The sequence below is a fragment of the Enterococcus sp. DIV1420a genome (genome assembly GCF_051712165.1).
GTDB lineage: Bacteria > Bacillota > Bacilli > Lactobacillales > Enterococcaceae > Enterococcus > Enterococcus faecalis.
The window spans coordinates 1,113,015-1,170,685 of the sequence record NZ_JBIOOI010000001.1 but is presented as its reverse complement, the minus strand read 5'-3'; the positions used below and the strand labels follow the sequence as shown (position 1 = coordinate 1,170,685).

General features: G+C 32.7%; 51 protein-coding genes and 5 pseudogenes. 6 read left to right on the top strand and 50 right to left on the bottom strand.

Annotated features, from left to right (window positions below):
- Positions 1-265 precede the first annotated feature (265 nt).
- The 43 genes and pseudogenes from IGI80_RS05900 to IGI80_RS05690 all read right to left on the bottom strand — a co-directional run bounded on the left by IGI80_RS05900 (position 266) and on the right by IGI80_RS05690 (position 44,561).
- The gene (locus IGI80_RS05900) at positions 266-463 is read right to left on the bottom strand and encodes a hypothetical protein (protein ID WP_075582955.1); all 198 of its coding nucleotides are present in this window, start codon (positions 461-463) and stop codon (positions 266-268) included.
- A gap of 111 nt (positions 464-574) precedes the next feature.
- Positions 575-1,579, bottom strand: a complete 1,005-nt coding sequence (locus IGI80_RS05895) for a S41 family peptidase (RefSeq protein ID WP_438722846.1) — start codon at positions 1,577-1,579, stop codon at positions 575-577.
- 507 nt (positions 1,580-2,086) lie between these two features.
- On the bottom strand, positions 2,087-2,791 hold the full coding sequence (locus IGI80_RS05890; RefSeq protein ID WP_438722845.1) for a hypothetical protein: 705 nt from the start codon (positions 2,789-2,791) through the stop codon (positions 2,087-2,089).
- Positions 2,792-3,198: 407 nt separating this feature from the next.
- On the bottom strand, positions 3,199-3,864 hold the full coding sequence (locus IGI80_RS05885) for a DUF5677 domain-containing protein (RefSeq protein WP_438722844.1): 666 nt from the start codon (positions 3,862-3,864) through the stop codon (positions 3,199-3,201).
- A 619-nt stretch (positions 3,865-4,483) separates the two neighbouring features.
- Positions 4,484-4,873: a hypothetical protein gene (locus IGI80_RS05880; RefSeq protein ID WP_438722843.1), complete on the bottom strand. Its 390-nt coding sequence runs from the start codon at positions 4,871-4,873 to the stop codon at positions 4,484-4,486.
- Positions 4,874-4,885: 12 nt separating this feature from the next.
- Positions 4,886-5,356, bottom strand: a complete 471-nt coding sequence (locus IGI80_RS05875) for a hypothetical protein (protein ID WP_438722841.1) — start codon at positions 5,354-5,356, stop codon at positions 4,886-4,888.
- A 290-nt stretch (positions 5,357-5,646) separates the two neighbouring features.
- Positions 5,647-6,021 (bottom strand): DUF805 domain-containing protein, encoded by a 375-nt coding sequence (locus IGI80_RS05870; protein WP_438722840.1) that lies wholly within the window; start codon positions 6,019-6,021, stop codon positions 5,647-5,649.
- Positions 6,022-6,403: 382 nt separating this feature from the next.
- Positions 6,404-7,683, bottom strand: a pseudogene (locus IGI80_RS05865) (hypothetical protein).
- Between the two features lie 105 nt (positions 7,684-7,788).
- Positions 7,789-8,178 (bottom strand): hypothetical protein, encoded by a 390-nt coding sequence (locus IGI80_RS05860; RefSeq protein WP_174129154.1) that lies wholly within the window; start codon positions 8,176-8,178, stop codon positions 7,789-7,791.
- Positions 8,171-8,593 (bottom strand): hypothetical protein, encoded by a 423-nt coding sequence (locus IGI80_RS05855; RefSeq protein WP_438722839.1) that lies wholly within the window; start codon positions 8,591-8,593, stop codon positions 8,171-8,173. Before IGI80_RS05855 ends, IGI80_RS05860 begins: the two co-directional genes overlap by 8 nt.
- Before the next feature lie 32 nt (positions 8,594-8,625).
- Positions 8,626-9,099, bottom strand: a complete 474-nt coding sequence (ssb, locus tag IGI80_RS05850; RefSeq protein WP_438722837.1) for a single-stranded DNA-binding protein — start codon at positions 9,097-9,099, stop codon at positions 8,626-8,628.
- A 7-nt stretch (positions 9,100-9,106) separates the two neighbouring features.
- Positions 9,107-9,265 carry a hypothetical protein gene (locus IGI80_RS05845; protein ID WP_023894690.1) on the bottom strand — a complete coding sequence of 53 codons (159 nt, stop codon included), beginning with the start codon at positions 9,263-9,265 and terminating at the stop codon, positions 9,107-9,109.
- Position 9,266: 1 nt separating this feature from the next.
- A complete protein-coding gene (locus tag IGI80_RS05840; RefSeq protein ID WP_002358251.1) occupies positions 9,267-9,680 on the bottom strand; it encodes a hypothetical protein in 414 nt (137 codons plus the stop codon).
- A 3-nt stretch (positions 9,681-9,683) separates the two neighbouring features.
- Complete coding sequence (locus tag IGI80_RS05835) at positions 9,684-10,019, bottom strand: thioredoxin fold domain-containing protein (RefSeq protein ID WP_002358477.1); 336 nt, start codon at positions 10,017-10,019, stop codon at positions 9,684-9,686.
- A 17-nt stretch (positions 10,020-10,036) separates the two neighbouring features.
- Positions 10,037-10,426: a hypothetical protein gene (locus IGI80_RS05830; protein WP_438722836.1), complete on the bottom strand. Its 390-nt coding sequence runs from the start codon at positions 10,424-10,426 to the stop codon at positions 10,037-10,039.
- Between the two features lie 14 nt (positions 10,427-10,440).
- Positions 10,441-10,716 carry a hypothetical protein gene (locus IGI80_RS05825; protein ID WP_438722835.1) on the bottom strand — a complete coding sequence of 92 codons (276 nt, stop codon included), beginning with the start codon at positions 10,714-10,716 and terminating at the stop codon, positions 10,441-10,443.
- 85 nt (positions 10,717-10,801) lie between these two features.
- Positions 10,802-17,602 (bottom strand): helicase-related protein, encoded by a 6,801-nt coding sequence (locus tag IGI80_RS05820; RefSeq protein ID WP_438722834.1) that lies wholly within the window; start codon positions 17,600-17,602, stop codon positions 10,802-10,804.
- A 7-nt stretch (positions 17,603-17,609) separates the two neighbouring features.
- The gene (locus IGI80_RS05815) at positions 17,610-19,196 is read right to left on the bottom strand and encodes a DUF3991 domain-containing protein (RefSeq protein WP_438722832.1); all 1,587 of its coding nucleotides are present in this window, start codon (positions 19,194-19,196) and stop codon (positions 17,610-17,612) included.
- Between the two features lie 62 nt (positions 19,197-19,258).
- Positions 19,259-19,528: a type II toxin-antitoxin system RelE family toxin gene (locus tag IGI80_RS05810; protein ID WP_438722830.1), complete on the bottom strand. Its 270-nt coding sequence runs from the start codon at positions 19,526-19,528 to the stop codon at positions 19,259-19,261.
- Entirely contained in the window at positions 19,528-19,755 is a 228-nt protein-coding gene (relB, locus tag IGI80_RS05805) for a type II toxin-antitoxin system RelB family antitoxin (protein ID WP_002413218.1), read from the bottom strand. Before relB ends, IGI80_RS05810 begins: the two co-directional genes overlap by 1 nt.
- A 58-nt stretch (positions 19,756-19,813) precedes the next feature.
- Positions 19,814-21,049: pseudogene (gene mobP2, locus IGI80_RS05800) on the bottom strand (MobP2 family relaxase).
- A 2-nt stretch (positions 21,050-21,051) separates the two neighbouring features.
- Positions 21,052-21,609, bottom strand: a complete 558-nt coding sequence (locus IGI80_RS05795; RefSeq protein ID WP_438722828.1) for a hypothetical protein — start codon at positions 21,607-21,609, stop codon at positions 21,052-21,054.
- On the bottom strand, positions 21,602-21,865 hold the full coding sequence (locus IGI80_RS05790) for a FitA-like ribbon-helix-helix domain-containing protein (RefSeq protein WP_002358468.1): 264 nt from the start codon (positions 21,863-21,865) through the stop codon (positions 21,602-21,604). Before IGI80_RS05790 ends, IGI80_RS05795 begins: the two co-directional genes overlap by 8 nt.
- Before the next feature lie 418 nt (positions 21,866-22,283).
- A complete protein-coding gene (locus tag IGI80_RS05785) occupies positions 22,284-23,108 on the bottom strand; it encodes a hypothetical protein (RefSeq protein ID WP_438722827.1) in 825 nt (274 codons plus the stop codon).
- Positions 23,109-23,122: 14 nt separating this feature from the next.
- The gene (locus IGI80_RS05780) at positions 23,123-23,647 is read right to left on the bottom strand and encodes an EF0163 family protein (protein ID WP_438722826.1); all 525 of its coding nucleotides are present in this window, start codon (positions 23,645-23,647) and stop codon (positions 23,123-23,125) included.
- Between the two features lie 1,139 nt (positions 23,648-24,786).
- Positions 24,787-25,884, bottom strand: a complete 1,098-nt coding sequence (locus IGI80_RS05775; RefSeq protein WP_438722824.1) for a glucosaminidase domain-containing protein — start codon at positions 25,882-25,884, stop codon at positions 24,787-24,789.
- A gap of 16 nt (positions 25,885-25,900) precedes the next feature.
- Complete coding sequence (locus IGI80_RS05770) at positions 25,901-27,832, bottom strand: VirB4 family type IV secretion system protein (protein WP_438722822.1); 1,932 nt, start codon at positions 27,830-27,832, stop codon at positions 25,901-25,903.
- Positions 27,807-28,412, bottom strand: a complete 606-nt coding sequence (locus IGI80_RS05765) for a hypothetical protein (protein WP_438722821.1) — start codon at positions 28,410-28,412, stop codon at positions 27,807-27,809. Before IGI80_RS05765 ends, IGI80_RS05770 begins: the two co-directional genes overlap by 26 nt.
- Complete coding sequence (locus tag IGI80_RS05760) at positions 28,402-28,704, bottom strand: hypothetical protein (protein ID WP_438722819.1); 303 nt, start codon at positions 28,702-28,704, stop codon at positions 28,402-28,404. The genes IGI80_RS05765 and IGI80_RS05760 overlap by 11 nt, the downstream gene beginning before the upstream one ends.
- Positions 28,701-29,063 (bottom strand): hypothetical protein, encoded by a 363-nt coding sequence (locus tag IGI80_RS05755; RefSeq protein WP_438722818.1) that lies wholly within the window; start codon positions 29,061-29,063, stop codon positions 28,701-28,703. The genes IGI80_RS05760 and IGI80_RS05755 overlap by 4 nt, the downstream gene beginning before the upstream one ends.
- Positions 29,064-29,077: 14 nt before the next feature.
- Complete coding sequence (locus tag IGI80_RS05750; protein ID WP_438722817.1) at positions 29,078-30,967, bottom strand: pLS20_p028 family conjugation system transmembrane protein; 1,890 nt, start codon at positions 30,965-30,967, stop codon at positions 29,078-29,080.
- A gap of 7 nt (positions 30,968-30,974) precedes the next feature.
- Positions 30,975-33,236 carry a VirD4-like conjugal transfer protein, CD1115 family gene (locus tag IGI80_RS05745; protein WP_438722816.1) on the bottom strand — a complete coding sequence of 754 codons (2,262 nt, stop codon included), beginning with the start codon at positions 33,234-33,236 and terminating at the stop codon, positions 30,975-30,977.
- Positions 33,237-33,500, bottom strand: coding sequence for a hypothetical protein (locus IGI80_RS05740; RefSeq protein WP_438722814.1), 264 nt, complete (start codon positions 33,498-33,500; stop codon positions 33,237-33,239).
- Positions 33,497-34,252: a hypothetical protein gene (locus IGI80_RS05735; RefSeq protein WP_438722813.1), complete on the bottom strand. Its 756-nt coding sequence runs from the start codon at positions 34,250-34,252 to the stop codon at positions 33,497-33,499. Before IGI80_RS05735 ends, IGI80_RS05740 begins: the two co-directional genes overlap by 4 nt.
- A gap of 86 nt (positions 34,253-34,338) precedes the next feature.
- A complete protein-coding gene (locus IGI80_RS05730; RefSeq protein WP_438722811.1) occupies positions 34,339-35,817 on the bottom strand; it encodes a hypothetical protein in 1,479 nt (492 codons plus the stop codon).
- Positions 35,814-36,968, bottom strand: coding sequence for a hypothetical protein (locus IGI80_RS05725; RefSeq protein ID WP_438722810.1), 1,155 nt, complete (start codon positions 36,966-36,968; stop codon positions 35,814-35,816). The genes IGI80_RS05730 and IGI80_RS05725 overlap by 4 nt, the downstream gene beginning before the upstream one ends.
- Before the next feature lie 56 nt (positions 36,969-37,024).
- Positions 37,025-37,237: a hypothetical protein gene (locus IGI80_RS05720; protein ID WP_002358223.1), complete on the bottom strand. Its 213-nt coding sequence runs from the start codon at positions 37,235-37,237 to the stop codon at positions 37,025-37,027.
- Between the two features lie 13 nt (positions 37,238-37,250).
- Positions 37,251-37,436: a hypothetical protein gene (locus IGI80_RS05715; protein ID WP_002358222.1), complete on the bottom strand. Its 186-nt coding sequence runs from the start codon at positions 37,434-37,436 to the stop codon at positions 37,251-37,253.
- A gap of 66 nt (positions 37,437-37,502) precedes the next feature.
- The gene (locus tag IGI80_RS05710) at positions 37,503-38,405 is read right to left on the bottom strand and encodes a hypothetical protein (protein WP_438722809.1); all 903 of its coding nucleotides are present in this window, start codon (positions 38,403-38,405) and stop codon (positions 37,503-37,505) included.
- 27 nt (positions 38,406-38,432) lie between these two features.
- A pseudogene (locus IGI80_RS05705) lies at positions 38,433-38,789 on the bottom strand (hypothetical protein).
- A gap of 21 nt (positions 38,790-38,810) precedes the next feature.
- Positions 38,811-39,127, bottom strand: a pseudogene (locus IGI80_RS05700) (PrgU family protein).
- A gap of 89 nt (positions 39,128-39,216) precedes the next feature.
- Positions 39,217-43,080 (bottom strand): LPXTG-anchored aggregation substance, encoded by a 3,864-nt coding sequence (locus IGI80_RS05695; RefSeq protein ID WP_438722807.1) that lies wholly within the window; start codon positions 43,078-43,080, stop codon positions 39,217-39,219.
- A 1,117-nt stretch (positions 43,081-44,197) separates the two neighbouring features.
- Positions 44,198-44,561, bottom strand: a pseudogene (locus IGI80_RS05690) (RNA polymerase sigma factor).
- 364 nt (positions 44,562-44,925) lie between these two features.
- Between IGI80_RS05690 and IGI80_RS05685 the strand changes: the two are divergent.
- The 6 genes from IGI80_RS05685 (at position 44,926) to IGI80_RS05660 (ending at position 48,072) form a co-directional block, all read left to right on the top strand.
- A complete protein-coding gene (locus IGI80_RS05685) occupies positions 44,926-45,540 on the top strand; it encodes a metal ABC transporter solute-binding protein, Zn/Mn family (RefSeq protein ID WP_438722806.1) in 615 nt (204 codons plus the stop codon).
- Entirely contained in the window at positions 45,477-45,830 is a 354-nt protein-coding gene (locus IGI80_RS05680) for a metal ABC transporter solute-binding protein, Zn/Mn family (protein WP_438723411.1), read from the top strand. Before IGI80_RS05685 ends, IGI80_RS05680 begins: the two co-directional genes overlap by 64 nt.
- On the top strand, positions 45,820-46,095 hold the full coding sequence (locus IGI80_RS05675; RefSeq protein WP_438722804.1) for a hypothetical protein: 276 nt from the start codon (positions 45,820-45,822) through the stop codon (positions 46,093-46,095). The genes IGI80_RS05680 and IGI80_RS05675 overlap by 11 nt, the downstream gene beginning before the upstream one ends.
- The gene (locus IGI80_RS05670) at positions 46,095-46,619 is read left to right on the top strand and encodes a pneumococcal-type histidine triad protein (protein ID WP_438723409.1); all 525 of its coding nucleotides are present in this window, start codon (positions 46,095-46,097) and stop codon (positions 46,617-46,619) included. Before IGI80_RS05675 ends, IGI80_RS05670 begins: the two co-directional genes overlap by 1 nt.
- 296 nt (positions 46,620-46,915) lie before the next feature.
- Positions 46,916-47,356 carry a hypothetical protein gene (locus IGI80_RS05665; RefSeq protein WP_438722803.1) on the top strand — a complete coding sequence of 147 codons (441 nt, stop codon included), beginning with the start codon at positions 46,916-46,918 and terminating at the stop codon, positions 47,354-47,356.
- A 254-nt stretch (positions 47,357-47,610) separates the two neighbouring features.
- The gene (locus IGI80_RS05660; RefSeq protein ID WP_438722802.1) at positions 47,611-48,072 is read left to right on the top strand and encodes a hypothetical protein; all 462 of its coding nucleotides are present in this window, start codon (positions 47,611-47,613) and stop codon (positions 48,070-48,072) included.
- A gap of 301 nt (positions 48,073-48,373) precedes the next feature.
- On the opposite strand, the gene IGI80_RS05655 is transcribed toward IGI80_RS05660, so the two are convergent.
- The 7 genes from IGI80_RS05655 to IGI80_RS05625 are packed head-to-tail and all read right to left on the bottom strand — an operon-like array spanning position 48,374 to position 57,203.
- On the bottom strand, positions 48,374-50,041 hold the full coding sequence (locus IGI80_RS05655) for a GTP-binding protein (protein WP_438722800.1): 1,668 nt from the start codon (positions 50,039-50,041) through the stop codon (positions 48,374-48,376).
- Positions 50,042-50,043: 2 nt separating this feature from the next.
- Positions 50,044-50,835: an ABC transporter permease gene (locus IGI80_RS05650; protein WP_438722799.1), complete on the bottom strand. Its 792-nt coding sequence runs from the start codon at positions 50,833-50,835 to the stop codon at positions 50,044-50,046.
- Between the two features lie 5 nt (positions 50,836-50,840).
- Positions 50,841-51,605, bottom strand: coding sequence for an ABC transporter permease (locus IGI80_RS05645; RefSeq protein WP_438722798.1), 765 nt, complete (start codon positions 51,603-51,605; stop codon positions 50,841-50,843).
- Positions 51,606-51,617: 12 nt separating this feature from the next.
- Positions 51,618-52,562, bottom strand: a complete 945-nt coding sequence (locus IGI80_RS05640; protein ID WP_438722797.1) for an ABC transporter ATP-binding protein — start codon at positions 52,560-52,562, stop codon at positions 51,618-51,620.
- Between the two features lie 17 nt (positions 52,563-52,579).
- Positions 52,580-54,118, bottom strand: coding sequence for an ABC transporter substrate-binding protein (locus IGI80_RS05635; RefSeq protein ID WP_438722795.1), 1,539 nt, complete (start codon positions 54,116-54,118; stop codon positions 52,580-52,582).
- A gap of 15 nt (positions 54,119-54,133) precedes the next feature.
- The gene (locus IGI80_RS05630) at positions 54,134-55,732 is read right to left on the bottom strand and encodes a prolyl oligopeptidase family serine peptidase (protein ID WP_438722793.1); all 1,599 of its coding nucleotides are present in this window, start codon (positions 55,730-55,732) and stop codon (positions 54,134-54,136) included.
- Positions 55,725-57,203 (bottom strand): tetratricopeptide repeat protein, encoded by a 1,479-nt coding sequence (locus tag IGI80_RS05625; protein WP_438722792.1) that lies wholly within the window; start codon positions 57,201-57,203, stop codon positions 55,725-55,727. The genes IGI80_RS05630 and IGI80_RS05625 overlap by 8 nt, the downstream gene beginning before the upstream one ends.
- Positions 57,204-57,671: the final 468 nt, after the last annotated feature.

The following is a 57,671-nucleotide window of genomic DNA, read 5'->3' as shown; positions in this document are numbered from 1 at the left end:
TGTGTGCAGATTTACATAATTCCATCACTATACATGACTTTGTTTCCCTTCAAAGTCTCTCTAATTAATTTAGGTTTCCCATTACTGACGTTCATAATTGGTTGTAAACTCTTGATTACCCAATTGGTAAATATATAGTAACGTCTTTTAACTTTATAATTTTTATGTATAGACTTTTTCTTTATTAAAGCTAATATATTTATAAATAAAAACAGGGAAACCACATTTGTAATTTCCCTTAATGTAAAAAATTAAAATTGTGTTATTAATACTTCTTACACAAATTCTGGCCTCCACCAATATAACCAATTAGATTAGAGCCCGCTGGGCATGCCCCTTGTACAGGAAAAGTAGTACCACCTAAAGCCATTTCCCAATCACTAGGTTTTGGTCCATGAAATTTCCCTTGTCCCCCAACAATAATTTTTAAATCTTTTTCTGATAATTTTTTCCCTAAGTTCATTTAGATACACTCCTTCTTTCTAAGTAATATATTAGTGATCGGATTCACATATATATCCTTATTTTATAATACACAAATTTGATAACGCTTTCAATATATTTTTTTCAATTTTTATTTTTTTTTGAAAAAGTTGTCAACTTTTGTTATTAATTCGTCATTTATTTCATTAAAAATCGGTATTTTTACTTCTATATCTGGTTTAATTTTTTTATTATTATAAATTTGTTTGTCTTTTTCTGAATTGCCATAGTTAACTTCAAAGTAACCAATCGTGTAGGATATGACCCAAATGCTATCGGTGTCAGGGCGACTTAACTCCCTACTTATATTCCAACTTGTATATCCTGCTGACGGAGTGCCAAAAACCTTGATATTTTTATTGTGTTTTAGAGCTAAAACTAATGCTTCTGCTGCACTTCCTGTTTTTTCACTAATTATAATAGCCACTTTTTTATTTAAAGTTTTCTTACACATAGGAATATCTAAGCTATCCGACTCTAATTCTAGAACATTTGAAATCCCTCCTTTTAACTTATTTGAAGATAAATATACAGGACTTCTATTGCCTGTATGATCTACGCCTTTAAAAATCAGACCATCAGGGATTAAAGACCTAGCTCCTAATAACATTGGTACTACATCTCCACCAGGATTATTAGATAAGTCTAAAACAATATTTTCTTTTGATTCTTCTATTAGATTGGACAATGTATTTATATACTTACTAATCATAGATTCTGACAAACTGTAAATTCCAGGTATAGTAATTATATTGTACCTACCTACTTTAGAAAGTGTGGGCAAACTTATAGACTCTTCTTGAACCAATTCTTCTTCAGAACTTTTAGTATATTGGTAGGCTTTACTATGCTTATTAAGATCTCGTAAAATGTAGCTAAGGTAATCAGCATTTTCAATGTTCTTCCCAAAGTCTGTATCATTCATTATAGCATTCAACCGATCTTCATTTTCAATGATTCCATGATTCCCCATAATTTGAAGTGCTTCATAACCTCTCGTCTCAATATCTATATACTTTGGTAAAAATTTTACAAATACACATATTACAAAAATAAAAAAAGAAGTAGCTATTAGGCACAGTTTAATTACTCTCATGTAGTTACCTCAAAACCTCTCGTTAAAAATTAACATATAAAATATCTACTGAGTCACATATTTTATATGTTATGAACTCTTCTTTTGTATCATTTCCATACGAGGGATATTAAATAATGAAGTAGCATTATTCCAATATACAACCCCAACATGAGTAATACATACAACCAATTTTTTTTACTATACGTGTCATATTTATTTTTGTCTGTTCTTTTACCAGCTACCCATTTCCATAAATCATAATTATTCATTAAATCACTCCTCACTTTTTTGATAATTATAATTCTACCAAGAAAACGTTTTTTTTTCAAAAAATATTTCATTCTTTATCATACTATTTTTCCAAAAAAATTTGAGTGCTTTTTACAAAGATCGCTTGCTTTTGGACTGTAATTCATAAACTTCACCTCATATTTTTTGTCGCGACTTTTTTCGTATACACCAATATATGTGGTTGAATAATCTTTTTTGTGACAAAAAAGTAAAAAATTATTTGATAATGATATGTTAGTTATTTTGTAAATTCTCCATCATAACATCTAATTGATCTTCTGAAACATTTCCAACGTGGTTTTCGGTTGCTAGAGATATAGACCCTTCTTTGTTTTTAAATAAATACATTTTCTCTTGGTTATCACATATAATTTCTGTATTTACTTTTACAGTTCTTATTCCTGAACCAATCTTATTATTGGAAAATACTCTGATTTCTTTTGTTGGTACTGTATTTACAACAAATGAAGATTCTCTAGTTTCTATTTTTTCAGGTTCTTTACGAGAACGTGAGTGAAAAGTAAGCACGCCTTTAGTGTCATCAGCATTATCTAACATCAAATCTACAGCAAACGAGCCACTCATATAGGGTTGGTCAAACGTTTTTAGTTCTGCTATTTGTTGTAATGATACAGCATATGGCGCATCCACAGATTGATTTCCTGATTGCACAGTATTTGGTAATTCATTCGTACTTTCATTTTTTGAAGTTATAACTGTTTGTTCTTCACTATCTTTCTTTGACGATTCACTTATCGAGCTTTTATCCTCTTTTTTATTTACAGTGCTATTATTCGTTTCAGTTGTATTCGTTTTACTGGAATTTGTTTTATACAACGAGCTAGTATTTTCTTTTACTTGCGGATTTTCGTTATTTTTTTCTGTTTTAGAACAACCAGAAAAAAATAAAACAAGTACACATAACATTATAAATTTCATTTTATTCTCCATTCTTGCCTTAGCTTATTTTCCCCAAAATCTTAAGTTGTATCTATTACAACTCTAAATATCATTTCAATAAAATATTATCATTTAGTTATACATTTGTTTTATCGCTTTACTCTATCCTATTCTTTCCTAATTATCTATCATGACTACATAGTCTCCTAACACTCTATGATAAACACGTCTACACTCCGCACATTCAAAAACTTCATATTTGCCTATTACTTTTTTGCTAGTTGGCCACAATCACAACCTATTTTTTCTACAATATTATCTCGATTCAACCTCTGGATTTCTATTCCATAATGATCCTATTTTCTACGATTGCTCAATTAATCCCCTCCTAAAATACTCCTTTTTTATTTTTTTATAAGTTGTACTCCAAAATATTCAATTCTGATTCAATTAACAATTGATTTTTCTAATATTACAAAGAGTTCTGCTAGATTCTGCGCATCTAACTGATAGTATTTTAAAATAGCGTCTAAAGAATTTCTAACAACTATCTTAGCTAAATTATCCATAGTAGCTAAATTTAATCCACTATTTTTCCCTACTAATGCTGCGGTATAATTAAGTAACCCTGCCCCATGTACATCCATCGAATAAAGTTTATAAACTTCTGAATAAAGACTGTGATCAATCTCTAATCGCTTCATTAGTTTTGGAATAGAAGTTTTCTTTCTTTGGTCTAAATCATACCAATGTTTATGTCGCCAATCTTTGGGTTTATATTTAAAAAGATTTATAAATAGTTTTTCATAATGTGCTTTCATATCATTTAATGATTCTGCTCCAGGTACTTCTGCAGAAATTTCTTCTAAGCTATATTGAGAAGGTTCGCCACTGTTGTTTTTCTCAAAGTCTATCATACATGTAATATTATTCAGTCTGCTATGATAAAAAAATGCCTTTCCTCGTCTATCTGTATCTTTTTGAAGTATATATAGTAAATATAAATATACTTCAAAAATTGATCTAGTCAAAACACCTACTGAATCATATCTATTTAACAAGCACAATCTACAAATTGTCTCTGCCCTGTCAACCATATTCATTGCAAACATGCTAATATTACATCGATTTCAGAACTGTTACTGTCATTTTCAGAAATATTATCAATTATACATGTAACAATTTCATGCGAGCTATTAACAAAACCATTAATCTCATTTTGCACTTCTTTAACCTGCTTTTTGTCCATAGGTGCACCTTGTCTTTCTTTTTAAATTTAAGTTAAAGTTATTCATAATACAGTGTTTGTTTTATCTTTGATAATTCCTTCTTATTTCAAAAACATTTATTTTACATGTATATTTTAAGCTTAAAAACATTGATAAACAAGGACTAGCAAATGTAAAGTATGAGTATACTCAAAACTTACACAAATCAAGTATTACCAACTTGAGTATCCTACTATATACCTAGTAAAAATTGGAATATAAAAAAGAACCAACAAAGCATGCCTTGTTGATTCTTTTGTGTGCTACTTTCTTTTAAAGTAGTAATAAATATTTTCTAGCAACCCTAGTACTATAAAAAGAACTATTGTAGAAACGAATATTTCTAAAAGCTTCTCCCAATTAAATCCAAGGAAATAGATTTGCGTAATAAAGTTCCAAACCATCACTACGAAAAAAATCAGTACACCTTTTTTAGAAAAAATAATATTATTTTTCTTCATAATTATTTAAACCTACAATTATTCCACCATCCTAAAGCAGCGCCGCCTAATAAGACAACAACTCCTCCTCCTCCAAGGGTGGAAAGTACAGCACTTCCATATAAATTAACCAAACAATTACGCTGTGCAGCAGTTGTTTTTACTGTAATTCTACCACTACTGCAGTATCCTGGAGGTACTCTTCCTAAACGCTCATCTGAAAGACATTCTCCACGACCTCGAGGTTGTATAACATGCCCCGAATCTCCATCCACTGAAAAATCAACATCATCAAGAGTAATTTCTTGGTCTGCTATACTTTCATCATTTGCTACCTCAGCAAATGCTACTCCAGGATAAACAAATGCCCCTAACATAACAACGCCCAATAAAAACATTACTAGTTTTTTCATTCCTTGATCCTCCTAACTTTCTAATTGTTTCTCTACCCAAACATCTAACCGAATTTCATCTTCGTTATAAAGTACTGTCTTGTTTTCCTTGTTAATAAATATTAATGAAGGAACCCCTGTTAATTGGTATTTATTAATGATTTGTTTTTTTGAATCTTCAGATAGGCTTTCTGTATCTAAGTAGTTTAATTCAATATTTTTCTGCTCAAATACGTTTTTTAATTTTGGTACAAATTTACGACAATACTTACATGTCTTTCTTCCAACATATATAAATTTTCCTTCATTCCCTTTATCTACTAGTAATTCTTTGCTAGAAACTTTGTTAAAATTTTCCACCTCTTTCTCATATTTTGTAAATTTTTTATTCTCTATCGCTTGTTCCTTTGTAATAGAATTTTTTGTAGTATTGATCTCATTACTACAGCCAATTAATAGTAAACTACAAAAGAAACATAAGATTGTTAATATTGTTTTCTTCAAACGTTCCTCCTTTACTATTAGATTTTAGAAAGCGCTTATCTCAAATTCAGTATAAAATAATAACTTAAAATGACAAAGTGAAATCAATGAAATGATAAATTATTATCATTTAAAATAAACTTTATTTCATATTATCTAAAGTAAAATAAGGAGCTTTTATTATGAAGGAACTTGGTCTGCAGTATCATTCCATAAAATTTCATGGTCAGCTGCGATTCAAGCTGCTTACAATGCCAGTTTTTGTCATTCATTTAATAGACAATACTCTTAATAAATAAAACAGATAGCAATCAAGAAACTTGATTGCTATCTGTTTTATTGTCTTTTCCCTTTTTAAATAAACAAATCCCTGTTGTGATAATACCAACTAACGGTAACAGACTTAGTAAAGCTACAAATTTCGACCACCCAATATCAACAAACCTTCTTGCTTGGAACAGAAAACCTATAATAATCATTATAAAGAACACGATCCTAAGAAAATTATAAAAGTCAAAGGGACCATTTATCACAAAATAGTTTAAATAATTGTTTTCGAGCAAAGACTTTTTGTATAAAAGCATTGAAAAAGTCTCTATCCCTAATCCAAACACAAAAAGTATACACTGATAATACCAATATTTTCTTCTTGACAATCCCTTGTTTAAATCAAAAATATTTTCCAAATCTATATCCCCCCAAACCTACTAATGCTACTTTATGTATTTATTTACAATACCATTGTAATTGGCAAATACATAAAATAGCAAATAACATCCTAAAACAGCTATGATTTTTCCTTACAAAGTATACATTTCTGATTTAATTTATCCTATTTCAGTAAAGTAATTATCTATTAAACAATATATAAGACTGTCTCTTGGGGGGAGACAGTCTCTAAGGTTATAACTTATTTTAGCCTTTCATTTCTAACAAATAATCATTCATAGAACTGAACGATCAATTCATTCAGCCTGTAAGATAATAGTTAAATCTGAAGTGACTTGTAATTATTCTACAGTATGCACACTAGCCTTTCAACAACTGTCGAAAGTTTAGCAAAACATTTTACAATATTTTTGTATACATCATTATTAATAATAGAGCAATACCAGAAAATATCCGCATAGCACTTTAAAGGTTCTACTTTGGTTATTTTCAGGTAGCTGACTTATTAAATAGACACCTGACATCATTATAAGAACATAAGTGAAATAGTAAGTCCTTGATCCAGATACCCATATGGTAGGAGAGAACCCCATCATAATACGACTTCCTACACCCAAAATAAGAAGAAAGATAACTGATAAAAATTCTAAGGGATTATTACTTGCCCCAAAAATCCCTATTACATAAAGAAAAACCAACCCAGTAAGAAGAACTACTAGTGACATATATGTTTTTCCTGAAGCTATATCATAAGTTTGATCAATAATCGTATTAAATCTTGTACAAATCAAATACGTCAATAGCGGTATTCCACTAATCATCTTTTTGACTAATGTCCCATTTTTTACTAGTCCAGCAGTAAGAATTAGCAATACAAAAGCTAACATCAATGGAGACCACTCAAAAAATAAAGCTTTCAAAGTGGACGAATACCCTATTTGTAACTTATCAAAAATACTGTAGCTAGAAAAATTAGGCAACCATTGTTTCGTTTCTTGGACGTTTCTTGCCACATTCCCCTTACATGTTAAAATAAACACAAAGCTAGCGATTACAATAGCAATATGAGGTAAAGTTATCAGGATATTCATTTTAGATAAATATAGAATACCTGCCAAAACTAATAAAGAAACTAACATAATGACTACCATTTGTTCTTGGTTTGTAGCATACATCAAGAACACCAACGATAAAATAAAGGATAGCCTATTTACACTTTTTCCTCTTATATAGTTCATAATAGGCCAAATACTTAACAACGCCGCTGCCATGACCCAAACATAATTTGTTGTTGTTGCTATCCATCCTGCATTATTTATCATCGAAGCAGGAATTAATAATGACATGCCAGTACCTATAATTAATCCTCTTCGACTATTATCTGAGTTAAACAGTAGTGCAGGGGCAATTGCCACTATAGACATTGCTATAGCATTTAAAACTCTCCACAAAAATACGTGTTGTACCGCTTGTGTTAGAGCTATTTCAATCACTAATCGAGACGTCCATTCATTGTACCTAAACTTCAAAAATTCATAATAGTTACTTTGAAAATCATGTGTAAACTGCTTTAAGAAAAACGCATCGTCCCCAAATTCCATTTGTTTAATACCAAAATTGTAAATTAACATTACCACAAAAACAAAACTACTGAGAATTAAAATATCTATCTTTTCCATTTTACCTATCACTAGTTCTCTCCAATCCTATATTTATTCCAAGTACATATTTTTCTAAAGAATATTAGGCTTTAAAGCTTATAATCATAAGTGTAGAGCTCATTCTTAGTTATTTATTTTTGTTAACTTAACTTTTTCTTGCTCCCCCGATCCCCCTTGCTGACTTGCTGCTTCAATTGTCTTATTGTCAATGATTTTAATACTAGTTAGCTTAACCATCGAATCCGTAGAATTAGGCCGAGTTAATTCAATTTCTGTATTTTTCTCATTAACCTTATACTCTAATTCAATCTCATTGTTTCCAGATAAAAAGTTTGCTTTTCCTGTAGTAAAAAAAGCTATTTTTGCAGAATGAGACGTGTCATCTAAAGACTGTAATTCCCATTTACCTGTTCCGTCAGTCAGAACTTCATTCAAGTTCTTATTTCCACACCCACCTAAAAATAAAAGGGTCAAAATAGCTACTGATACCAATCCTAATAATTTTTTATTCATCCTCATTTCCCTCCAATAAAAACATTTGTAGTAGTATGTTGGCATGTTTCTCAATGATTTCCTTCTCTTCTTGAAACTTATTGGCTAATAAAATCGCATCAATACCAGACGCCAAAGTGTTAGTTTCTAACAACAATCGATCCTCTGTCTGTTGGTTAAAGACAATCGAAAAGTGCATATTCCGAAACATCACGAGTCGTTTAGTTGGCTCCAAAATAGCCAGTTTATTATTAAGTGTATATAAATCAATAGACTCATCGACTGGTGCGTCGGGGAAATACATTTCTGGCACAAACGTCGTATAGTTCTTTGCTTCTAAATCTGCCTGTAAAGCGTCTCTCCACGCTTGTAATGGATTAAACTTAACAGTCTTTTCTTGAAAATCTAAAGAAATTATCTTGTAATTTTTAGGCATAGAAATCAATCCTTTCGTTGATTGAAAAACACTTAGAATGGCAAATCATCATCCGAAATATTTACTGGGCTAGACTCCTTTGAGAAAGGATCAAGCGGATCAGGAAGTGGTGTCTGCTGTTGGTTATTGGCCTGCTGCCCATTGGTTACAGGCGCAGAAGCATTCGCCCGACGTTGTTCGCTTATTTCTTTGGATTCTAACAATTGAAAATTTTCTACAATCACTTCTGTCACATAAACACGTTGTCCTTGCTGGTTATCATAGTTTCGCGTCTGAATACGACCAGTAATTCCAAGTAAGCTACCTTTACGTGCATAATTGGCAAGCGATTCTGCCGCTTTACGCCATATCGCACAACTAATAAAATCCGCTTCTCGCTCCCCAGATTGATTGGTAAAATTCCGATTGACTGCTAAACGAAATTGTCCAACTGCAATCCCACTTGATGTATACCTTAAATCCACATCATTAGCTAAACGCCCAACTAACGTAACATTATTAATCATTTTTCGTTCAATCCCTTCTTTTTGCTTTAGCTTTTTTCATTTTATAGTTTTTTACAATTTGTTTATCTTGTATTCTAAGGCCAATTTCTAGTTCAGTGAGTCTCTTTTTAACACTATCCTTATAATTGGCCCTTCTGTCATTTGTATTTTCCATTTTATTCTCCATGTTATCTTTTTCCTTTAAATTGTCTATAGTCATGCCAATATGAAACAGCTGTAAAAACAAAGGCAACCCAACCAAAAATTGCTAACTTTCCTACATTTTCTTTTGGACTCGTAATCGAAATCACACTGTAAAAAATGCCCATGTACAAGAATGCACTTATACTAATAAAGTGTGCAGCTTTCTTTAATTTCAGTGTACTTTTCCTGATGGAAAATAATGAAATACATTTTTGCAATCCAAACAAGAAAGCACCTAAGAAAAATAGAAATAAAACTACTAAGCCAAAAAATAATAGCCACCTATCATCAAGTACAGACGTACACATACCAACTGTCACAAATACAAAAAATCCACCAAAAAAAATTGTCCAACCTACCGCAAAACATTTCTCAATGAGATCTATCATTTTATCCATCAATTACTTGTCCTTTACATTTATAGCCTGCCAATATTTAATACGATCTGGCTTGAATCCTGCCCAATATTCTAACTCTTCTTCTGTTTCATCATCAATGATTTTAATCAGTGGCAAACTATGAATACCATACTTGGCTTTTAACTTTTCTACTTTCTGTTCACTCCATGATCTTTTACGATCATTCTGACTATCCACCTCAATTGAGTTTGTTTCTTCTGAATTACCATAGTACGTATTTTCATAGGGTAATCCTAATTCGTCCATCAGTTTGGTGCTCATTTTACATTGAATGCAATGTGGTTTTGTATATAAAACCGCATGTACTGTTTGTTTCATAAAATCTCCTCCAGTAATTATTCTGTTGCTTCTTTTGCCTTAAAAAAATAAATGATAGAATGAATGAGTTTTTTTATCATCCGATACGCAAAGTAAGCAATTCCGAATAAAACGACCCATCCTAACGTATATTTTAAAGCGATTAACGTAAGTGGTAAAAAAATAAACAATCCCACTGCTAACAACGGTAACAGGTAAACAGCGATTATACCTAAACCAATGACTAAAACAAAAGCTAAAAATAGTAGCGCACCGTGTGTGGCTGAAGTAGGGCTTGTCTGCCCTATCAAGTAGGTAAAACCCTGTCCAATTAATTGTAGAATCCAAGTAACTAGCTTCAATAATGAACCAATAAGTAAATCTACAATTTTCTCCGACCAGGTAAAAATATACTCAATAAAAAACATATTAATCACCTTCCTTATCTTCTTTTTTTTAGACCTTCCTTCTGACGAGATAGATATTCTTTTAACAGATCATCTTTATCCTTTAGGTTTTCATCGTCAAGCAATGTTAAAAAGCGTTTATTTAATAGTTCTTGCAGCTGAAAAAGATCAAAAATATCCGAATGCTTATTGATATATAAACGCGCAGTACGCCGATACGTGTTTATACGTTCCGTTTCTTTATTTTCTTGACGATATTTTTTACTTGCACGTCTGTGTGCTTCACTTGTTTTATAACTCAAAAAAAACACGCCCTTTCTTTTAGTACAACTAAATGATAACACGTATACGTGTATCTATCAAGCAATACCTATAAAAAGGACATGTTTTATTCTATTAGTGGGATAAGTTGTGCGTTTCTTGCTGCAATTGACTATCTTCTAATTGTTTAGGTTTTATCAACACAGGCACTACAACACTTTTTTCGGTTTCGGGTAATGTCGCTTCCCCCATTTCAATCGATAAATTTAAAGTGGTTTGACGTTGTAACAACACTTTTAATTCATCTTCGTGTTCAAATGTTTTTTCTAACTGTTCCTTCGCTTGTCTTACATTTAATTGAATATCTGCTTGTTCATTTTTTAGATCGTTGATTGTTTCAGGGATTGCCTTTAATACATTGTCTAATCGAATAAAAGAACCTGTTCCATTGCGTTCAACTGCTGCTTTGTGAGTTGCTTTTCCATCAAGAAGAACAATGACTTGGCCTAATTGTGAAGGAACAACGGACAAGGCTAGTCCGCGATACCGTCCGATTTCTTTTTTTTGTGTCCCATCAGTTGGTGCAGGCAATAGTTGATTGAATACGTCTAAGGCTTCTTTTTTCTCTGTGTAAATTGTCCCTTGTAACTCAATTGAAAACTCTTTACTTAGTTCCTCAGCAACCAATTGACGATCTTCTTCGTATAATTCCAAAGTTTGACGAATTTCCTCTAAACGTTTTGGGTAACGTGTTTCCACTTTTTCCAATAAAGAAATGCGTGAAGATTGCCAACTACTTTGTAAAAGCTGATACTCCATCACTTTTTTATCTAATGTTAATTTTTCTAATAACAATGGATTATTGGTAGCAATTGATTTTGCTTCAGCAGCAGACATCATCGTCTGGTCAATGTCTTCAGCAGAACGTGCAATACTTTTATTTGTCATGATTTGATTGATAAATTTGAGTTTGTTTTCTTGTGTTTGCCACAAAAAAGAATCAAAACTATTTTTTGCAACATAACGATAAATCTGGACTTCTTTATTTTCATTACCCTGACGAACAATTCGTCCATCACGCTGTGTTAAGTCACTTGGTCGCCAAGGGACATCCACATGGTGGACAGCGAGCAACTTATCTTGAATATTCGTGCCTGTCCCCAATTTTTCGGTACTTCCTAAGAGAATACGAATTTCTCCTTGACGGACTTTTTCGAATAATTCTTCTCGTTGACGGTCATTTTTTGCAGAATGAATAAACGCAATCTCTTTTTCAGGGATTCCTTTTATTATTAACAGTTGTTTTACTTCATCGTAAACATTAAATTGATTTGGTTTTGGTGTCCCGCTATCAGAAAAAATTATTTGTGTAGAATGTTGAAGATCCGATGTTTTCCAAATACGATAGACATTATCTACGCACCGAAATAATTTTCCTTCTGGATAAGCAGGAACGGTTGGGTCTAATAAGCGTGGATCAATTGCCATTAACTTGGCTTCGTGAGTAATTTTCAACATATTATCTTCATGCGGTTCAACCGATTTTTGCCTAATTGCGTCTGCACGTTCTCCCAGTTCAATCATCTTTTCTTCTTGATAAGGACTTGGATCAGAAACAATAAGTTGTGGTTTTCCTGTTTGAATAGCAGGCACTGGTAACGCTAACTGTTCACTTGTTTGAATATCTGCCACTAATTGAAAGGATCGCATTAATTCAGGAAGATTGTGAAATTTCGCAAACCGATTTTTCATTCGGAAGCTCGTTCCCTCTGGGTTGATTTCAGGTGCGCTTACTACTTCACCAAAAGTGGACGCCCAACGGTCAAACGTTGTTAACCGCATGCGCGCTAACTCGTCAGGTTGTAAAAACCGCTGTAAGGTATACAATTCACTCATTGAATTGGAAATAGGCGTGCCTGTAGCAAATACGACACCACGTCCATGATTCTTTTCTAGTAAATATTGACACTTCATATACATATCACTCGCACGTAGACTATTTGACGTATTTACACCTGCTACATTCGACATTTTTGTGTACGTATAAAGGTTTTTGTATGCATGTGCTTCATCAACAAATAAGAAATCTACTCCTAATTCTTCAAACGTAAGCAAGTGATCTTTATGTTCTTCATTTTGCAAAGCTTCTAACTTTTCTTTTAGTCGTTTTTCAAAACTAACCATTTGCTTTAAACTCCAACTTTCACCTGCTTGTGCTTTTGATTCTTTAATTCCTTGACGAACCTCGGATAATTCTCGTTTAATTAGTGATTCTCTACGTTCTTTGCTTAAAGGAATCTTTTCCATTTGACTATGTCCGATAATGACAGCATCGTATTCACCTGTAGCTATACGAGAAATAAATTTTTGTCGATTTTTCTTTTCAAAATCTTTTTTTGTAGTGATTAAAACCTTTTTAGAGGGATAAAAACGCAAGAGTTCCTGCCCGAATTGCTCTGTTAAATGATTAGGGACACAATACATTGGTTTTTTGATCAACCCCTGGTCTTTCATCATCATTCCAGCAGCAATCATACTTGCAGTTTTTCCTGCACCTACTTCATGCGCCATCAAAGCACGTCCTGTTTCAACAATTCGCGCCACAACATTTTTTTGATGAGGTCGTAATGTAAACTGCTGATTCAATCCCTCAAAAAGCAAATGTTCACCGTTATAGGTTCGTGGACGTATCCGATTAAATCGTTCATTGTAAATAGATAAAAGTCTTTGCGCACGTTTAGGGTCTGAAAAAACCCATAATTTAAATTCTTTTTTTAGTCGATCCTGTTTTGTTCGTGCCAACATGGTTTCATCAACATTTAAAACAGAAACTTTTTTCCTTTCACCATTGACATCTTTTTCTACTTGATCATAAACAGAAATTGTTTTAAAATTCAAAGATTTTTCTAACAATTGATACGCATTTGCTCGTTCCGTTCCATATTCATTAGTAACCAGAATAGAACGGTGAACGGATTTTCCTTTTACATGATACGTGTCTGTAAACTCATTGTATTCTATTGCTACTTGTTGGTTATTAATATAAAACGGAGGTAACTGAAACCGTTCTTCCATGAAGTCATGATAGATTTCTAGTGGGAGCCAACTTGCTCCAAGCTCGTAAGAAATGTCTTCAATACCTAAGTCTTTAGGAATAACAGGTTTTAAGGCTTTTACATTCTCTTCAAAAAGAGAATTTTTCTTTGCCAACGCTTTTGATAAGGTTAATTTCTTCTTCACATCTCCTGAAAGAAAGGCTTCTTTTGTTACATAACTGTTGGCTAGTTTTTCATCATTTTCGATATATTTCTCTACATCAACAAATATATGCCCTTTCAATTCTTCTAGCAGCTGTGTTTCAGGAACATTGTAGAGTTTGGTCATATAAGGAATATCTACTTTCCCTTGTTTAGCTAAACTATGATTGAGTGCTTCTAAAGCAGAGTGTACGCTTATAACAGGTTCAATTGGACGAATCGTTGCTTCTCGGAAAATGGCAGACTTGGTATAAGAACCATCTTTTTGCGGCACTTCAATGGACATTAAAAGTGCAAATCGATCATCCTCATAAAACAAACGAGTATTGGTTGAATTGTTTAGATAGCCATACTTCCGTTCGAATTTATCATAAGATTCATTTAGACGGTGGAGTTTTTCTTCAAAGATCGACGATTCAAAATCCAAGTCTTGTTGATAATCAATCACCTCAGAAACAAGATCGCGAAGCTGAATCATTTGCTGCAACCTTTTTTTCTGTGTTGATTTTAATTCCTGTTTTTTTACTCCATCAAGACCGTGATAATAAATTTCACCATTTTTCTCATCAAAGCTAAATTTAGGAATATTTGAATCAATAGTAGCTTCTTTTTGTTCTTCTACAGTCGGCAATACCTCTGGTAAGGATAATTTCATTGTTTTTGCAGAGAGAAATTGACCGTCCATCGTGTTTAAAACCTTTGGTAATTCTGTCTGCCAAGGTTTTTCTTCTCTTGGATTAAGCGTATACGTTCCTCCTCGGTAGTTTTTGAAATGATACCTACCCAACGTATGCGTCAGCATATGTTTATGGAAATAATTGTTCATGGTCATCGGTGGCTGAACGCTCCCATCTTCTCTTGTAATTCCTGAAGGGACATTGGTAGTTTCAACCCAAAGTGCTTGTCTACGCTCAAGTAATTGTTCTTCTGCTTGTTCTTGTATGCCGCTATGTTTCCTAAAGAATAAAACATCCGTAGTTACTTCTGTACCTGCAATTTGCTTAAATGCATTGTTTGGTAAACGTACACCACCAATTAGATCGGCTTTATGAGATAACTCTTTACGAAAAGACGCGTCCTTTTTATCCATTGTTCCAGAAGAAGTAATGACTGCGACAATTCCACCTTCATGTACAAGGTTAATGGAACGTTTAATAAAATAATCATGAATGTAATACTTTTTGAGTGTTTTATTGTCTGTTAAGCGTATATCTGCAAACGGAACATTGGCCACAACCACATCCAAACTATTTTCAGTAAATAGCGTTTCTTCAAACCCTTTTTCTTGAATGACTGTTTTTTGGTGCAATTGCTTCGATAATCGAGCGGAAAGCGAATCAATTTCCACTCCGTACAATTCACTTTGTTCACGCATTTCTGGAGGCATTGCCGCAAAAAAGTTTCCTGTTCCCATAGCAGGGTCTAAAATTCTACCAGAAGAAAAACCAAAGCGTTTCAATGACCGATAAATTTCTTTGATTATCAGTGGGTCAGTATAATATGCGGTTAATACACTTTCTCTCGCACTAGCATATTCTTCTTCTGTTAATAAGGTTTCTAATTCTTTTCTTTCTTGTGAAAAATTACTTTTGGTTTCATCAAAAACATCTGCTAACCCACCCCAACCAACATATTTTGCTAAAATTTGCTGCTCGTTACTGGTTGCTAATCGGTTTTCTTGTTCTAAGGTTTTCAGTAAGCGTAAAGCAGCTAAATTGTCTGCTAGTTTTTGTTTTGGTGTATCACTGTAGAAGTTTGTGGTTTCTTCAGGGAACGAAAATTCTATGGCTGTTCGTTCTTCTTGCTCAACAAACGTTTTTTCTTTTACCTTTTGCTCTTTTGTCTCAGAAAGTGCTTGTTTTATCCCAAAATCAAAGGCGAATAAATCTAATTCTTCACTTTCAGATTGATTTTTCTCTTCGTTTTCAACAACTGGTGCAGCAGGCTTGTTAAACGGACGATAATAGGTTTTTCCATCCTGTAAGAGAATCTCAACGGCTTCTCTTTCCATTTCTCCCTTTTCGTTGACTAAATAGGCTTTCTCAAACAGCCGTTGATAGCGATAGGTTTCAGGCAATTCTATCCAAGCCACTTCCACATCTGAAAGAACCGTCTCTTTTTCTTGTTCCGTTGTTAATGGTTTTTGTACGGTCTCTTTTTCTTGAATATAGTGTGTATAGGCTTTTTTTTCTTCCTCATTCAAATACTGATCGGTTTCGATTAACTTACGAATGAGGGTACTCACTTCTGCCCATGTTTTTTTTATTTCGATAGGTGGGGCTGTATTATACTTAAAGAATTGAATCCCTTCATGATTATATCGAATAGCAACCGTGCCATTGCCATAACCAGAAGCTCCTCCAATACCAAAGGCTTCTTTCACAAAAGACCGTCTTTTTAGCGCATTCGGTTCTTTTTGAAAGAAGTCCATTATTTTGTATTTTCCTTCTTGAATGCCAGTCCCATGTTTAATTAACGTTCGTTCTATTTCATGGGTGGTTATTTTTTCTTTTTGAGGTTCTAATTGGTCGGAAATAGTTGACTGTTCGCTAATTCCATCGCCTGTGTTTTTAGGTAATTCAGTTGTTTCTCTCGTTCCATTGATTGCTCCTTCGGTTTCTCGTTCTGATTGAGCGTCTCGAAGTTCGTTGCTACTTGGCTGTGATACTTGGCTTCCATCTGAGGAAGAACCGTCATCAACTCTTGCGTTAGTAAGAGTTCGTTGTATAGGTTTGGTTGATACGTCATCAGGTATTGTTGTATGCGTTGCTCCATTAGCGATAAGGTGTGATTGTTCTTCGGTTCGTTGATTTCTGGATACATCAGACCGTCGAGTCCCTCTTTGTATGTTAGTTTGACAAGTGGCTCGGTTCTCCGTGTCATTCCCTCTTCCTTGTCTCTCTGTTTCTCGTAAGCGTTTAGTTTCTCTAATGCGTTCATTTTCAGTCTCCTTTTCAACTAACAATTCTTTTTTAGCTTTGCGAATGCCTGCCAAGGTGATACGATTCACGGTTAATAATTGGGGATAATGTTCAATCAGTAATGCTTCATTTTCAAATAAGCGCTGTACACTTTCTTTAATTCCTGAAAAGCTAGGGGCTTGTCCTAACTTAGAAAGAAGAACATAATTAGAAACAGCTGTTAAATCTTCCGCTATTCCTAAATCAATACCATTAATTTGTTCATGAATAGCTCCTTTGATTGCTTCTGTTAGCAATTTATGAGGATTATGTTCGTCTACGAGTCTTTCATCCTCACGCATTGACGCCCACTTGGTCATCGTTTCAGTAAAGGTTTCCTTACTCAGCAGCCAATCAGGGAAAGGAACGTCTTTCCCTGTGCTCTGAGAAACATCAAATACATTTTCATGATAAAAAGCACCTGTCTCTTTTTGACGTAAAATTTTTATTGCTTTTGATCCTAAAGTGACACTACGACCTACTCTTTTCCACGTATCAAAATCAGCAATAAACTTCGCATTCGGCGCTTGTGCATAGATAGCTAATAAGCTATCCATATCATATTTATACAGTTGGCCTGAAAAACGTAAAAATTGGTGTAATTCATTTGGATTCCTTACAAGTTCTTGCACCGTGATACGATACAGTTGTTCTAATTCTTGGTGTATTGGACTGTCTGATTGTCCTTTCCATCGTTCAAATAGCGCCATTGTTTTCATTCACTCCTTATCTACTCATAGCCCATGCAGTTTCTTTTTTCGATTCTGGACTTCGTTTTGTTTGATATTTTTGTCGATCTTCTTTGTCTACCGCTTGGAAGCCATAGTTTTTCACAAACATGGCTGCTTCAGCAGGACTGTCTGCTTCAAAGAAAGGCTCAAACTGCCGCTGAGACAATGAGAGTGCTTTGTACTTTTTCGTTTGTTCATCTTTGATTATTTTCATTTCTTCTTCATTGTTTCGTTGGTATACAGCCTCCAGTAATCTTGCTTCTTGTTCTTGTAGAGTAAATACTTGATATTGTAAAGCGTCGTTCCAATCTTTCACTAAAGCATCTGTTGGTCGATAGCCAAGGTTTTGATAATCTTCATAGTAAGTACTCACTTTTCGGTGCAGACCACGCAATTTAATTGGATCTAATCCTTCCTGTACTTGAAAAAGTCGTGGAATATCATATTGTTGTGGTGCTAATTCAATTTCACTTAACTTTTTAGCGACACGTTGACTTTCCAAAGTTAAATCAAAATCTTCTCCTGAAAAGAATTCTTGGACATCCCAAGCATTAGCGGTTTTTCCTTCGGGAGAAAAATTCGTCAATGCTTTATGTGTTGCAGCGATCATTCGCCAATCTACTTGAAACTGATTCGCTACTTCTGAATAAATTGGAATGTTGGCTTTGGGAATATCCAAGTCATGTGCCACACAACGCTTAAATTCGACGTCTCTGCCCTCTTTGTCTGTGTAAGAAAGCTTTGAAAGATTATCAAAAAAGCGCTGCCCTGCAGGGTCGTTATCTATTCCTAGATAAATACCTTCATACGGGGTAGCGCCTTTTGAAACAATCATATTATTCATAAATTTATAAACGGATTGCTCTTTCAAGCCTTCCATTTCAGCTAACATACAATTTTTTAATTGTGGGTTCATCGTCCAATAACTTAACAAGTCAACCGGGGATTCAAATACATACAAACGATTGGGCGTTCCTAGTGTGACATTAAAACCAAAATTACTTTCACTATTTCTAGCAATTCCTTTGAATCGTCCACGTTTCCCATACTTTTCAGGATTATATTCTGACCCAATAATAGACGCCCCTACTGCTTTTCCTGTATCCGACCAAACAAACACACATTGGTTGTATTTATCTTGTTGAATAAACCCTTTTTTATGAAGAGTATCTACTAGTACAGGACTTATTTTTCGTTCATTTACAAGATAATTTCTTGCTTCTTGAAAGGTATTGGCGTGTTGGAAATAATATTGAAACGGTTCTTTAGGTTTTGCCATTTTTTCTTGCGTTGTTAACTTTTCATGTTCTTCCTCTGCTAAATAAGTCAGTGCTTCCATATGACTCTTGTTAAAAAAACGTTTGACAAAATCAATTGTATCTCCACTAACTACTTTTCTGTCTTCAATTTGAGAGTTCCAATAAAAACGATTCTTTCGTTTGTCAATCATTAAGCTGTCATGCTCAACAGACTGCGCAAAGTTCCTCATATCAATATAGTCCATTCCCTGCTCATCCATGACAGACGTAATTGTCACTTTTTTTGCTTGTTCCATTAATTTTTGATAGTCCTCTTTATTCATTTTTGCACCTCCATGTACAAAAAAAGAACCAAGTAAGCATTACTTGATTCTTTCCAATTATTTTATTTGTCGTAAACATTTCTTCTGTGGCCAACCTGAATGGCTGTAACAACAAGACGTTCATCTTCTATTTCTACAATGACACGATAATTACCTATCCTATATCGCCGCTGACCTGCACGATTTGCTGATAAAGCTTTTCCATGCTCTCTAGGATTGGCCGTTCCATCAATATTTCGATACAACCATCTTGTTAGCAATGTCGCTTGATATTTATCCATTTTTTTTAACTGTTTTTTTACATCAGGAGTAAATTCTAATCGATACGACATTATAATCCACCAAACTCATTTAATATTTCGTCCATAGAAATTGTTTCTTTCCCTTGCTCAATCCATCGTTTGTGAGCAATTTCTGCTGTTTGTTTATCGTACTCATCTTCTAATTGTTCCATTGAATAGCTTTTTAACAAATCCGACAACGTCACACCGAAAAATTCTGCCATGTAAGAAAGCCATTCTTTTTCTTCATCACTCACTCTTACAGTAATCATAGCCATAATTATCAGTCCTTTCTTATGTATTACATTGTAATACATATCAAAAAAAAGTCAAGCGTTATCGAGAAGGTCCCTGCTCTTCTTGTTGCTGTCTTTGTAAATTTTTCAAGTAAATTTGTTGGTTCTTCATACTCTCAAAATCTTTACGAAAAGCTTTTTTTATTTTCCCTAAGTCTGCTTTAATAGGCTTTACAGTCGGCTTATCTTGATAGATAAGTTCTTGCCAGTTTGGTTGTCCTTGCCGTGCCTTTTCTTGATTTTCTAGTTTATATTGTTCACGCATTTCTTTTAGCAATGCATTACCTAATTTTGCATAAAGTTCTTCATTTTTGTTGGTAATAAAATCATTGGCACGATCTGCTTCTTTTGTTCATGTTCCATAGACCCGTTCATAAAACCGCGCGTTTTCTTTTAACAATAATTGAAGCTCTTTATAAGGTTTTTCATCATAAGTTTGTACATACGTATCTATGAAACGATTAATCAGTGGACGTACTTCTTGTAACGCATTCATATTGTATTTCCATGTTCGCGTATCAGGTGGTAAGGAGTGATAAATCTTTCCATAAAGATACTGCAATTCCTCACTTGGTGTACGTGAAAAGTTTCCTGTTTGTTTACCAAATCCATTCCTAATTAACGAGGAAATTCTGGCCAATGGTTCATCACGATCAAGTAATTGACTGGCAACTTGACTACGAAAACGATCAATGCTTTTTTTTGAACGACTGCCACGTCTTGCTTGATAGGTTGAGCCATCTTTGTTTGAAAATGTTTTGTACTCACGAGTTGGATTTGGTTCAACAATCGCAATATGAACGTGAATATGGTGTAACTCATTGTAATGAATTGCCGCTGTCCAAATGGCACTATTGGCAAGTCCCTCTCTGTTTAGCTGTTCTTTCATTGCTGCGCGGACAGCGTTCATTATTTTTGGTTCATTCAATACTTTTTCTTCTGGATTATAGAGTTCTTGTTCAATCAACCAATTGGTGTCAAAACTTACTACGTCTTGCCACATAATCGAATCATTTTTTTGTGCTTTTAGAAATTCTTTTTTGACTTGTCGACGTTCCTCACTCGTTAATTGATTTTTCTTACTTGTAAAGAGTCCTGACGATTTTTCAGGATCTTCCATGTAATGATTGTATCCATCGGTAGAAAGCAAGTTGTATTGCTTAAATTCTTTTGTACGTGTCGCTTCATCACGGTCAATGTAATCAATATATTTAGAAAATGTTCTATTTTTTGAAGAAACAAATTTCCATTTTTGTACAATCGCTGCTTTTACCATTGTTATTCAAACATATCCTTGATTTCAGGTGGTAAAGAACTAGATTGAGGAGTATTTGTTTTTTCTTTTTCAGGAATATTTTCTGATAAAATTGATTGAACATTGTCCTGATTACTAATTGTTTCTTGTATATGCCCCTGTGCTTCTGCACGACTACGTTTCTTCTCTGCTAATTGTCGATAATAGTGTGCGACTTCTGTGATTGCACTTTCCATAGGTGGAGTGATCATTTCTCCCATACCAAGATATTTCGTGACATTATTCAAATAGAAATAGGTATTCCAACATTGTAAAAGAGTGCGCGCATTTTTTTCTGCATCACCTGTTCGTAGCAACGTATAATGAACTTCTTTTTGAATTTTATCTAACTGTTTTGTTGTAGCTTCGTGCATGGTCGTCATATTGTCTACAATGCCCTTGTAGATCTCATGTTCGCGAAAAATTTGCTCCAATACAAGATAAAGCGGTTTGCTTGGTGAATTTTCTAAATACGGTTGAAGGTAGGCTAGTCCGTAAGCTGATTCTTCCGCTTCTCTAAAATTAATTTCTTTTTTAATCATCGATTTTCACCCCATGTATTTCTAAAAATTTGTGTAATGCTTTTGTATTAGCATTTAGCGCCGTGATCCATTCCTGACTCATTGTTTGAACGAGTGTTTCGTATTTCATGTTAAGGCCTTCTACCTCTGCAGAAAGGACGTGGTGGTTCAATAAATCGCGAATGTAGCCTTCACGCGATTGACCATTTTGTTTAGCTAAATCATCAATGCCCGCAATTGTTTTTTCTGGTATATTTCTCACCATAAATTGTTTCATACGACACCTCTCTTACGTTATTATTTATCATAACAAATTGAACGAGCTTGCTCGAGAAATTAAAAAAAGGCCGACTTTGTGAAACAAAGAGAGGGCTATTTTTTAAGAGCATAAGGGGAAACTGATATCATAAATGATATAAACCGCAGTGCGGTTTGTTTCTGAGTGATATCTTAAAATCTTGTGAACCATGGTGGGAGCATGGTCTATTTTTCAAAAAAAACAAGCAGACCATGTTGAGAACATGGTCAAAATTTGTAAAAAATTATCTAACCATGGTCAGAACATGGTCATTTTTTTGTCTATCATGGTGAGAGCATGGTCATTTTCAGCTAAAAATACTTTCCACCATGTCCTGAACATGGTCATTTTAGTCTAAAAAAAGTTAGACCCTGTTACCACCATGGTCTATCTTTTTTTATTCTTTACTATTTTTTGACCGTTCATTGATTCGATTTTCGAGGTTTTTTTGCTTTTTATTTAGCTCAGTTAACTCTTTTTCTCGCTCATTAATTGTTTTTTGTAATTCTTCTTTTTTATTTTTATTTTGAGAAATTGTTTGTTGTAGTTCTTGTTTTTCTGAATCGGTTTTGTCTTTTAAGGTATCCTCTAAATCATTTGTAATTTGATCCAATTTTTCAACATCTGCTGACAAACGCTGTTGCTCTTTTTTATTTTTCTCTTGTGCTTGTAGCGTTTCTTTCAGTTGGAATTTTAAAAAGTCAATTTCATAATCTTCCTTTGATTTATTCTTCGCGGGCAGTTCTTTGTCAGACAATTCTTTGTGGACAAAATGAAACTTCTGTTCATTTGTTAAGGTATCCTTACTGTATCCTTTTGGATAAATAGCAATCTGCAAATTTTGCCATTTTTCTTCAAGATTGTTAATTTCCAAGAGGTAAAGCTCTTCCGTAATTTTTTGTAGTTTGGTGTCGTAACGTGTCTTGTCTGTACGATTTTTTTTCACCGTTACAGACAATTCGTCTAAGACGTTTGAACTGTTAATTGGTGAAAAAAATAAGACGTCTAAACGTTTATTTTTCGGAAAATACGCACGATCTATAAGTTGATATTCTCTCGTATCTTGCTTAATAATTTTACCAATTTGCGTTGATTGTTCAGAAGAAACTGCTGGAGCAAAAAGCCGACTAGCAAAACAAACAAGAAACACAACAGCAATTATTCCAACCAATTTATTGTACTTTTTCCGCTCATTTTTTTTAAGAGAAATTGATTTTACCATTCTTTTTCCCTCACTTAATAGGCCTGCCGAATATAAGAAACAGTCAGCTGACTAATTTTTGTTTCACCATTTTTGTTCGTTAATTCTACAAACAAAACAATGCCATTTTTATTGCCATTTGCTTCGTCTGTTCCGACAATGACGTACTTCATTTCTTCAGTTGTTTGTCGATAGATTGCTTTCACTTTTCCTTTTCCTTCAACATTTATATCTACAGAAGTATCTAGTCCATTGATTGCTCTAGCTTCTCCAGTGAACATGTCTCTAACACTTTTATTTCGTTCATCAATTGATGAATAGTTCAGAAACTTTTCGCCAAAATCTTGTAAGAAAGTGCCATAATCTTGTTGTGATATTTGCTCTTTTTCTGATTGCTCACTTGACTCTTTTGAGACCGTTTCAGAGGAAGATTTTAGGGAAATTGGTTTCTCTTCTTCTGCTTTTTTTCCTTGACACTTTGTGTAGATTTGTATACTTCCAATGCAAACTAAAAGAAATACAGCTACACCTATTCCTGCTTTTACCACATAATTTTTCACTAGAATCCCTCCATTAATTACTTAACTTTGCGTACAATACTTTTGATCGTTGATAATCCAAATGCTCGTTGATACTGTGATACAATTTGTCCTCTTTATAGCAATAGGTAAACCTTTGATTGTCTATTACCTTAGCTAATGATAATAGTTCGCTCTCCAGCTTTTCCCCTGCTCCACACCGTACGTGCGACTTTCACCGCATACGGCGTTCCAACTTATTTTCTTTAATAAATATCAGCTAAATTACATTTTCTACGATAATCATTTACTTTTTGTATTTGCTTCTCTGACAATTCAAGTAAACATACGTATCTTTCAATCGTTTCTTTTTGAGTTGCATGAATCTCTATCGGAAACAATGATTTTATAGAGATTAACACCTTTCATTTGATTATTTAAGCTCCGCTGAAAGAGCCAATCAAAAGTACTTTGCATATCATAATACTCAAAATATCGTAACTTCGTACTCACTGATAGATTATTACTCCTAACTATGTTAGTCCTATCCTCTTACTCGACCTTGTGAGTTTCATTTATCTATATTTATTTTAGATTAATAAGCCTTGGGGCTATCCCTATACGTTGATTAGACGTTTCACAGGTACTATGCCCCTACTCTCACGAGAGCTAAGAAATTTCAGATTTCTCCTTATATTCACCACTCCGATGACAGCCGTTTGATTGAGTGTCTCTCGTTTTCCACGTTCAAATGATTCTAGCTTTTCATATCTATCCTTAGGTGCTTACTATGAGCCTGAACATTTATCGCCTCATTGTTAGCGATCCCGAATTTCATAATGCCGATTCTTACTTTTCGGTAATGTTCCTTGCATAAACAAGCATATTCTTTTCAGAATATGAACAAATTTAGACCCGTACATTCGCAAGTTCGTCAGTTCCGTCGGAACATTCTCACCATAGATAGTTTATAGCGTCCCGGCATATCCATTGCCTTATGAATTAGCTACTTCACTTAGACTTTGTTCTGCCGACTTTCCCTAGTTCCATACCCAAAATCTCTGTCAAAATTTTACGCATGTAGGAGTATCAGACTAGTTGTTTCAATCGACATGACGATTTTCATTCCAACTATCAAATCATTCATTGTAACTATCTAATATAGCCCTCACTTTTCGTGTTTAACCACTTATAGTGAAACGTGTCTCACCTGCATTTTGTTCCACTGTTCCAAAAGACTGTCCACCATTACTTACAGACGTTACTACGCCTGTGTGTCCATAAACCGAGGTAGCTAAAGTCCCACTTGTTTCCCAATTAAGAATGTCTCCTGCACGTATATCTTCTGCTTTTGGATAGCGAATGACTTGCCATCCATAGCTTGACCAATCGTAATCTTCGCCAATAGCGGAAGCAAACATTTTGCCGCTACCTATTAATTGCGAACCACCCATTTTTTCCACATAATAAGCAGTTAATCCATAACACTGACCACCATTTACGGTTGTTCCTAGTACATTGTTTAGAACGCTAATATCACCTTTTCCATTCCCAATTGATTGATTATTAGGCAGTTGCGTTCCCCACTTGCTGATAGCAAAATCGTCCAAGCCTTTTAGGTCGTTTTTTTGATAAATGTCCATCATCGCTTGATAATAGGCTGTACCTTTTCCTGTACCTGCTGCTGCATATCCACCCGCATGAATAATATCTAAATCCATTCCGAGATCTTTCGTTCCCACAACTTTATTAAAATTTGGTTGCTTGGCTAACATATAACCATAGTAGTTAAAGGATTCCATTTTGCTTGGAAAACGCATGTAATTTCCACCTTCATTACCGCCAATTCCTCGTGGTGTTCCTCGTGGAAACGGACTACCTACATACCATGTAATACCAAAATAATTGTTATCTGATTGTGAAGTAGCAGATTTTCCCCAAGCACTTTCATATGCCCATTGACCAATCGCAAGGCTAGGTAAGATACGATACTTCACGCCTACACCAACAGCATATTGTGCGATTTCGTCAGATATTTGACCTCTACCTTTTACTTCACTAAATATTGGAAGGCCTTCAGTAAAAACACCATTAAACGCTTCAAAGTTTCCATTCCCTTTACTGTTATTTTGGTTAACAGTATTATAGAAAAACAGGCCTACCATTAAGATACAAAAGAAAAAAATAAGTAAAAGCGTAAATAAATTCGACAGAATTAACCACGCAATTACTTTCTTTTTTACCTTTTTTTGCAGTTGTTTTTTTGCTAAATTCATCATACGCATTCCCTCAATTCTATGCACCACCATTGAAAAGAGCTAGCTCTTCTTCAGTAACTTGGAAAGTCATTTGAATGTTTTGATCCCCAGAAATGCTCAAAATACCTTGCGAACCTCCTACCTCTTTGCTTGTTTCAAAGGCAGGTATAAGGTTGTATTCTGTTTCTGTAAATGTATTCCCAAAGATTTTTTTTAAAAAGCCAATTGAAGTAGAATCTTGTTTTAAGAGAATTTTGTATTGAGTCAAACCAAATATTTCTTTTAGTTTATTGGCAGCTTCTACTGTATCTTTGTCTTGGGCATTGTCTGCGTTAGGAAACATACGCTGTACGCGCTGTGTTGCTAGTGCAATACCAGTGAAATACTTTCTTGCTTCTGACATCAAGGTAACAAACCATTTTGCTGCATAGGCTTTCTCAATGTTTAAAATGTTGTGACACTCGTCTACAACAACCAAACACCGAATAATGTCCCACCAATCTTTTTCGTTACGATCAAAATACCCTTTCTCACGCTTCCCTATTCGAGTAATATTTCCCATGATATGGTTTAACGCAATAAATAATTGACTGTCAAAAATTTCAGAACCTAGCTGAGAAATACCTGCTATATCAAAAAAGACAATCTGATTATCACCTAAATCAGGTACAGAAGTTTTTCCATCAAAAATATGTTTATATTGTTTCGTAAGTGGTTTCATCGTAATTTTTATTTTTTGTAAATAGCCTTTTCGTTCTTCATCAATGGTTTCTTCTACTTTTTCAAGATAGTTCATAAAGTCCGTACAAGTAGGATAAGCTTCATTCGGTAAACTTGTAATATCAATAGACGCGTCCTCTTTCCAAATACCAAAGTCAGTAAAGAAATCCCACACAATATCTTCATAAATACTAACTAATTCATCTGTTGCTGCTTTGTTCCTTATTTTGAATAAAATTCCTAACATCGAGATATGTTGAACAAACGACCCTCTTATATCTACTTCCACTGCGTCTGAATCATTCTCTGAATCTTTAGAAACAAGTGGATAAACCTGGAACATATTAATCACACCTCTTTGTCCGTCAAGTGGGATAGAAATTCCACCATACTCTTTCACAATATTAAAGAACTCTCCTGACTTATCAAACCCTCTGATATAATGTCCTTTTGCTGCATTATCACGTAGAATTTTCTTTAAAATTGTCGATTTGCCACTTCCCATATCCCCTGCTAAAAACAAGTTATAATACAATCGTTTTTTCGATTTAAAAAACAAGTCCCAATATACAACCCCACCTGTTTGTGTAAAGCCATAATAAAAACCTGTCTCGTCACTTAAAAATGTTTGGTTATGAGAAAAACCCAATCCCAACGCTTCGGCTTGGATATCCATTCCCTCACGACGATTTCTTAACTTACGCTGTTCTGATAAAGGAAGAAACATGGATTGCCACTCTTCTTTTTGTTCGCCTAAAAGCACTGTGCCATCATAACCATCCGAGTTCAATGTTCCTAAAACAATATTTACTTGCTTTTCCAACGCCTCTAGTGTTGGTTGGCTTAAGAAAATACGTATGGCGACTTTTATTATTTGTTCCCCTTGTTGCCCCATTTCAAAAGAAAGGGTACGTAAAATCTCAATTTCATTTGCTAAATCGTCTTGTTCGGTTTCTGTAGCCTTCTTCATTCGTGTCTTTAGCTCACCAATAGTATCACTAATTCCCTTTTTGTAGGCTATATCCCCATCGAGCCGTGTATCAACCATTACGATAGAATTTTCTAAACTCGTTATTTCTAGTAACCAAAATTCCGACATAATTGTTGGCGTGTCTATTACATGAATACATGTTCGATACCCATCCCCCATGCGGTTATAGAAATCCTCTTTAAATGAAATTCCTCCCTTGGGTTGTGTATCATAGATAAATTGAACATCTTCATCAATGACTATTTTCTTTCTCGTCACTTAGCATTACACCTCCAGTATTGTTTAAAAGTGCCAAAATTTTCTTTATTTGATCACGTTTTAATAATTGTGGTTCAAATAATTCCGAAAATCGTTTAATTATCGCAAAGTTCTCATTCAGTTCCTTTTCTGTTTCGCCATAGATCACTAAGTATGAAGCAAACTTTTTGTATTCTTTTTCAATATATTTCATTTTTTCCAACTCTGTTTGTAGAATACGCATTTGATTGACGTTTTTTGCTCTGTCTCTCTTGTAACGAATATACGCTTGTTGCTTCTGGTTATCTTCTGGAAAATTCATAAATATTTCTTTCAATGAACTTGCATATTGACGGTGAAAACTCCAATAATTCTCTGTAACAAAATCCGCTTTCTTTTCGTCAAGTAATTCTAAATCGTATTTTTTTGTATCTAAAAAATATGCAAAAACTTCTTTTCCTCGTATCGTAATTTTTACAGTATGTTCATTCTTAGTTCCTGCAACAGGATAGACTTTTGTCAATCGAGCTGATTCTTTGCGGACTTTTCTTGGCTTTTTTTGTTCTTGCTGTTTTCTTTGTTCTGTCGCATCAAATTTCATGTTCTTGCTCCTTTGTAGGAAGGATTGAATGGTAAGTTGTTTTGTCCTTTAAAAATAATTGAATGACCACTTGAATATTTTTTTTTGCAGGAACATTACTTGGAGATAATAAAAGATACATAGAAATAGGGTATGCTATCACATACCCTATTTCTATGATTGGTGCGACAAAAACTTTTGTTAAATAGCCGAAGCCCCACGCAGCAAAAATGATAAATACATCTTTCATATCTAATTTACCTGTTTTCACTTTTGTAATAGCTTCTTTTGGACGTTCTATCGTTTTTCTCACGAAAAACCACCTACTTTTACAAGTAATTGTCTAGGTTGTTTGTTTACAGACTTTAATACGTCTAGCGTAATAGCTATACTTTCTTGAAAACTAGAACTTTCGCTTGAATTTGACATTTTCATCAAAATATTTTTAATACCAGTTTCATATTCAGCAAGTACCTTATCAATTGATTTTCCCCATACAAGAAATTCACAACTGCTGTGTGTTGAATCAATCCCTACCGTTAAAATTTGTGAACTACTTGGCTCTTGTAGAGCTACTGAAGGAACAATAAAGCTATCGATAATTTCTTGATCTTCAAGAGCACGATACATTTTGTTTAAAAAGTACAAATAGAAAATTTTTTCTTCCTTCATAAATAAAAACCTCCTTAATCTTTGAACTGATCGCTAATTCGTTTAGAAGTAGCCTTGCTGACATCATAGACTTTGCGGGTTCTTCTCGCTGTAGTTCCACTATCTAATACACGTTTCGCTCCTTGTACATATAAACCTACCACTTTATCACCTACCGACTCTCTATCAATAGCTCTAGGCTGCATATCTCGAACCATTGCAGCTCTTCCTTCTTGACTTGCTTCTTGGACATGTTTTGGAAATTGTTTTTCACCAACCATAGGAACAGGAGGGAGTATTGGCTTTCCTTCTAATACCTTCCTAGCTTTCGAAGCGCTATTTACATTTGACAATGGAGTATTCGGATTTACGCCTAAATCAGCCAGCACTTTTTTATTTTGCATGGCTTGCTGTTTAGGGTTCCGTATAGGTGCAGCAGGTTTTTTCAATTTGCTTAGACTTTTTTGCATTTCTTTTGTTGGTTTAGCAGGTCTTGTTGCTTCATTTTCATGAACTTTTGATAATGGACTGTTTTGATTCAAGTTTGTCGGATTCATTCCAATATTTCCGCTACTTTCTTGAGTATTCACCGACTTACTTCCTTTATTTTGAGAATTATCGTTACTTGTGTTAGCAACTTTCTTATTAGATAAATCAGGTGTTCCTGTAGGTGTTGCTTGGTTTTTATACGGCTTAAACCCATCAATTAACCCTTTCATTCCACCGCCAACGTAAGCCCCAGTACGAGCAATTTTTCTAGCTCCTCGATAGGCAGATTTCGGCGTGTTTTTTATCATACTTCCTGCAGTTTTTGCCAATCCTTTTCCTGCAATTGACCCTTGTGTAACAGCCATTACACTACGGCCCACACTAGATAACCCTGCATCAATGCCAAACAGTTGCTCAACAAAGTTCGGTCCGTCGATAACTAACCAAGCTCCTGCAGCTACAGCAATTCCTTTTGCTAGACTAGAAATATCTGCTTGTGCAACAAAACCACTCCACAAATCAAAGATATTAATTAGAAACATAACCATGTACAAAACAACAAAAGTGTCTCGAATTTTTAGAACTAATTGTTTATTTCGTTTTCCGTCTTTTAGGTCAGTTAAACTAATTCCCATCGTTAGCAAATACAACAAACCTAGCTCATTAATCATTCGTGCTGCTTTAAACATCACAAAGAAATACACAATTAGCTTAGTGAATAATTCTAGTGTGATTAACCACGGATGCCACGAATACCGATAATAGGCAGGATCGCCAATGCTCCAGAAACTTTTCATGTCTGCTACTTCTGGTTTTCCATCAACCATTACTACCTGCTTTGTCAATAGGTCTCTGCCCTTTTTACTAAGAGGAGATTCGTTAAACAACCAATTGCTTGTATCAACCTTTTCAGATATATTCAGTAGTTCAATATCCACTTTTTTATCAATATCATTTTGTGTATCTGTTGATTTCCATTCATTTTTATCAACAGTGTACAAATCAGTAATATTATTTTTAAATACTTCCGTACTTGCGCTACGCTCATTTGTTAGTAGTTTTGTTCCTGCTCCTACCAATCCTGCTCCTTGTTGTAGCCCCCAAGGAAGCAAGACAAGAATGGTCATAGCAAGAATAACACTCTCTACAAAAACATTTTTATCTGTTTTCTTAATTGACATAATTCGATAGCCAAAATAGGCAACTGCAATGGCGCCAATTGCCAAAATAATCGGCTGATACGTATCAATCATTTCTTTAATCGGTTTGTAGTTATAAAAATCAATTAACTTATAAACTTCTTTTGTCATGCCTGAAACACTATCTACTGTCCATGCAATCCCTTTCAAAAGCACAAAACCTAAATCTCTAAGTGAATCCATAATCCATGAAGCAATGTGTAATAAGTCTCTGAATTTTAATAATTCTTCTTTCATGGAACATTCACTCCTCGTTTACACTGCCTTTAAAAGCAATAAAAGCGGCTTTTAGATTAGGCCTATATTCTGTGTTACAGAAGTAGCGTAATTGATTTTCATCTGTAAAAGTTGATAATTTTTCTTTTTCATTCTCTGACAGATTATCTTTATAAGCCGCCAAAAAGAATTCTTCAAATACGGATTCACCTAATTGCTCTCGTAAAGTTGGCTTGATATTTGTATCAAGTGAAACACTATCGATTGCAGCTACTTGTTCTGCCATATATCGTTCCTCCTCTTTTTCTTGTCTTTTTTGTTGTTGCTCTTCTTTTGAGGGAATCCTTTGATCATTTTCATTTACTTCGTATTCATCCCACTTCACAATATAATCAACTAAATCGATGGAGGAATGCTGTTCCTTCGATAATTTCAATTCAGTTAAATCCTTCTCTCCATCAAAACGAGGAAGTAAATACTCATAATGAAATCTCATTTCTGTTCCATCGTTCACATTTGCAAAAATCGGATAGGGTGTAATCTTTTGACCACGTAAATCTCGACGCATTTTCGTACGATCAACGACCCACTCGCCTTCTTTTAAATCTCTAAGTTCATTAGCCGTTAACAACTGTCGTCCATCTTCACGTTCGCCAAAACTCTTATCTATACTCATTGGATCACCATGTCGATCTGGTGCAATCACTGTTTTTTCTCCTAATTTTTTGGCAAAGTAGTCCGCATCGTCGTATTCATCAGACATGATATAAATTTGATTCCCACAAGCAGCTGTGATAGCCTTACTCATTTTATCGCCATACTTATCATCAAGCTGCGCATAAGATTGAATAACCAAGTGATAAATAAGATTTCGACCTAATCCGACGTTCATGCTACGACTAAGCCCATCAATTGGTGGAATATTGGCCGCTTCTTCTAATAAGTAACGGACTCTACGCTTAACACCTTTACCTGTCAATGTTGCTCGTTCTGCTAATACTTCATTTACTTGCGACAAAAAGGTAGAGATAATACTGTAGTTACTATCGTTCCAGTCAGGATAAACAATAAATAAAGCGATTGGTTTTTCGCCATATCCTAAATCTTCTAAATTAAAGTCACTATCTAATGTCAACCGTGCAATGGCATCATACGTATAATTCTTTAGTTTGGCCATCGTTCCTGTAAAAATACCACTACGCGTAATCCCTTGTGAGAATTTGATTGTGCCATATTGTTTTCTTGCAACACTTGTTGGCGGTAAATCATTGAAAAATGTATCAAGAGCGGTATTCCCTTTTTCATCAGGGTATGCCCCTAATTCTTCTAACATACTTGTTACTGCATACATATTGATAATTTGCGTTTGCTTGGTTTCAATCCCAATTTCACAAATTGCTAAAATAAGCGCATTTAACAAAGAAATACTTGCTTCTTCCCACATCGGTTCTTTCGCATTTGGATTATGATACAAACTAAAAGACAAACTATTTGCCAACATTTGGGCTTTTGTTGTATCTCCTTTTAAATAGGCTTGTTTCACTAAATCTAAAGGATTATAATGAATCCCATTGGTAGGTTCGACCAAATTTAAGCAATACACGTCATAGCCAAATTTTTCAAAGGAATCCTTTGTGTTCATTAACATATCCCCTTTTAAGTCATTTACAATCACGGAATCTTTTTCTTTTGCACGCATAATTAAATCCAAGAATGGATAAGAAAACAAAGACGTTTTCCCTGATTGTGTCCCACCAATTGTTGCAGAGTTGGTATTTTTACGATCAATATAGACAAATGTTTTTTTGACTTTCTTTCCTTTTTCTCGAACTGTTTCTACAGTAGTTGCTACAGGAATCCCTGAACTTCCTTCATATTCCTTGTCGTCTAAAGCAACCTTAACGTATTGCTGGTCTAATTCTTTTTTTGTTGTAAACCGTTCCGACCCTTTGGTTTTCAGGTTTATATCTTTAAAGGCTATTCGTATTTCATAGAGCTTGATAAGCATTTTTCCTAGAAGAATGCCGATCGCTCCCCCATAACAAAAATAAACCCAAAAACCACCTAGTTTTTTCGGTATGAAAAACCATGATAGAGAAAAAGCGACAGGAAATTGCTTTCCTGTCGCTGCATATTCTTTTATTCTACCGATAATTCCCTCTAAAGAGAGAATAAAGTTAAAAATTAAATTAACTCCTAAAAAGATAATCATTGTAAAAACAAACCCAAAAATGATTAGCATGTACGGTTTTGCTAGAAACTTTTTCCATTGTTTGTATTCTTTGTTCACTTACACATCATCCTTTCTTCTCCATGTCCATTTTGAGAAGAAATCAACCACATAGGGAACTTCCACGTATATACAGAAAACACTTGCTACTATTGGTAACAGATAAAGAAGCTCTTTATCAACAATAAGAGAAGAGACACAAACAAGCACAGAGAAACCACTACAAATTAAGTAAGCAATATGACTACCGATTGACTCTCCTTCAGAGGGCAAACTAACACAAACTAATAAACTAACAAAAAATAGAGGAAATATCATATTCATTTTCCCACCTCATTTCTAAGAGCGTCTGTTTGGTCCATTATTCTTTGAGGAAATAACTGTTCTTGGCTTACCTTAAAATAAAAAGGAGTAAACCGTATCCGATAAACTACGAGCAACTGCTTTTGTGTAACTTCCCCTCCCCATTCACTTCCTACGTCTGGTAAAAATTGTTGTTCAGTTTCTTTTTTTTCACATTTTAACCTTACTGGTTTCAAGTACCGATACCATTCAGAATTTAATCGCCACGCTGTTTCTTCAAATGCTTCATTTGTTTTATAAAGTGGGAAAATACCCTTCCTCAACTTTTCATTTTCTAGCTCAACTATCCGTCGAATAAAAAGATACATTATCATCGCAATTACAATGGTTTCCATTTGTTGACCAAATTGGTTAATTGGTAATGTTCCTAGACCAATCAATCCACCAATCAGGTAATTAGAAAATATCTTTTTGCTAGTCTTTTCAATTAAGACGTCAAAAGCTTCATCGTTATTTATCTTCAAACTAAGCATATAAGCAAATATCCCTAAAAAGAAAATCATGCTAATGATAGGAAAAGCGTGGGAAAACATTTCAGGCTTTGCTAGATTCCCTTTAGTATCTTTCACCGAAAAATAAATGGTACTTCCTAGATACTGCCAACCATGAAAAGCAGCGATACCCAGACTAAGAAAAAAGACTAATTTTGTTCCTTGTAAAAGAATCGTTCGAATCAGTAGTAAAATAAATTGATTCTTCGCCAATTTATCCATCTTTTTTTCCACCTCTATTTCCTGCAGTAATCAGTGTATGCTTGTTTTTTAAAGATATAAAAAAATTATCTTTCCCCTTGCTGCTTCTATTCTTGCGTTGCATTTTCTGAAGAAACAGGTGTTTTAGTTTCTTGTGTCTGTTCATCAGCTGACACACCCTTTCCAGTTTCTTGTGTCTGAGCGGGTGCAGAGTCGGCTGCTTCAATCACTGGTAATTGATTAAAATCTTCAACAACCGCTTGTACCGATTCATTTTGTACGTTTGCTTGCTCATTTAATGATTCAACTGATTGCTGCGCATTTGCCAATTGTTCTTGTGTTGCTGGTTGACTAGCCGTATTTAATTGTTGTTCAATTTTTTCTTGATTATTTTGAACATGTACAGCAGCTGCTTCTGCATGAACAACTTCTCCTTGAAGATTTGTTGCTACTTCCTGATTTTCCTGAGCCTGATTAATTGCATTTGCCACTTCATTTTTAGCCGTCTCTGCTTGAGGGTTCAGTCCTTCATCATAGTATTGTTTAATTTCATTCAATGATTGATCCGTTTCTTTCGCTTCAGACAAAACTTTTTCTGCTGTATTCGTTGCTTCATTTGCGTTGGTTTGTGCTGTTTTTATTTCTGTAACTTTCTGTTGTAGTTGAGTATAGGTTTCTTGATATAAGGTCTGATTTACTGGAAGCACTTCATTCGTATCTGTGATTAGCTGTTTAATCTGAGTCGACAGCTGATTGTATTCCTCTACAAGTGAAGCGACTTCTGCCCAATAGGTATTTGCTTTTTCTGTATTTTGATTTGTTTTTTCTTTAATTCTTGTCAAGGTATCTAATTTTTCTTTTACACCTTCCAAGCGTTGATTGATTTTTTGTGCTTCTTCTGTAGTAGTCTTTAATTTTTCTTTTGCTCGATCAGTTAGCCCTTCTACATCTGGTTTTGGCTCTACTGGATCAGTTGGTACAGGTGGAACTGGCGGTACTGGAATATCAGGAATTTCTGGAGTTTCTGGAACGATAGGAATATCTGGTTTATTCGGTGTATCTTTTGGTTCGACTATTTCATCTTTTTTAACATCAGATAACACATTTTTTTCACCCACACTTGGTTTTAATGAATGTGATAGAAGAGTATTCGTAGGAGTATCAGTCAATGCAAGCATTTTTTCTTGCTCTTTGGCTGCTCTGTCTGCTCGCAATACTTCTTTTTCTTCCTGTTTTGTAATAGCTTTTGCTAACTGACCTAACAAACTAGTTTCTTTTCTAGGAAAAACAGTCTCAACAGCAGAAGCCTCATCACCAATGTCAACTGTAGCTAAAGGATCTTTTCTTTTATCTTTTGTGTTCTTCTCTGTTTTTTTATTCTTTTCCTTTTCGGTCACTTGCTTTTCCCATGATCTGTTTGTTTTCTTAACTGGTTGTTTACCTTGTTTTTCTACAGATTCAGACTGTATTTCTTTTTTTTCAGTCTGTTTATAAGCTGCATACGTCCCTGCACTGCCCAATAAAAGGACAGAACATAAGCCAATCAAAAGATATTTTTTTCTTTTTTTCTCTGTTTGTTCACTCATTTTGTATCACTCCCGTTATTTTTTCCTAGTAATTGTAGGTTTGACTCCCACATATGATAATTTTCTTCTGCTTCCTCTCGTTCTTTAGAACTCAAATTTGCATTTTTCTTGTCCTCATCGTACTTTTTAAGGAGGTTTAGAATACTTTTAGCTACATCAATATCTTCTGCTAGTTCTGCATTCTGTAGGGTCTTATTGATAGATTCTGCCTTCCCTACGTCTTTACTTCTAAGAGCTTTGTACGCTAAATCTACCTGCTTTTTGTTAATCTGATTTGCTAATAGTTCGCTTTTAATTTCTTTGTTAATCAAAGTGGCTTCTTCTATCTTTCCTAGTTTTAAAAAAGCATATCCTTTCATTGCTAAAACTGCCTTATCTTGAGGAATTTTTTGTGTGGTCGTCACTTTTCCCCAATTTTCTTCAAGAAAGGCTAAATAAAAAATAGCTAAGGGACGTTTAGACACCTTAGCTATTTCTCTTAATTCATTTTTATTTTTGTCCTCAAAAAGAGAGGTTAGGACTTCTTCTTCCTTATCAGGATACTTTTCTATCAGCTGTACATAGTCTTTTTCTTTTAATAGTGTTTGATACTCACCTTTACTTTTAGCTACACTGTGAGATTGGCTACTTCCATACGTCATATAAATATACATACCTCCACTAAAAAAGAAAAAGATAGTTAAAATCACTATCAAAACAGGACGATTATGTCTTTTCCTTTCATCGAAGATTGTATTCAGCGCTTTTAAAGAAAATTTATGGTGTTTTTTTCCTTCTGTGTCAGCCATTTGCTTAGTCGAGGGTTCAGTTCCTTCTAAACGTGCTTCTTCTGCTTTGTAAGCTTGTTCAATATAAGCCAAACCCTTTTGCTTCTCCTCGTCACTTGAGCTTGGAAAACTCGTTTTAAACAAAGTGTCTATCAGTAATAGAAAATTACTTGCTTCTTCAGATCCAACCTCAAATTCTGCTAAAAAAATACTGTCATCCTTTTCAGATTCAAAAATTTCTATGGCTACCAGTCGACGAACCTTTCCTAATGGAACATTTCTAGCTACCTCTTTCAATTTTTCATCTGCTTCATGTAAAGTATAACGTGTTTTTTTAGGAAAAAGCTTCACTAATTTACCTGTTGCGTGAAATTGTACTTCCATGCCTACCCTCCCTTCTTTCAAAATAAAAACTCCTCATTTTATAGTAACTAAAAAGCTTATTGAAGAAATCGAATAATGGCTTCTGCACCCATTACTACAAGGAAACCGATCCCCACGTTTTTCATACCGTCTTGTGCTTCTTCAATTTTTTGTCTATTTTTTGTCATGTAATGATAGCCCATAATTGCCAACATCACCGCTCCGTATGCACCTGCTCCACCTTGAATTGCTCGTAACACAAATGTCGCTTTCTCAACAAAATAATCCATTTATACTCTCCTCCTAATAATTATTATGTGTGCTTGTTTTAGCCGATTGCTTTAATGCATCTAAAATTGCTTCCTGATTTTCATCAAATACTTCATCATATTTGCTTGCTAACCATTCGTCAAAATTTTTCCCTTTCGCTTCAAGTAGTAATTTTGCCATGGTTTTCTTTTTATTTAATTCCTTTTGTGTGATAGCCATTCTCTTTCAGCTCCTTTTCTTCTGTAATTATTTTTCTGAAACATTTTTTCTACTTCCTGCAATTACTTAGATATGGTACCTAATTCGTTTTTTCCTTACACGCTTTTGTTCTTTTCTTTGTTCCTTGACTATTTTTTCTTCCGTAATGTTCGGGGTCACTTTTTTATATTCAATTCCTGCAAAAGGTGTGAGCTTTTCAAGTTCAACATAATAGCTTTGCGCGTCTACTTTTTTGACCCACATTTTTTTTACGCCATATCCTTCCCATAAATAGCCCAATTCACGTAATCCATAACGAAATTCATACCCATTTTCAATCCCAATATAGTAATAAGAAAGGAACGTAGGCGATATTACAGGGCGAATAAGAAAATTATCTTTAGAACCATACCTTAAAAGAACCTGTACTTCTTGCTCTGCAAGAGTTTGAGTAGCGACTTCTTTTTGCCAAGTATGACTAACCGTAAACCAATGAAAACCTCGCTCTTTTAATTGATTTTTAAATAATCTTCCGTCTTTCACAATAACCATTCGCCTTTGAATATCCTCAATTTCTGGAATTTCCCAGTTAGAAACTTCCCCAAAATATCTTTGTAAACCTCTACTATCCCCTGCATCCACTTCGTCTAAAACATCGGTGAGTTGAAGTAAATTCATTGCAACTGCTGTGACATACAATTTCTGTAATCGTTCATAAAATGGTTTCTCATGTCCTGACGTTCTTGTATCTTCATATTCCACATGATGAGCCACCTCATGCAAACAAGTAATTAACAAAAACCTTGGTTCCCTTGATAAATTAAAGATTTCTATCAATCGCTCTTGTCTTTTATAATGAGCATGTTTGCTTGCCAGCTCTTTAGGACGAATGCGTATAAAATAACTTAAATAGTTTTTGTAATTATCAGGATAGGCATACTTTAAAACTGTATCGAGCGTCCCTTTGATTAATCCTTCGTCCTTACTCACTTTATAACCTCCTTTTAGTAACCAATTTCAAAAGAAATCCCAATCGTCTAAGTGTCGTTGGTCTTCTGGCATGTTTGCTAATTCTTTCCAATAAGCATCTTCTAAAACGTCTAACATGAATCATTTTATTTCTTGTTGTTTTTCCTCTAGTTCACGTACATTACGTATGTCATTCGTATTTAAAGACCGCTTGTTTGTTTGCACGTTGATTATTTCTTTTAATGTTTGTTTCTTGAAAGACCTATCATAAAAACAGCGTTTTAGTGTGATTTTTTGTGTTTCTTTGTTTAACCAAACATCCGCAAATTCCAACGAATTTAGCCTATTTAATAGACTGTAACCAGAAAATAAAATCAAACAACTTAGAATAATCGATACATACATTGGCTTTTCTTTCTCCTTTACTTATGCCTTTAACGTTTCGCCGAAGATCTCTTCAAAAGTCCCTCTATTAATGGGCGTTTTGATAAAAAAGACAGGCACATTGATTCTGCCTAAATTTGGTTTCACATAGATACTTTTTTCTGGATATACTTCTAATGCCAAAGATTTTCCATTTTTAATGATATTCAACGTGGTGATCTCTTGAATGTTTTCTTCGGTAATTTGTTTTACCACATTTCCATTGCACGTATATTTTTCAATCGAACTTTAACTAACTTACCTGTGTTTCCTCTCCACTGTAAGGTCAAATCTTTTTCTTGGATGGCAATTTCTTTCATCCCCTTTGCCTCTTTCTAATACTGCTTCCAATTTTTCCCTCCATAACTAAAAAAGAAGGACAAGCAATTCGTCCTCTTTTCATCTTCAATTATTTTGTTTCTTTTCTACGTTTAAAGCCTGAGCCTGCTAAGCCAAGCATTGCGGCTAAACTACCAGCTACCGTTAATAAGACATTTTGTTTTTCGCCTGTTTTCGGCAATTCTGGCACCACACTTGCCTTTTCTACCACTAATGGCTCTACTGGTGCTTGCGGTGTTTTTGGTGTTGGTGGTACAATCACTGTTTTTTCTGGTGGCGTTTGTGGTTTTTCTGGCGTATGCGTCACTACCGTATTAGTTTTAATCTTCTCATTGTTGAAAGATTCTTCGATTGTGTTGTAAACGTCTCCTGCCGCAATTCGTTCTACACCAATGAACGCTTTCCATGAGTGCGCAACGTGTTTGTTTTCTTTTAGATTCATCGCATCCAAAAAGGCTTGACTGGCCGTGATTTTCACTACCCCTTGTTCAAAGGTCATCGTGAACAGTTTCGAAATGTCGTCCCCTTTATTCACTTTAGTTCCGTCTGCTAAGACAAACGCAGAATTGGCAAACACAGACCATTGGCCACTAAATTTGTCATGTTTTACGTCTAGTTTATCGCTAATCGACCATTCTTCCACAACACCAGCGTATTCTGCAGAAATGTCACTACTTGTAAATTCATAGAAGAATTTCTCCCCTAATTTGATTGTAGCGCCATTTTGACTTTGTTTGTCACCGACTTTAATAACCACGTCTTTTTTAGGGTTCACTTTTGGAATATGGTTGACAACGGTATTTGTTTTAATTCGTTGACCAAATGTATTTTGTTCCGCTGAATTATAAACATCACCAGAAACATTGGCTTTGACTTTTGTAGGGAGCGTTACACGCAATTCTTGCCCACCATACGCTAAAATAAAGGCTTGTGGGTCTTTGGCAGAGATTGTCACCGTGCCTTTGGCATCGTCCCAAGAGATCGTGAACTGGTTCGTAATGTCTCCCCCTTTAGAATCTTTGACACGAAGTAAGTCTTTGATTGGTGTCACTTTCGTTTCGTCGTAATCATCGAAGAAAGAAACTCCTGTCGCAAGATCGACTGTGTCAAAAGCAAAGTCTTTATCGTACCCTTTTAAGTCCCACGTCATTTCATAAGAAAGAACATCACCACGAGCAACTTTTCCATGGTTAATATCTTCCCCTTTCTTGTTATGAACGGCTTTGGTTGGTTTTGGATCATCAGGTGTATGCGTCACCACCGTATTAGAACGAACAAGTTCTTTGTTGTAGTTTTCTGTTTGCGTATTTTCTACGTCACCTGTTTTGATCCGTTCGACTTCCAGATACACAGACCAAGCTTGTTTGCCTACTTTATTGCTTCCTTCATTTAACGCTGCTAATAATGCTTGATTCATTGTAAACGTCAAGTCTTTATTGTCTTTGTTTTCTAAAAGAATATAGGCAGAAATATCTGTTCCTGCTTTTAACGTTTTGTCCCCTACTTTAAGGTCATAGTTTGTAATAGCGTGCCATTTACCTGTGAAACGATCATGGGTCGTGTCCAAGACATCATTCATGCCCCATTCTTCGGTAATTCCGCCATAGTTAGCTGGACGTTCGGAAGATTTCACTTCATAATAAATTTTTGTTTGTAACGGAATATCTTTGTCATGTAGAGAAACACTGCCAACTGTACCGTTTTTATCTGCTTTTACATCTTTGGAAGGATTACTACCCGGCACATGGTTAATCACTGTATTTGTTACCGTTTCACCATCGTTTGTTAATTGAACAGCGGTATTTTCAAAATCACCTTCTACATTTTTCACTACAAACGGCAAGACAAGTAAATATTTATACCCCATCGCTAAGACAACGGAGCCGTCTGCGTTGGTTTTCATCATTGCTGTGACGGTGTTTTGATCTAAATTAAGATCATAAGAAGCGGTCACGTCTTTGGCTTTTCCTGAATTAATTGCTGCAGCAACAGCTTTTAAGTCTTTTTCGTTCAGACTTGCGTCTGCTTGATAAACTTTCACTTTGGATAAATCAATTGTCACTTTTTCTGCATCAAAGGTATCCCGAATTCCTTGTTTTGTTACTGTTTTTGGATCTACTTTAGCAAGTTCTGTTGTATCCCCTGTCACAATGTATTGTAAAGAATCGCCACGTTTCACATTTAAATCATTGATATTTTTCTGACCATCAGTGACTTCTTTATTCGGAACAAGAACAGGAACCACATTGGCTTTGTATCGATTGAATTCAATCGTTGCTTTTTCTGGTTGCTTTGGACGTCCTTTTTCTTGATAAGGCGTAATTGATTTTACTTTTAAATCCGTATTAAATGCGAACCACATGGAATTTCCGTCATACCCTGGATTGTTAACAATTTCATTACCGAAAGTGAATTTAATTCTATTTGGTGTTGAAATAACAGTTGCGCCAATATATTCTTTGCCTTGAACTGCTTCCCAGTCACTTATTGAAATCCCATTCGTCCCTACATCAATATCCGTTTTAGAATAAACTTTATTTCCATGACGAGCTACTTTTGATCCATTAATTTCATGAACAGTATCCGTGTTTCCTACTTTTACGAACTCATACGTAATGTTTTCACCACGTGAATTTAATGAAGCACCTGAAAATACAAATGGATTCTCTTTCGTTGGCAAGATTTCTTTTCCATCTTCTCCAAAGAAGCGAACGAGCATTTCAATCTCAGCACCAGCCTTCTTTGTACGAGGGTCAATGTTAATTCCATAGACAATTGTGGCCACTGGATCATCATGTAAGAAAGCATTCAATCGACCTTTTGAATCAGGTGTTGCCTTCACTGTATATTGAAATTCAGCACTAGCAATTTTTTTACCCAAATAACTAGCATTCAAATTGCCATAGGTAATAGTTACTGGTTGATTTTTGTGAAGAACAACCAATGTTCCTCCTGCACCGTTATTATAATAAAAATGTGCTTTTTTCGAGTCTTTAGTTGTTAACCCGCTTGAATCTACACTAAGCATACTGATAAGTAATTTTTTATCTTTATGTTTATCAGTTAGTTTTTTAGCGTCTATATATTCTGCAGCTTTTACAGAAACAACTTTGGAATTTTTTGTTGCTTCACGATCGAAAATTAGCGTTTTATTTACTGGTTTTGCTACATAGCCATTTTCATTTTTATGTTTGTTGTATTCCGCTACTTCTTTCTCATAGCGTTCTTTTTCTGCTTTGTTTTTTGCCGCAATTTCTGCATTTTCTTTGGCAATTTTTTCATTTTTGGCTTTTAATTCAGCTGCTTGTTGGGCAATCTTTTTCGCTTGTTCTTTTTGTAGTTGGTCTACTTCTTTTTCTTTTGCAGCTAAATCTTTAGAAGAAACGTTGCCTAAGTCTTCTGCTGGTTTTTCAACGACGGTAATGTTCGGATCTTTTTTCGCTTCATCAACTGTTTTGTCAACGTCTGGTGTTTCAAATTCTTTAGGAATGGTCGTTGATTTGTTGGCTTCATTTTCAGCTGGCGCAACTTCTGTTGGCTGACCTAGAGGTTCATTGGTTGTTTTAGGGCTGACTACTGGTTGTTCTTGTGCTGATTTTTCTGCTTCTGCTGTTGATTGTTGCACGTTTGTGGTATTATTTGGAGTAGCTAAACTTTGTTCAGCTCCATTTTTTTCAGACGCTACTTCTTCTACTTTGGTCGGTTGAGAAATAGTGTCTTTTTGTACTGTTGCTTCAGATACTGTCTGCGGATTGTGGTTATCAGGTTGAATCAATGTTGTTTCTGGTTGCGTATCTAATTCCGCGGCTTGCACATTATTTGTAGCTAATCCTACAGCTCCTAACACAATTAGAAAAAGAATAGGGACAGTTACCCAGCGTTTCTTAGCTTTATATGTCTTATATCGTTTTTTTGCTTTCATTTGTTGCTTCATGAATCATTCTCCTCGTAAAAATGTTTTTTATTTTATAGGCAACGATTCCTCCTGCATGGATCACGTACACAATCCATCCTTCTCTCCCCTTTTTTGACAAATATTTTACTTTATGCTATAAAATTAGTAATTTGACATATATTCTTTTCACTCTTTTAAGCTACCTAATGTAGGTAGCTTTTTTTTACTAGTCCTTTTTTCTGAACAACATTCTGTAGAATATTTAATTTCGAGAGATAGTTAGCTTTTTATTTTTACTTATTCTTGTCTACACCTTAAAGATGAATCGTTTAACACCTTTAAAATAAAGCCCCCTATCCAATGACTGATGCTCCATTATTAATTACAGAATGTATACTTCATTCAACAAATCTTTTCTATTACTTAAAGATTTATATTAACAACTATAATCATAATCATCAGTTCAAAGGTTATAGTCTCTTATGTTAATTTATTAAATACAGAGTAAACATTGGTGCTTAGCATAAAAAAACGTATATACCGTATTTTATATTTTCAAAAGGGACTCCGGTCTCTCTTTTTTACTAAACCATAATCATTTAGATTTTTTTAGAAAAGAACATGATTATGAGTAATGAAATAGTTAATATAAAAACAATTCGAGAAACTAAAAAACATACTGCAAATGAAATCTCTAAATATACAAAATTAAGTGCTTAAAAACTAAACTTATATGATGCTTTTTGTCTTACTTAATTTACTCTTAAAAATAATTCTTAAGCAGCTACTTTTGTCAAAAGCACATAGGAATTTCACCTCTCCCCAAGTTTACGGCGAGCCTTACGGAAGTATCATTATCCCAACTTCAAATCATCACTTTTTATTGACTATAAAAATTATTTTAGAATATTTATCGCTCTTTCTTTACGATAAGAGATCATGGCGCAACTAAAATATGCTCCTTGAAGTGTTAACGTACTGCTAGAATTTATTTAATTTTCAATGATCTATAAATTTTCTACTAAAAAGATTTTCTAATTTCTCATGAATTAGAAAATTATTTTAGAGAAAAAATTGAAAGGGGAATTTTTAATTAGTTAACTATAAATTTCAATATAGATTCTGAAAATTTATATCTCCCTCAATTTATACTCTTCTACATAGGTAATAAACTGACCACTTCATTAAATCCATTCATACTCATGTTGAGAATTTTACCGATTTCAGTATCATTAAAACTTGCAAAATAATAAAATAAATTTTTTTATATCCAATAACTGGATTGGCTATTGATAACTTTTTGTTTGAAATTAATATCTCCATTCCAAACAAGAAATAGATATCTTGCTTAGCAAAATGAGTAAGGGTACTAAGCTTCACTTGAGACGTTCAATAGTTCCTCATTTTCTTTTATTCTAGTGTTTCGTTTTCGAATAGATTTAGCTCATTTCGTAATACTTTTTTACTATAGGTATTAAATTAGTATTTTATAAATATCTTAATTTTGTTGCATGATAAATATGCTCCTTTTTCCCCTTTCCACTAATACAACAATCAGAGAGTGCCTTTTTTTCGAAAAAGCTAGAAAAATAAAAGACACATAGTTTTTATCTACATGTCTTCCGTCAAAAACAAATTATTTTTTCTCAAAGCATATTTAGCTTTTAATTGATTATTCCGTTTCATATCGTCTAAATTTCCTGATTAAAACTTTATTACGATGTTATAAAGAAGGATAATTAAAATAGTATCTAGCAAGATAAGTTTGGGAAACGTTATTATGATCGTTCATTTTTTGTTGACAAATAAAATAAAGATGTAAAATTATATTGGATAAATCGTATTAGTTGCGATTTATAATTTTGAAATAGGAGTTATTTCTATATGAAAAAAATTGGAATATTTTTTGTTTTGTATAATATGTATTTATTTTTTTGCCGTTGTTCTGACAGAAAAGGGAAACATATAGCTTCTTTTAAAATATATACTTCTTTTTATCTGGTGTATGAGATTACAAAATATGTAGTTGGTGATAAAGCTGAAGTATCTTTGCTAATGAATAGTACAGATGTTCATCCTTATGAACCTTCCTCTAAGGATATGGCAAAATTATACAGTTCTAAAATATTTATTTACCACTCAGAAAGTTTCGAAACATGGGTAGATCCTTTAAAAAAGAATTTCAAAGAAGAAAAAGTTCATCTAATTGAAGGTGTTAAGAAAAATAAATTAAATAAAGTAAAAGGACTAGAAGAGTTCGATTCATCAAAAAATATTTATGATCCCCACACTTGGTTAGAGCCTATTTTAGCAGGACAAGAAGCATTAACTATTGGAAAAAAATTATCGGAAATTGATAAGCAGAATAAGAGTTATTATTTAGAAAAACGCGAGCAATTTAATAAAAAGATAAAGATGATAGAAAAAAATATCAAATTATTTTTAAGAAGAAAAAACAGAAATATTTTGTTAATCAGCACACCGCATTTTCATATTTAGCAAAACGTTTTGGGTTACAACAGTTAGGAATTGCTGGCATATCAAATGAATTAGAACCAAATTCACGTCAAATGGCAGAAATAGAATTATTTATAAAAGAAAATAATGTAAAATTCATTTTTACAGAAACAAACAGCTCACCTAAGATTGCAAACTATTTGCGTGACAGTACTGGTGTAAGTCTAAAATTTTTATCTCCACTAGAAAATAAGCCGAATAACAATAAAACGTTTATAGAAAATTTATCAACTCTTGATAAAAATATAGAAAGGAAAAGTTATGAAGACTAAAAAATATACCTGTTTATTCTGCAGTTCGTTACTAGGAATTAGTTTATTTGGAGGAGGATATGCTCTAGGAAAATACAATGAAAGTCAATATCTTTCCAAAACGAAGATTAGTACGAAAGAACAACAAAATTATAAAAAAGAAAGGAATGAAGGGAAATCACTTATTGATGATAATATACAAGCAGATAAAGTTGTTGTAAAAATTACTGATGATGGTTACGTAATTTCACTTGGAGATCAGGTAAAGCACCATACGACGCTTTAATTAGTGAAGATTTAATTTTAAAGGACCTATTATATTCTTTTGATAGAAAGGATATTATTAGCGAAACAAAAGATGATGATATTATAAAATGGAAAGGAAAATATTATCTATATTTAAAAGAATCTTCAAAAAAAGAAAATCTTCGGACATTACCTGAAGCTATTAGAAAGAAAACAGATCAGAAAAAGAAGAATCTTACTGCTGATGACTATGTTTTTAACCCAAACGATATTACTTCTGAAACAGAAGATGGTTATGTCGTAAGGCATGGAGATCATTTTCACTTTATTCCTAAAAACGATTTTCAGAAGTCAGTTAACGACACTTCTCAAAATGTAGCAGTTGTTTCTCGACCTATAAATAACTCTACCTTTGACATGTCAACAACTAATAAAATAACTAATGATGGTTATCATTTTAATCCAAAAGATATTGTTGATGAAACAAAAGATGGTTATGTTGTTAAACACAATGATCATTACCATTTTATTTTTAAAAATTCTCAAAAAAACGTATTCTATTAATAAAAACTATAAAAATAACTAATAATAAAAAGATTAATAAACAAAATGTAACTATTTCTAAAAATAAAAAATGGCTACTTCGAAAAATGAAAGAGAAAATAAACATTTTATTATGAATAAAGAAATAGAGACAAAGATAAGATATCTTTCAACAATATATGATGTGCCGTTTAATCAATTTAAACTAGATGAAGATAAAGTTATTTATCCTTTAAATAGATTACTATTATGTTATCTATTTAAAGGATATTATCATTCCAGAAAAAAGTAAAAATTTAGAAGAGTTTGAAAATGAATTGAATGCTTTAGCAAAAAGTATACAAGTAAATCCAGAAACTATAATTATTGAAAATGGTTTCATGAAGATTTCTCATGGTGATCATATACATGACTATAAAATAAAAAGTATGGGCTGGAAAGACTATCTAAAAAATAGAATTCCAAATATTGAGACTCCAGGAATACCAGGAAATCTTGATCAGCAGATTGTAAAAGATAAAATTGACTCTATTCTTAAAAAAGCTGAAAATAAATTTGGTTCAAAATCTAGATACTTATTAAGAGTAAAAAGAGTATTACAAACACTTGAGGAAAAAACATTAGGCTGGGCAGTAGATTCAACAGAAGGATTTATTCAAGCGCTAAACAATTTTGAGAAAAAATATGTAGCTGAAAAAGTGATAACTGAAAATGACAAAGGCGCTGATCAATCACCATTGTCTGATAAAAAAAGTTAAATAATATAGAAGAGCTATTTACAAAATTATTAGAACAAATCGATAAAATTGAGAATGATTATTTCTCATATATTGAACGTTTAACTCAAATAAAAACAGACTATTTTAATGGGAATAATGGAACTTTAGTTGAAGATAGACTTACTTTACTAGAGAATGATGTAAAAGAAAAACTTTCTAAAAGTAAAGAGCAGGTTCAATATGAAACTAACTGGTCGAATGTATATCAACAAGTTACATCTCTAGATGAAAATTTGTATTTAAGTGAAAAAATAAAATTACTGAATACTTTAGACGACATTAAAGCTAAACAGGATAGTAGTAAATTAGAGGAAGTAGAAGCTACATTATTTAATCTGTTAAATAAAAATACCCCAACAAAAATAGTTAGTACGGATGTGAAAGTAACCATCGATGAATTAAAATCTCAGTTACAAAGTTTAATCTATTCTATTGATGAGGATAAGTATCTTGTTAAAAGAGTAATGTACTTAAATAAATATTATGAATTAATGAATTCTAATGATACATCTGCTATTCAGTCTTTAATTAATGAAGTGAATAACTTTTTAACAATAAATAACCAGAATGATGATAATGAACAAGAAGGCACTATACCTCAGATATCTTCTAATGTAGAAAATAATGTTAATGAAGTTAAGCCAAAATCTAATAGTACTGAACAAATAATACATTCTAAAAGCAATAAGTGTTAACAAAAAAGTTATTTTTTATTTATTTACTATACAAGTAAAGACATTAAAAACCAGTATTTTCAATACATTTAAACAGAAACTACTACCTGAAATCATAATTTTCGTATAAGGCAAATGAATCTCAACATTTTTTCTATCAAAGAACAAAATAAAACTAACCAGAGAATTTTCTGCTTTAGATTTAAAGATATTATGCAGCTACTTTTTCCCAATTATTATCTAACAAATACCAACCTATATACCTTAGCTGACTAACGAAAAACCAAATAAGTTAATGTACTTTTATTACTTTAATTATTATTCAACGAAGCCATCTTGTTTTAATTTTTCTATATAAAAAATCATCTTTCATAATATCTTTTAAAAAAAGATAAAATGAACGTTTAAACTCTTTAGGTAAAGCTCCCTTAATTAAACTTTTGTCACTTGCTATATTTTGTAAATCTAATATTTCAACTTTAAAAAGGTACAACTGATTAAACAATACACTAATATATTTTTTTACTGATAACAGTTCAAAATACTCATATTCGTATAACTCATAAAATTTTGAAGTTTCACATAAATTTTCAATCATTTCATATGCTAACCTTCTATAATCACCTGGGGTGCTGACACCCGAGTAATATTCAGCATAAGTCAAAGTGACTTTTAAGTTAGTATATACATATCCTTTTTTACTACAAGACAAGAAGCTCATTATTGATTCTTCTATAGCTTTCTGATACGAATTCCGCAAATATCCTTTAGATACATCGGAAATAAATACATTATCTTCACTACTCTGAGGTTCAATTTTTAATTCCATTGTTGCTGCATGCTTATTACACTTTTGATTTACTTTAATAAAAAATATATTTTTTTCGACAATTCTTCTAGCCTTTATATTGGAATTTTCCAAAATGTCTACATCTATTCCATATTTGTAAAAAAGATGCAATCTGACCACATCTTCATGTGTATTACCCAACAAATTAATAGACATTTCATCGGTCATATCATCGTATTCAAATTGATAATTCGGCTCCTCAATGCTTATCTCTAACAAAGCTTTGTATAATTGATCTTTTGTCCCATTACCTGCTAATTTAACTTTACATCTATAGCCTTCTATAAACATTGGTGTAACTTCAATAACTTCATAATTTTTAATCTCATCGCCTACAGAATAATAAGTTTCATAGCTCTTTATTATAGCAATATTTCCTTTATCTATAACCTTTGTATTTATTAGTTTATCTTTTACTTTTAAGTACAAGAATTTGATTTTATTTTGTTTCTTGTTTTTTATTAATATATCATTAATTCTTAACTTTCCTTCATATATATATACATATGTTAAGCATGCACCTAGTTCATCAAATTCTTGTTTTATGACTTTCCCATGAAAATTATCTTTTGCTTCCCTTCCTCTTACGATCTCTTCTTTTACAATCATTTCAAACAATGTAGATATGTTCTTGTTTTTTAAAGCAGAGCCTTCAATGAAAAACAACTTACTTTCGTCAATTTGATTACTACATTCATAAATATCATTCCTTATCTTATTTAACTTAGAAAGATAATCTATTCGGTCACACTTATTTATAAAAATAATTATTTTCACATCGTTTAATATTAGAGATTTTAATATCCTTTTAGTATGAGGTGTTACTCCTGAGTCAACAGCTATTACTAAAATAGCAATATCAATAATACTTATAATCCTCATTGCATCGGGAAAGAAATCAAAATGGCCGGGTGTATCTAAGACATTTATAAGTTTTTCATTTTTTTCAAAAGACAACAGAGTTGTTGTTATAGTTATACCTTTTTCCTTTTCAATATGTTTGTTATCAGATATAGTAGTTCCTTTGTCCACTCGTCCCGCAAATCGCTTTATACCAGCCTCTACACATATAGCCTCGGTCAATGTAGTCTTACCTGCATCAACGTTAGCAAAAATTCCCACATTCAATATACTATTCATATTTAACTTCCTGAACTAGTATATTTTTTCAAATAATCATTCCATATAATATATGCAAAAGTAAAGTATAGTATAGAAAAGACTATTGTAAAGAAGATATACAACATATTTTTACTAAAAATAATTGAAGAAGCTGGGATATAACTAATCCAAGAAATAGGCAATAGTGTAGAGAAAAATATTTGGACAAATTTTCCATAAATAGATGTGGGATATTTTATGAACTCATAAATCATGTATGGGATGTCAGAAAAATCATTAATACCAACTGTTTTTAAAGAAAATATAGAACCAATTATCGATGTACTAGCAAAAATTAAACTCGTGAAAAAGGATAATATCAAAACTATAGGAATAAAAATTAGTGAAATATCCAAGCAAATAGTTATATATATATTAAGTATAATTCCCACCAATAAATCACCCCATGCATCATCATCAAACCCTTCCATAAATATCAAAAAAAGAGGATTAGCTGGTTTTGTTAAGAATGCGTCTAGTTTTCCATACTTAACATAATAAGATATATTTAATGTATTCATGAATAAACATCTCCACAAAGAAAAACTTATTGTAGAGATAGAATATAAATACATCATTTGATAAAGATTCCAACCATTTATTTCAGGTATAAGATTATATAAAAATAATAACAAAATTATATTCGAAATATTTTTTATTGCCATGCCTATTACTCCGATAAAAAAATCAGTACCATATGAGCGAAGGCCTTTTATGTTCAGTATTAACATTTTAATAAATAGTGTTCCATATTTTTTTGTATATACAAGCAATTAATTCACCCTCCATTAATAGCTATTCTTTTTAAACCTAACGAACTTACAACTCTATATATTATATATATAACAAAAATAAATATGATTTGCGGGACTAAAACATCTATAATTCCAACATTCCCCATATAAGCTTCTGCAATTTTTCCATATGAATAAGAAAAAGGCAAATAGTTTAAAATAGGTTTTAGCCATTCTGGATAGAGAGCTATTGGAAACACTCCTCCTGACAGTATTAGTAATAAACCATTCTTTAAGGACTCTATTCCCCATAAACTTTGAGTGAAAAAAGAAAGGGCTCCGAAAAAGATTTCTATTGTAAAATTTAATATATATCCTAAAACAAATAAAATAACTAAGTATATAGATTTTACGGTATTAACATTTTCACTAAACAATATTATAAGTAATAAATTGATTACAAAGATAGATATCAACTTTGCAATTGTAGATCCTAAAGATTCAAAGAAATATTGTTTTACAATTGAAATAGGTTTCACAAGTTTATGAACTATATCTCCAGAAATCATATCAGAACTCATTTCCATACCTACTCTAGGAAACAAAATACTCATGCTTTGAGTGATAGTGAAATAAAGCATCAAATCATTAATAGATCCTATTGAACTATTTACTTTAATAACTTGAGTCCATAAATAATATTGAACAGTTAAATTTAGTATATTTTTTAAAGCAGAAAAAAATAAAAATTCTTTATATATTAATACTTTTTTTATACCTATATTAGTTAACACAGAAATAAGTTTCATGCTATCCTCCTTTTATGCATAACCATTTAAAATATCTTCTAAAGTATTTTCCCTTAACTCAAAACTAACTAATTCATTATATTTGTACAAATATTCGAGTATACGTTGCATATCTTTTTTTTGGATGTTAGAAATTACATATCTAGATTCTGTAATTTCTTTTATTTTAATATTTGGAAACATATGTCCATCAAATTCCAATAACTTATTACCTAAGATTATTTCTATAGATACATACTGTAGAACCTCTGAGATATCATCTGTTTTTTTATCAAATACAATCTTTCCTTTGTTAAGCAAGACTACCCTGTCACTCACTTCGTATACATCATCTAAATTATGTGATGTGAAAATAATTGACATATCAATTTTTAGTTCTTTAATTAATCTAAGTATCTTTCTCTTACTTATAAAATCTAGTCCTAGTGTAGGCTCATCTAAAATTAATACTTTTGGATTGTGTAACAAAGCTGCTACTAAATCAGCGCGCATTTTTTGACCTAAACTTAATGTACGCACCGGCCTCTCCCAAAAATCTTTAATATCTAATTCTGATGCTAAAAAATTTAAGGTTTTTTCAAATTTTTCAAATTTTATATTGTATATCTCCTTATTCAACTTATAAGAATCATACGGACTTACATCCCATCTAAGCTGTGGCCTCTGACCAAATACTACACCTATATTTTTCATGATATCCACTCTATTTTTGTGCGGATTTCTACCAAACACTTCAATGTCACCGCTATCAGGTGTTAATATTCCTAATATGATTTTTATTAAAGTTGATTTTCCTGCACCATTCAGTCCTATCAAACCTACTGTTTCATTTTTTTTTATAGAAAGTCTTATATCACTAATTGCATTAATTTCTTTTATGCTTTTTTTTAAAAAGGTTCCCTCGTTAATTTTATAACACTTCTTTACATTATTTAATTCTATTGAATATTGTTCCATATTTTCATGTCCTTTCATTACATTGAAAAATTCCATGTGATTGTTTGAGTAAATGCGTCGCTTTTTATACTGGATAGATTCTTACTAAAATAGATTTTTTCAGATTTTTGAAAGAGTGAGACAGCTAACATCTCCTTTTCAAAATGCCTAGCCATTTTACACAATAATTTATTTCTCTCTTTTAAATCAACTTCTAAGCAAAAATCACGAAACATATAATCATATTCTTCATTTACATATCCACTCACATTAGATCCACGGTAACCATTTTTTAGTGTTGGGATATTACTTTCTTCTAAAATTCGGCCTACGTACATCTCCCCCTTTTCAAAAACAGGATTACTTTTCCAAAAGTTTAAAATCATATCAAAACTATTGTTTTCTCCATTTAGAATATAATGTTCTGAAAAAAGTTCTTCATGACTAGCATATTCTACTATCAGATCTATTCCAACACTCATAAAATCTTTCTTTATAATTTCACATGTTTCTTCAATAAACCTTACGCCGGACAAAGATATAAGTCTAATCATAAGTTTAATTCCGTTTTGTGAGTGTAAGTATCCATCGTCCCATACTGAGTATCCTAACTTTTTTAAATTAGTTAAAGCTCTTTTTTTATTAAATCTCTTAGGATTACACTTGTACATTTTCGACTTATCATAAATGAAGTTATCCACTCTTCTTATTTCTTCGTTATTTAAAGCATATATTATTTTCTCTATATCTATCAAATTACAAACTATCTTCCTGAGTTCTTTATTACTAAATATGCTATTACAAAAACAATTAAATTCAAAGTGAACCCAAGTATTACTATCTCTTAACATAGATAATAACTGCAAAGAATTATCCATTTCTTTCTTCATTTCATAATCATTACTTATAACAATCATATCCTTCTTATACTCTATTTTTTCTTTGCAGATTGATCTAAATTCTACTTTTTTGTAATCCGCGTTCTCATATAATTTATTATTCGCTTCGTTTAATTCTAGTAATATTGTCTGTTCACTTATGTGGTTTAATTTATATTTACCATTTGAAACTGGGTTGATATTGCTAAAGAATTCTACCGCATCTGTCTCTTGATTACATACTTTTTTCCATTCGTCTATAAGCAAGTGACTTGGAGCTGCAATTAATGTGTCATTAATATTACCAAACGGATACAAAGGATCAAAAGTTATTGCAAATACATCATCTGTTACTATTTCTATTTCAGAATATAGCCACGGCATTTTTTCACCTTTTATATTAAACTTACTCTTTTTTACAAGTAACCAAAAATAAAAATCTTTTGATATAACTTTTGCTCCATCCTCCCAATATAAATTTGAATCTATTTTAAATACTATTTTATTTGTATTACCAACCTTTAATTCTTTTATCTTCTCACAACCCAGATAAGAAAACTCACCTTCAGGAAGCCACTGCAAAATTGGAGTGTGCAGCATTCTATTAACTTCCATGTTTTCCATACTCAAATCTTGATGCCAGTAATCTAAAATTTTTTCTGGCATCTTATCAATATATATATATAATTTAGTATCCATTTTTCCCCTCTCTACTCATGTAATTCTATCAAAGATAAAACTTTTAATAGAATTGCTTCGTTGGTATAAATTACTGTTATGCTTACCGTTATCAACATGAATAAAATGATTGCTCATCTTTAAATCTTTGTACTCCCAATTGTTCACTATGACTTCATCATTCAAACCTTTCACAAAAAGAACCTCTGTATAATTATTTTCTTTAATCAGGTTATGAAAAGTTATATCATTGTAATCTCTATGAGCAAATCGTTCTTCAAACCATTCTCTATAGGATTTCGGAATACTATTAACATATGTCCGTAAATTCATTAAAGGATTTATTGCTATTTTTTTAATATTGTATTTTTCATTTTTTATCATCAAACTAGCTGTAGCTCCAAAACTGCCACCTATAAGGAAGACTGGCATTTCAGAAGATACATTTAAAAATTCCATGAGCTCATTAAATGAATCTTGTAACGTATTCTTCCAATTGGCGTATGGCTTAGTCCGATATAATTCACCAAAAGAAATCGAACCTGGATAATTAAATGTCACTATTTTTATTCTTTTATATTCAAAATTCAATAAGCTTTCATAAACATAACCATATCTGCTAGAATCCAGTTGTTCATAAGATTCAGGGCCACCATGAAACGATATAAGTAGTACATCACTTTTATCAATTCCTTTATTAGTTAAAGCATTCATACAAAACTTTTCGCCTATAAATGATTCAATTTTAAATTTATTTTTAGATAGTTGGGTACCCTTTACATTAATATATGATTTACTATTTGTTAAGCACAAGCTTAATCCTTCCAAAACATAATCTTTTAAGTATAGCAATTCTTGATTAATAACATTCAAAAGCTCTATTCTATACATCTTATCTGAAAGAATATAGTAACTTGTAGATTTTAATATATTAATTTTTATTACATTAGTTTTTCCATTTCTTGTAAACCTTATAAATATATCATCTTTATATTGTATGCTTTCTTCATATATCCCTGTATATTTTTTTTGTTTTTTTTCATCAAAATCAAAACAAATTCTAAACATTTCGTTTAATTTCTCTATGCATATAACTTTACCATCGTAAGTATATACTTCCTGAAAATTAGTTTCCTCCCCATTTATCACAATATTAGTTTCATTTTTTTCATTTGTTTTTTTTCCTATACTAACTAAAGTATTCAAATTTACGTACGAATACTCTAATCCTTTCTTTGGAACAAATTTTTCACTATCAACCACTTCATACGTATAATCATTTTCAACCAATCTTATGACAACAGCTTCTTCTAAACAAATTAAAACCGAATTATTAGCAGCATCTCTATAAAAGTCAAAAATATCTGTATTTTCAATTTTGAAATTTTTACAAGTAAAACTATGATCAATTTCTCTCTCATTTTGAATATTTAGAATTCGTTGTCTAACTATGCAATCTTTTATTGAATAAATGTAAATATTCTCTGAACCAATTTCATAATTTAAAAATTCTTTACCTATAATTCCATTGTATAGAATATAACCGTTTTTCTTTATCTGAAATGTACTATCTATAATCACTATCGTTATTAGATTTTGTCCATCAAAATAAATAGGTCTTTCATTATTATCCATCAACCATCATCCGTTCAATAATTTCTTTGTTACTTCTGTACACTTCACTATTATCTTTAAAAATTTTTTCACCGATCTCCAAAATATCTATTGCATTGTTATGTTTGTCATTATTAAAATATATCTCCGCAAGTAAAGAAATATATCTGCTATCTTTAATATATATGTCTTCTATATTATTCACTCTATTCAACTCTTCAATTGCTTCGCTATATTTGTCTAACTCAGTCAACAAATAAAGGTAATCATATAAATGTTTTTCATTATCACTATTTAGTTGATACGCTTTACAATAACTATTTTTAGCTTCATCCATATTACCAAGGGAATAGTAAACGAATCCTTTTAAAGAGTGTAACTCTGGAATTACATCATTTAGTTCATATGCCTTATTCAACACCTCATTTGCAGATTTAAAATCTTTAATTTCAATATAACACTTAGAAATTTCTAAATAGTATTCTGGAAAATAAGGGTCCAATTCCAGCAATTCAGTATAAACTTTTATTGCTTTCTCAAATTCAGTCGCTTTTGCATAGCACTGCCCTAAATTAAATAAAAGTACAGTTTTTTGCAAAAGAACCCCTTGATTTTGAATATCTAAGCCATCCAATACATCTATTGCATTCTTTTCTATCTCAATGGCTTCAGATAAATTGCCACTTCTAAACAAAAATAACGCATAGCCATTTCGATTAAACAAACGATCCCTGATAAGCTTCTCTTTATCAATTGATTCAATTTCTTCCAAATGTGAATACCCTTCTTCAATATATTTCATTGCTTTCGATACCAAGAAAGTCTCTTTTTTCATGTGACGTGCATATAACATACTAAGCGAATAACACGCATAAGCTTTATCTAGTTTCGAACCATAGTTATACCACTTCAAAAGGTAATATTCCGCTTGTACAGTATCCCCTTTCATCGTGTATGCAGTAGCAATTTGATTGTATAAAAACGGGCGAGAATCGAAATTTTCTAAATAATTATATATATTTAAAGCCGTTAAGTAATCACCAATATTTAAATAGTGATTTCCCCTCTCCATTAGAAAATCAAACTCCTTTTCATACACAACATTGCTTTTCATAGTACTATTATTTTTTTCTATAATCTCAATATTTTTAAATTTATTTTTTACAAAATTTACAAACCACAACGATCCTTCATCAAGAAAATTAGAATTCCAAATATATATTTTGACACTATGATTATTCACCAACAATCTTTTCACAATTAACGAAAAAATTCTTTCTACCCTGTTATGAGTATAAAAACGTATTTGGTTAAAAAAATCAGTTGATGATGTCACACTAAAACTTGTAACTTTTATAGGTTCAATATTCAATGTTCGTAATTCTCTATTTAGTGAATTATCATTCTTATCTATATTGAATTGCTTTATTAATGTTTTTAACCCAACAAAATTAACTTTACTTCTTTCATCCAAAATCAATTCATATTTCATAACTTATTCCCCCTACATAATACATTAATGAAAAGCTATTTAACAAAAGTATTTGACTTCAAGAAACAAAAAGGCGTTTCCAAAAATTTTCTTTAATTTTTGAAGAACTTTGGCTTATCACTGAAGAAACTTTTTTTCAGCTGATTATCTTAGGATTAAGAAAGTGGGACATAAGTCGATTATACTCATGTCCCACTTTCTTTACATTATCTTATAAATTTCCTGGAGATTTGTAGCAATACATTACTGAAAAATTAACCTTTGTAATCTCTGGACTTGTTTTCACTAATTTCATAAAAATACCTCCTTTAAAATTGATAAAAAGAATCTCAAAACAATTCTTTTAATCAAAATAACATATAAAATTAATCAATTCAACAAAAAACAAATCTTTTTTTAATTAAATAACTATTATTTTAAACAAATATTTTCTAAGCTTATTTTTTATATAATTATGAATATATATAC

What these genes read in the sequence shown, in the direction of transcription:
- IGI80_RS05860 (WP_174129154.1), bottom strand. Translation starts at nt 8,178, where the DNA reads ATGAATAAAAAATTATTAGGATTGGTATCAGTAGCTATTTTGACCCTT.
- IGI80_RS05625 (WP_438722792.1), bottom strand. Translation starts at nt 57,203, where the DNA reads ATGAAATATGAATTGATTTTGGATGAAAGAAGTAAAGTTAATTTTGTT.
- IGI80_RS05685 (WP_438722806.1), top strand. Translation starts at nt 44,926, where the DNA reads ATGAAAAAAATTGGAATATTTTTTGTTTTGTATAATATGTATTTATTT.
- IGI80_RS05885 (WP_438722844.1), bottom strand. Translation starts at nt 3,864, where the DNA reads ATGTTTGCAATGAATATGGTTGACAGGGCAGAGACAATTTGTAGATTG.
- IGI80_RS05695 (WP_438722807.1), bottom strand. Translation starts at nt 43,080, where the DNA reads ATGAAGCAACAAATGAAAGCAAAAAAACGATATAAGACATATAAAGCT.
- IGI80_RS05830 (WP_438722836.1), bottom strand. Translation starts at nt 10,426, where the DNA reads ATGTTTTTTATTGAGTATATTTTTACCTGGTCGGAGAAAATTGTAGAT.
- IGI80_RS05890 (WP_438722845.1), bottom strand. Translation starts at nt 2,791, where the DNA reads ATGAAATTTATAATGTTATGTGTACTTGTTTTATTTTTTTCTGGTTGT.
- IGI80_RS05725 (WP_438722810.1), bottom strand. Translation starts at nt 36,968, where the DNA reads ATGGAAGTACAATTTCACGCAACAGGTAAATTAGTGAAGCTTTTTCCT.
- IGI80_RS05750 (WP_438722817.1), bottom strand. Translation starts at nt 30,967, where the DNA reads ATGAAAGAAGAATTATTAAAATTCAGAGACTTATTACACATTGCTTCA.
- IGI80_RS05740 (WP_438722814.1), bottom strand. Translation starts at nt 33,500, where the DNA reads ATGAATATGATATTTCCTCTATTTTTTGTTAGTTTATTAGTTTGTGTT.
- IGI80_RS05820 (WP_438722834.1), bottom strand. Translation starts at nt 17,602, where the DNA reads ATGAAAACAATGGCGCTATTTGAACGATGGAAAGGACAATCAGACAGT.
- IGI80_RS05810 (WP_438722830.1), bottom strand. Translation starts at nt 19,528, where the DNA reads ATGTCGTATCGATTAGAATTTACTCCTGATGTAAAAAAACAGTTAAAA.
- IGI80_RS05755 (WP_438722818.1), bottom strand. Translation starts at nt 29,063, where the DNA reads ATGAAGGAAGAAAAAATTTTCTATTTGTACTTTTTAAACAAAATGTAT.
- IGI80_RS05835 (WP_002358477.1), bottom strand. Translation starts at nt 10,019, where the DNA reads ATGAAACAAACAGTACATGCGGTTTTATATACAAAACCACATTGCATT.
- IGI80_RS05640 (WP_438722797.1), bottom strand. Translation starts at nt 52,562, where the DNA reads ATGGAACAATATTCAATAGAATTAAATAATGTAAAGAAGTGTTATAAA.
- IGI80_RS05795 (WP_438722828.1), bottom strand. Translation starts at nt 21,609, where the DNA reads ATGATTAAAAAAGAAATTAATTTTAGAGAAGCGGAAGAATCAGCTTAC.
- IGI80_RS05855 (WP_438722839.1), bottom strand. Translation starts at nt 8,593, where the DNA reads ATGCCTAAAAATTACAAGATAATTTCTTTAGATTTTCAAGAAAAGACT.
- IGI80_RS05765 (WP_438722821.1), bottom strand. Translation starts at nt 28,412, where the DNA reads ATGAAATTTGATGCGACAGAACAAAGAAAACAGCAAGAACAAAAAAAG.
- ssb (WP_438722837.1), bottom strand. Translation starts at nt 9,099, where the DNA reads ATGATTAATAATGTTACGTTAGTTGGGCGTTTAGCTAATGATGTGGAT.
- IGI80_RS05815 (WP_438722832.1), bottom strand. Translation starts at nt 19,196, where the DNA reads ATGAATAAAGAGGACTATCAAAAATTAATGGAACAAGCAAAAAAAGTG.
- IGI80_RS05785 (WP_438722827.1), bottom strand. Translation starts at nt 23,108, where the DNA reads ATGGTAAAATCAATTTCTCTTAAAAAAAATGAGCGGAAAAAGTACAAT.
- IGI80_RS05735 (WP_438722813.1), bottom strand. Translation starts at nt 34,252, where the DNA reads ATGGATAAATTGGCGAAGAATCAATTTATTTTACTACTGATTCGAACG.
- relB (WP_002413218.1), bottom strand. Translation starts at nt 19,755, where the DNA reads ATGGCTATGATTACTGTAAGAGTGAGTGATGAAGAAAAAGAATGGCTT.
- IGI80_RS05655 (WP_438722800.1), bottom strand. Translation starts at nt 50,041, where the DNA reads ATGAATAGTATATTGAATGTGGGAATTTTTGCTAACGTTGATGCAGGT.
- IGI80_RS05715 (WP_002358222.1), bottom strand. Translation starts at nt 37,436, where the DNA reads ATGGCTATCACACAAAAGGAATTAAATAAAAAGAAAACCATGGCAAAA.
- IGI80_RS05645 (WP_438722798.1), bottom strand. Translation starts at nt 51,605, where the DNA reads ATGAAACTTATTTCTGTGTTAACTAATATAGGTATAAAAAAAGTATTA.
- IGI80_RS05880 (WP_438722843.1), bottom strand. Translation starts at nt 4,873, where the DNA reads ATGAAAAAACTAGTAATGTTTTTATTGGGCGTTGTTATGTTAGGGGCA.
- IGI80_RS05675 (WP_438722804.1), top strand. Translation starts at nt 45,820, where the DNA reads ATGAAGACTAAAAAATATACCTGTTTATTCTGCAGTTCGTTACTAGGA.
- IGI80_RS05895 (WP_438722846.1), bottom strand. Translation starts at nt 1,579, where the DNA reads ATGAGAGTAATTAAACTGTGCCTAATAGCTACTTCTTTTTTTATTTTT.
- IGI80_RS05840 (WP_002358251.1), bottom strand. Translation starts at nt 9,680, where the DNA reads ATGGATAAAATGATAGATCTCATTGAGAAATGTTTTGCGGTAGGTTGG.
- IGI80_RS05720 (WP_002358223.1), bottom strand. Translation starts at nt 37,237, where the DNA reads ATGGATTATTTTGTTGAGAAAGCGACATTTGTGTTACGAGCAATTCAA.
- IGI80_RS05790 (WP_002358468.1), bottom strand. Translation starts at nt 21,865, where the DNA reads ATGAAACAATTTATGGTGAGAAATATACCAGAAAAAACAATTGCGGGC.
- IGI80_RS05775 (WP_438722824.1), bottom strand. Translation starts at nt 25,884, where the DNA reads ATGATGAATTTAGCAAAAAAACAACTGCAAAAAAAGGTAAAAAAGAAA.
- IGI80_RS05730 (WP_438722811.1), bottom strand. Translation starts at nt 35,817, where the DNA reads ATGAGTGAACAAACAGAGAAAAAAAGAAAAAAATATCTTTTGATTGGC.
- IGI80_RS05630 (WP_438722793.1), bottom strand. Translation starts at nt 55,732, where the DNA reads ATGGATAATAATGAAAGACCTATTTATTTTGATGGACAAAATCTAATA.
- IGI80_RS05845 (WP_023894690.1), bottom strand. Translation starts at nt 9,265, where the DNA reads ATGGAGAATAAAATGGAAAATACAAATGACAGAAGGGCCAATTATAAG.
- IGI80_RS05900 (WP_075582955.1), bottom strand. Translation starts at nt 463, where the DNA reads ATGAACTTAGGGAAAAAATTATCAGAAAAAGATTTAAAAATTATTGTT.
- IGI80_RS05635 (WP_438722795.1), bottom strand. Translation starts at nt 54,118, where the DNA reads ATGGATACTAAATTATATATATATATTGATAAGATGCCAGAAAAAATT.